Consider the following 57,671-nt stretch of genomic DNA (forward strand, 5'->3'; position numbering starts at 1 on the left):
CCGAGCGGAGGTCGACTGGTGGCAGTGCGTCCAATCGGTGAGGGTGGGGGGTCATGTCGGCTGAACAGATGTCCAGACTCGACCGGGTCGACCGTTCGATCCTGCGGCTGCTGCAGCAGGACGGTCGCGCCTCGATCCGCTCGGTGGCCGAGCGGGTGCACGTGTCCCGGGCCAATGCGTACGCCCGGATCTCCAGGATGGTCGAGGACGGCGTCATCCGCGGCTTCACCGCCAGGGTGGACCACGAACGGGCGGGTCAGGGTGCGTCCGCGTACGTCACCCTGAAGATCGTCCAGAATTCCTGGCGCACCGTGCGCGAGCAGCTGCTGGAGCTGCCCGGGGTCGCCCACATCGCCCTGGTCGGCGGGGACTTCGACGTGCTGCTGCTGGTCCACACCGCCGACAACCACGCGCTGCGGGACCTGGTGCTCAACCGGATCCAGTCCATCCCGCAGGTGCTCGGCACACGAACCATGCTGGTGTTCGAGGAGACCGACCAGGTCCCGCCGGACTGACGCCCGGCGGCCTCAGCGCGCCCGCAGCCCGTCGAAGGCCAGGTGCACCACGGCGTCGGCGACCCCGTCGGCGGCCTTCAGCCCCGGGCGGTACCACTCCACGATCGAGTTGATCATCCCGAACAGCAGCCGGGTGGCCAGCCGCGGCTCCACGTCCGCGCGCAGCGCGCCGTCCGCGACCGCCGCCCGCAGCAGTTCGGCGACCTGGTGGTCGAAGTCGCGCCGGCGCTCCAACGCCCACTGCTCGGTGGCCGTGTTCCCGCGCACCCGCAGCAGCAGCGTCACGTACGGCAGCTCCGCCAGCAGCACCTCGGCGGTGCGCCGCACCACGTGCTCCAGCCGCTCCACCGCCGGGCCCTCGACCGCGGCCGGCTCGGCCAGGATCGCGAACAGCCCGTCCAGCGCCCGCCCCACCGCCAGCCGCAGCAGCTCCTCCTTGCCTCGGACGTGGTGGTAGATGGAGGACTTGGAGATCCCGGCCGCCCGGGACAGGTCCTCCATCGAGGTGCCGTCGTAACCGCGCTCGTTGAACACGTCGACGGTCACCGCGAGCAGTGACTCGACGGTGTAGGCGGTGCGCGTGGTGTGATCGGCCATCCTCCGAGTATCCCCGGCCGCCCGGACCGGCACGCGATCGGGTCGGCCGGTCCGCGCCGCACCGCACCGGGCCGCCCGGCCCGCGCTCCGCCGCCCTGCACCGGGCCGCCCGGCCCGCGCCCGGCCGTCCCGCACTGCACCACGCCGCGCCTCGCCGCACTCCGCCGTCCCGCACCGGGCCGCCCGGCCCGCGCCCGGCCGTCCGATCCCTGCCGGGCCCGGCGGGGACCACCTAGAATTCGGCGGACGATCGTCCACGTCCAGCAGGCTGGGGTCCACCGCTGATGAACGCAATACCGGCAGTCTCCTCCGACGCGCCCGAGCGGCGCAGCGAGGAGCCGGAGGGCGTGCCGAACACCTGGCAGGACCGCGCCCGCGCGCTGGTCGTCCGCTTCGGCCCGGCCGTGTGGTGCTACGCGGTGCTGAAGCTGATCGGCTTCACCGTGTTCATGAAGCTGCTGTCCTTCGCCGGGGACTACGCGAAGAAGCCGGCCCGGTTCGGCGGCGGCGCCAACACCTGGGACGTGCTGGCCAGCTGGGACGGCTGGTGGTACCAGCAGGTCGCGCAGTTCGGCTACCACCCCGCGCTGGTGCCGGTGCCCGGCGGGCTGCCCGGCTTCACCATCGAGCAGAACTCGGCCGCCTTCTTCCCGCTCTACCCGGGCCTGATGCGGCTGACCTCGGACGTCACCGGGCTCGGCCTGTACGGCGCCGGGATGCTGGTCTCGGTCGTGGCCTCGCTGTTCGCCGCCGCCGGCATCTACGCCGTGGTGGACCGGATGGCCGGGCCCCGGGCGGGCGTGATCGCGGCGGGGATCTGGGCGATCGCCCCGGGCTCGGGCGCCGAGTGGGCGGTCTACTCGGACTCCCTGTTCGTCGCCCTCGCCGCCTGGGCCTGCTACTTCGTGATGACCAAGCAGTGGGTGACGGCCGGGGTGGTCACCCTGGTCGCCGGACTCAACCGGCCGACCGCGGCGGCGCTGATCGGCGCGGTCGGGCTGGCCGCGCTGGTCGAGCTGTACCGGCGGGAGAGCGGCGTGCTGCGCCCGCTGGCGGCGATGGCGCTGGCCCCGGTCGGCCTGCTCGGCTACGTGGCCTGGGTGGGCTGGCGGACGGGCGAGTGGGGCGGCTACTTCCGGCTGCAGCACGACGCCTGGCTGCACTACTTCGACTGGGGACAGGGCACCTGGCACTCGGTCCGCGGCGTGCTGCTGGGCCGCAACGACTACCCCTTCGCCTTCCCGGTGCCCGACCTGCTGGCCACCCTGATCGTGCTCAGCCTGCCGGTGCTGATCGTGCTGCTGCTCCGGCTGCGGCCGCCGCTGGTGCTGACCGCCTACACGCTGGCGACGATCGTCTCGGTGCTCGGCAGCCTGGGCATCTTCGGCAACGTCTCGCGCTACCTGCTGCCGGCGTTCCCGCTGTTCATCGCGCTCGCGGTGGGGATGCGCAAGCTCAGCTGGCCGGTCCTGGCGGCGGTGCTGGGCACCGGCGCGATCGCCTCGGGCTGGTACGCCGGGTACGTGATCTTCGAGCTCGGCGTGCCGTAACCCGCCGCATCTTCGAGCCCGGCATGCCGTAAACCGCCGCATCTTCGAGCCCGGCGTGCCGCGACCGCCGTCCGCACCGAGCTCAGGGGGGCGCGTCCACCAAGGACGCGCCCTCCGTCGTCCCCGCCGCGATCCGATCCCCGCACACCCTCTTGAGCCGACCGATCGTTCGGTTACCCTGTGACGTGTCCCGTCCTCCCTCCTGAGGAGCGCACAGATGTCCGCAGCGGTCACCCACCCCTTCGTCAGCGAGCTGGTCGAACGCCACCAGGCCACCCTGGACGCCGCGCTCGCCGCCGCCGCGAAGCGCGACTACTGGTCCCCGTACCCCGAGTTCCCGAAGGCATACGGCGAGACCGGCCCGGCGGACGGCAAGGCCGCCTTCGACGCCCTGCTCGGCAAGCCCTTCGTCCTCGACGGCCACCCCACCGACGGCGACCAGGTCGGCGGCGAGGCCTCCCCGTACGGCATCGAGCTGGGCATCACCTACCCGCACGCCGGCCCGGACGCCCTGATCGCCGCGATGCTCGCCGCCCGCCCCGGCTGGGCCGCCGCCTCCCCGAAGGAGCGCACCGCGGTCTGCCTGGAGATCCTGCACCGGATCAACGCCCGCTCGCACGAGTTCGCCCAGGCCGTCATGCACACCACCGGCCAGGCCTACGGCATGGCCTTCCAGGCCGGCGGCCCGCACGCCCAGGACCGCGGCCTGGAGGCCGTCGCCTACGCCTACGCCGAGCAGACCCGGCTGCCCGAGCAGGCCGGCTGGACCAAGCCGCAGGGCAAGCGCGAACCCCTGGTGATGACCAAGGAGTTCACCGTCGTCCCGCGCGGCCTCGCGCTGCTCATCGGCTGCAACACCTTCCCCACCTGGAACGGCTACCCGGGCCTGTTCGCCTCGCTGGCCACCGGGAACCCGGTGCTGGTCAAGCCGCACCCGCGGGCCGTGCTGCCGCTCGCGCTGACCGTCGCCGTCGCCCGCGAGGTGCTCTCCGAGGCCGGCTTCGACCCCAACCTGGTCTGCCTGGCCGCCGAGCACGAGGGCGGCACCGTCGCCCAGACCCTCGCCGTGCGGCCCGAGATCAAGATGATCGACTACACCGGCTCGACCGCCTTCGGCGACTGGCTGGAGGAGAACGCCCGGCAGGCACAGGTCTACACGGAGAAGGCCGGCGTCAACGCCGTGGTCATCGACTCCACCGACGACTACAAGGGCATGCTGGGCAACCTGGCCTTCGCGCTCTCGCTCTACAGCGGCCAGATGTGCACCACCCCGCAGAACCTGCTGATCCCGCGCGGCGGCATCAGCACCGACCAGGGCGACAAGTCCTTCGACGAGGTGGTCGCCGACCTCGGCGCCGCCATCGAGGCCCTGCTCTCCGACGACGCCCGCGCCGCCGCCATCCTCGGTGCCGTGGTCAACCCGGGCGTGCTGCAGCGCTCGGCTGCCGCGGCCGGCGGCGAGTACGGCGAACTCGCCCTCGCCCCGCGCCAGGTGACCTCGCCCGACTTCCCCGGCGCGACCCTCCGCACGCCCGCGCTGGTCAAGCTGGACGCCGACAAGCCGGACGACCGCTCGGTGTTCCGCAGCGAGTGCTTCGGCCCGGTCTCCTTCGCCGTCGCCGTCGAGTCCACCCCCGCCGCCGTGGAACTGCTGCGCACCACCGTCCGGGAGAAGGGCGCGATGACCGCGACCGGCTACACCACCTCGCCCGAGGTGGAGGCCCTGCTCGTCGAGGCCGCGCTGGACGCCGGCGTCTCGCTCTCGCTCAACCTCACCGGCGGGGTCTACCCCAACCAGACCGCCGCCTTCTCCGACCTGCACGGCACCGGCGCCAACCCGGCCGCCAACTCGGCCTACTGCGACGGCGCCTTCGTCGCCAACCGGTTCCGCACGGTGGAGATCCGCCGGCACGCCTGATCCGGCGCACCGGCCGCGCCGGTCCCCCGGTGGTCCTCGGGCCACCGGGGGACCGGCGGTTCACAGCGATCGCGGGGCCCGCGATGATGGAGGCTGGGGGAGCGCCGGAAACGGCGTTCGACCGTCCTCCGAACACCGGGAGCTGATACATGACCGTGAAGCCGACGACCGATACCGACGTCATCATCGTCGGCGCCGGACCGACCGGACTGCTGCTGGCCGGCGACCTCGCCGCCGCCGGAGTCGGCGTCACCGTCCTGGAGAAGCGCACCGCCGAGTCCAACCTCACCCGGGCCTTCGCCGTGCACGCCCGCAGCCTGGAGCTGCTGGACGCCCGGGGCCTGGCCGACGAACTCATCGCCACCGGCCGGCCGCTCGGCGCGCTGCGGATGTTCAACCGCGTCGCGATCGACCTCGGCACGCTGCCCACCCGCTTCCCGTTCGTCCTGATCACCCCCCAGTACCACGTCGAGCGGCTGCTGGAGGGCCGCGCCGAGAAGGCCGGCGCCGTCATCCTGCGCGGCGCCGAGGTCACCGGACTGCGCCAGGACGCCGAGGGCGTCACCCTGGAGACCGGCGACGGGCGGACGCACCGCGCCCGCTACGCCGTCGGCACCGACGGTGTCCGCTCCGCCGTCCGCGAGCTGCTCGGCATCCCGTTCCCCGGCGAGGCCGTGGTCGACTCCGTGATGCTGGCCGACGTCCGGCTGGAGCGCGAGCCCGCCGACGCGATCGCCGTCGGCGCCAACAAGGCCGGCTTCTCCTTCATCGCCCCGTTCGGCGACGGCTGGTACCGGGTCATCGCCTGGGACCGCGACGAGCAGCACCCGGACGGCAGCGCCCCCACGGCCGAGCAGCTCACCACGGTCGTCCGGGCCACCCAGGGCGAGGACTACGGGCTGCACGAGGTGCGCTGGAGCTCCACCTTCCACAGTGACGAGCGCCAGGCCCCCAACTACCGCTCTGGCCGGGTCTTCCTGGCCGGCGACGCCGCCCACTGCCACTCCCCGGCCGGCGGCCAGGGCATGAACACCGGCCTCCAGGACGCCGCCAACCTGTCCTGGAAGCTCGCCGCCGCCCTGCAGGGCCGGGCCACCGACGCCCTGCTCGACACCTACCAGGCCGAGCGGCACCCGGTCGGCAGGACGGTGCTGCGCACCTCGGGCGCGCTGATCCGGATCGCGCTCGCCGAGTCCGCCCCCACCCGCGCCCTGCGCGGGGCGCTCACCGCGCTCGGCAGCCACCTCGACCCGCTGAGCGAGCGCGGCGCCCGGATGGTCTCCGGCATCGAGATCTCCTACCCGGCGCCCAAGGGTGCCCACCCGCAGGTCGGCAAGCGCGTCCCGGACCTGCGGCTGACCTCGCTGAGCAAGCCCGAGGAGGGCGCCCCGGCCGGCCCCGAGCGGCTCTACGAGGCGCTGCGCGCGGGGAAGTTCGTCCTGGTCAGCAATGACGAGCTGAGCGCCGCCGGGCCCTGGGCGGAGCGCATGGTCTCCGCCGCCCCCGCCGACCCGCACGGCAAGCTGGCCGACACCGTGCTGCTGATCCGCCCGGACGGCTACGTCGCCTGGGCCGCCGTGGACCCGGGCCAGGGCGAGCTCGCCGACGCCCTCACCGCCTGGCTGGGCGCCGCCTGACGAGCGGTCGGCGGGTGCGGCGCTCCACCGCGCCCGCCGACCCTTCGTTCGGTCGTCCGTTAACCGCGGGCCTTCACGTAGTGCCGTGCGGCCTTCGCCCGGTTCCCGCAGACCGCCATCCGGCACCAGCGGCGGCGCCCGTTCTGCGAGGCGTCGAAGAAATGGAGGATGCACGCCTCGTGTGCGCACTGCTTGACCCGGTGCGCGCCCTGCCCGAGCAGGGTGAGGAAGTCGTCCGCCGCCAGCCAGGGCGCCAGCCAGTGCGGCAGGTCCGTCTCCAGCCGGTCCTCGGCACCGTCCGGCCCGGCCGTCCGCCGGATCCGGCCGTGCGCCAGCACCGCGTCCAGCCCCTCGCGGGCCGCCGGGCTCAACTCCCCCTTATCGCGGGCGTCCTGGGCGGCCAGTGCGATCGCCTCGCGGGCCTGGCGGATCGCCTCCAGCCCGGCTTCGTCGGCGGTGCAGCGGTCGGTCAGCCCGTTGGATGAGAGCCAGACCCGGTACTCCTCGACGCCGGTGAGCAGGTCGTTGACGGGCGTGCCGGCCCAGCGCGTGTTGAGCAGGTCGAGCGCGAGCGGCTCCCCGATCAGCGGTCGCGGGTCCCTCGGGTCCGCCGTCACGTCAGTCATCCCTCTCCCTCGCCTCGGCCCGATTCTACGTCCGGGGCCCGGACGGCGAATTGGTATGGACCGGCGCGGGAATTCCGGACATTCACTGTATGGAACCGCGGGCTTTCCGGGCGTCCACACTTGACTGTTTTTTAGCAATCAATTGCTAGATCATGATCCACTGGACTGACCTCTTCTGACATGTTCTAGCCAGCGTTCCGCCCCGGGAACGCCTGGCCCCTTGCCGGCCCCCACAGCCGGCCAGAGGAGGATCCGTTGCGCCCCCGCACCCTCGCCCTCGCCGCGGCGATAGCCGTACTGCCGCTGACCGCCGTCTCGCTCGGCGTCTCGACCGCGCAGGCCGCCCCCACTCCGCACGCCACCCCGCGCGTCGCCCTCCCGAACACCGTGAACCCCGCGGTGGCCCACTCGGAGAAGAAGGGCGACGTCCCCGCCGAGCAGCAGATCTCGGTGGCCGTCAGCCTCAAGCTGCGCAACGCCGACGCGCTCGACCGCTTCCTCGCCGCGGTGACCACGCCCGGCTCGCCGCAGTTCGGCAAGTACCTGACGCCGGAGCAGTTCACCGCCCAGTTCGGTCCGACCCAGCAGGACGTGGACCAGGTCAAGGCCTACCTGACGGCCCAGGGCCTGACCGTCGGCGACGTCAGCGCCAACCGCCAGGTCGTCAACGCCCACGGCACCGCCGCCCAGGTCTCCCAGGCCTTCGGCACCCACGAGAGCTCCTACCTGGACCCGCAGCTGCAGCGCGCGTTCTTCGCCAACGACGGCGCCGCCTCGATCCCCGCCGACCTGGCCTCCGTGGTCCAGGGCGTGAGCGGCCTGGACAACCACGCGGTGCGCAAGAACCGCATCGCCAAGCCGGGCTCGCTGACCCCGAACGCCGCCTCCGCCACCCCGAGCGGCCTGAGCCCGGCCCAGTACCAGGGCGCCTACAACCTCAACAAGACCGGCGCCGACGGCACCGGCACCACGGTCGCCCTCTGGGAGTTCGACGGCTACAAGTCCTCGAACCTGACCACCTACGACGCGCAGTACGGCCTGACCGGCCCGGCCGTCTCCACCGTCTCGGTGGACGGCGCCAACTACGACTCCTCGCCCGGCCAGGGGCAGGGCGAGGTCGAGCTGGACAGCGAGATCGTCCGCGGCGCGGCCCCCAAGGCCACCCAGCTGGTCTACGAGGCGCCCAACAGCGACCAGGGCGAGATCGACATGGCCAACAAGATCGTGGCCGACAACCGCGCCTCGGTCATCTCGATCTCCTGGGGCTCCTGCGAGCCGGACACCACCGCCGCCTCGATGACCGCGGTCGACAACGCCTTCAAGCAGGCCGCCGCCCAGGGCATCTCGATCTTCTCCGCCTCCGGTGACGACGGCTCGCGCGACTGCACCCGCTCCACCAGCGGCTCGACCGTCAAGGCCGTCGACTTCCCGGCGTCCAGCCCGCACCAGACCGGTGTCGGCGGCACCAACCTCAAGGTCACCAGCTCCAACGCCTACTCCTCGGAGAGCGCCTGGAGCACCGCCGGCGGCGGCGTCTCCACCGTCTTCAGCAAGCCCAGCTGGCAGACCGGCACCGGTGTCAGCGGCACCATGCGCACCGTCCCGGACGTCGCCTCCAACGCCGACCCGCAGAGCGGCTTCGCGATCTACACCGCCGGCGGCTGGCAGGTCTACGGCGGGACCAGCGCGGCCGCGCCGCTGTGGTCCGGCTACGCCGCCCAGTTCAACCAGAAGGCCAAGGCCGCCGGGCAGCCGGTCCTCGGCGAGGCGAGCCCGCGGCTCTACTCCGTCGCGAACACCGCCGGCTCCGGCGCGTTCCACGACGTGACCACCGGCGCCAACCAGGACTTCTCCGCGAAGGCCGGCTACGACCAGGTCACCGGCTGGGGCTCCCCGGTCGCCGACGCCCTGACCACCGCCCTCCTCGGCGGCAGCAGCGGCACCACCCCGCCGCCGAGCGGCTGCACCGCCACCCAGCTGGTCGGCAACGGCGGCTTCGAGACCGGCACCGCCGCTCCGTGGACCACCTCCTCGGGCGTCGTCGACAACAGCTCCTCGGAGGCGGCCCACGCCGGCAGCTGGAAGGCCTGGCTGGACGGCTACGGCAGCACCCACACCGACACCCTGTCGCAGAGCGTCTCGATCCCGGCCGGCTGCGCCTCCGCGACCCTCACCTTCTGGCTGCACATCGACACCGCGGAGACCGGCAGCACCGCGTACGACAAGCTGACCCTGCAGGCCAACAGCACCACGCTGAAGACCTGGTCCAACGTGAACGCGGCCTCCGGCTACGTCCAGCAGACCGTGGACCTGACCTCCTTCGCCGGCCAGACCGTGACCCTCAAGTTCACCGGTGCCGAGGACAGCTCCAACCAGACCAGCTTCGTGATCGACGACGTCGCGCTGAACGTCAAGTGACCACCGGCCGGTAGCTCCACCCGGCAGTCCCACCGAACAGCACCACCGTGACCCCCGCCGGGGCGGCGCCGACAGGGCCCGCCCCGGCGGTGTCCGTCCCGGCGGTGCCCGCCCCGGCGGTGTCCGTCCCGGCGGCCGGAACCGCACCCGGCCGGGTTCCGGCCGTGTTTCCGGACTGTTTCAAGATCGATAACCATATCGTCCACCTGTCGTGACCACTGTCATACGCACGACTGATGACGTAGCCTCTCGACCGTGCATAGGGTTCCCCAAAGCTCGGTGAAGCCGCTGGCGGCGCGCTCCGGCGCCGGCCCGGTGCCACCGAACTCACCTGGTGGGGAGGGTCACCGCATGGCCGCACAGCAGCCTTCGGACGCCGCGCGGCTGCGGCTGGTCGGATCGCGTACGGAAGGTCCGGACCTGAACGCCCCCGCGCCCCCGGCCCCCGCCCCCGGGCCGTCCACCGGCCGCCCCGCCCCGGCCGGCGGCTTCGCGGACGCCCTGAACCTGGCCATCGAGGCCAGCGGCCTCAGCCTGGACCGGATCCGCGCGGCGCTCGCCGCCCGCGGCGTCAGGGTCAGCGTGACCACCCTCAGCTACTGGCGCCGCGGCCGCAGCCAGCCCGAACGGGCCAGCTCGCTGCGCGCCGTCCACCTGCTGGAGGAACTGCTCGGCCTGCCGCACAGCTCGCTCTCCTCGCTGCTCGGGCCGCCGCGTCCGCGCGGCCGCTGGGCCGCCGCCGCCACCACCAGCCACCTCGGGCTGGAGGACGTCTGGCCGGGCGAGCAGGAGATCGCCGCGATCTTCGCCGAGCTGGACGCCCCGCCGGCCGGCGAGCTGGAGCGGCTGAGCATCCACGACTCGTACTACGTGGACGCCGAGCGGCGCGCCAACCTGCTCCGGATGCGCCAGGTGGTGCGGGCCACGGTCGGCGGGGTCGGCCGCTGCCTGGTCGTGCACAAGGCCGACGAGGAGGCGACCGGCTGCCCGGAGATCACCTCGGTGCGGCACGGCCGGCTCGGCCGGGTCCGCCGCCGCCCCGAGGTCGGGCTGACCGTCGCCGAGCTGATGCTGGACCGCCCGCTCGGGCTCGGCGACAGCACGGTCTTCGAGTACGAGGTCGAGATCCCCCCGGGCGGCCCGACCATGGAGTACAGCCGCCGCTTCGCCACCCAGGTGCGCGAGTACGTGCTCCAGGTGCACTTCGACCCGGCGGCCGTGCCGGTGCACTGCGAGCGGTACGACCGCGAGCCGGGCGCCGACGTCGACCACCGCCGGGAGCAGCTGTGGATCGGTGCCTCGGCGAGCGCCCACGTCCTGGCCCCGGACCAGCAGCCCGGCCACATCGGCATCCGCTGGGAGTGGGCGTAGCCCCCGCTCCACCCCGTGCAGTCCTGAAGCCCCGTCGGAACGGTCCGGCGGGGCTTCGGCGTTCCCGCGCGCCGGCCCCGGCCGAACCTAACCACTCATGACCCCCGAACCGGTTGACGCCTCATCACCTAACCCCTAGTCTCACTCATACCGGTTAGGCAACAACGGCCTGCCGGACCGACCAGCCTCCGGGAGTGACCAGGCATGTCCAGCACCACCCAGCTCCGCACGCTGCAGACCGGCCACGTGGGTCTGAACGTCACCGATCTGGCCCGTTCGATCGACTTCTACCGCGCCGTGCTCGGCCTCGAGGTCGCCCACGAGGGCACCGACCCGGAGCGCCGCTACGCCCTGCTCGGCCGCGACGGCCGCCTCGTCGTCACCCTCTGGCAGCAGAGCACCGGCGCCTTCGCCACCGGGACGCCCGGCCTCCACCACCTCTCCTTCGAGGTCGAGAGCCTGGACGAGGTGCGCGCCACCGAACGGCTGCTGCGCGAGCTGGGCGCCGAGTTCGCCTACGACGGCGTCGTCCCGCACCGCGAGGGCTCCGCCTCCGGCGGCATCTTCTTCACCGACCCGGACGGCATCCGGCTGGAGGTCTACACCCGCGCCGGAGTGGACGAGACCGAGGCCAAGGCCCCCGACGCCACCGCCCCCACCTGCGGTTTCTTCTAGAAGCCGCCGACCACCCCGCCTGCGCCCGGTGTGCTGCGGGGGTGCACACCGGACCAGCCGAGCGGAGACACCATGACGACCGTCAGCACGCCCTACCACGCCGGCGAGCGGGCCGCCCAGGCCCGGGCCGGCCTGACCGAACGGGCCGACCACGCCGGCCGCTCGATCCGCGGCACCGTCCCGGCCGTCGCCGCCCGCTTCCTGGCCGAGCGGCGGATGCTGGTGGTCGGCGCCGCCGACCTCGACGGCCGGATCTGGGCCACCCAGCTGGCCGGCCCGGCCGGCTTCCTCCAGGCTCCCGACGAGCGGACCCTGACGGTCGCCGCCCGTCCGGCCGGGGCCGACCCGCTGGCCGAGGCGCTGACCCGTCCGGCCCGGGTCGGCACCATCGCCCTGGACCCGGCCGGCCGCCGCCGGATGCGGCTCAACGGCCGCTCGGCGCCGGACGGCCGGGGCGGGCTGACGGTCCGCGCCGAGGAGGTGGTGTCCAACTGCCCGAAGTACATCCAGCGCCGCACCCCGCTGGACCGCCCGGGCGCGGGCGCGCCCCGGATCGTCGCGGCCGGCCCGGAGCTGTCCGTGGCACAGCGGCTGACCGTGGCCACGGCCGACACCTTCTTCATCGCCACCGCCGGCCCGGACGGCAGCGTGGACGCCTCGCACCGCGGCGGCTTCCCCGGCTTCCTGGAGGCGGTCGGGCCGAACCGGGTGCGCTGGCCCGAATACCGCGGCAACAACATGTTCATGACGCTGGGGAACCTGGAGCTCGATCCGCGGGCCGGGCTGCTGCTGCCCGAGTGGGAGACCGGCAGGGCCCTGCTGATCACCGGCGAGGCGCGCGCCGACTGGTCCGAGGAGGCCCGGGAGGCCGCCCCGGGCGCCGAGCGGATGGTCGAACTGGCCGTCACCGACGTGCTGGAGATCGCCGACGCCAGCCCGCTGACCTGGACCGAGCCCGAGTACTCGCCGGCCAATCCGCGCTGATCCCCCGTCATCCGGCCGGTCGCGATCCGCACCCGTCCTACCCGCTCCCACCCGCCCGCGCCACGCCCGCGGGCCGAACGGACGTCACCCGCCCGGCTCACCCGCCGCGCCGCACCGCCGCCGCTTTGGGACCTTGGTCTCTGTCCCGCCGTCAGGAACGGCCGGGAGAGACCGCAGGAAAGAGGCGGAGCATGACCCTGACCGACCCCCTCTCCGCACTGCTGGAGTTCGACGAGGTCGAGCCGGAGGACGACTGCATATGCGGGGGCTGCCGGGCCCGCCGACGCGCCCGGTCGCACGCCGCCTCCCGCAGCCTCCACCGCCGGGCCGCCGTGCTGATGGCCGCCGTGGGCACCGCGCTGGGCGGCGGGACGGCCGCCGCCACCGCGGCGGCCCCCGCCCCGGGCGGCAACAGCGCCACCCAGCCCCCGCGCACCCCCCAGGGCGAGGTCGGCGGGCCCTACGGCGAGGACGCCGCCGCCCGCTCGCTCGCCGCCCAGCCCGTCACCCGGGCCCAGATCATCCAGCGCGCCCAGAGCTGGGTCGACCAGGGCGTGCCGTACAGCATGAGCCGCTACTGGTCGGACGGCTACCGCCAGGACTGCTCCGGCTTCGTCTCGATGGCCTGGGGCCTCGCCGGCAACCAGACCACCTGGACCCTGCCGGACTTCGCCGAGCGGATCGGCAAGAACGACCTCCAGCCCGGCGACGTGCTGATCTACAACAACCCCGCCAACCCGCAGGCCGGATCGCACGTGACGATCTTCGGCGGCTGGACGGACTCCTCCCGGACCCGCTACGTCGCCTACGAGCAGACCTCACCCGGCGCCAAGAAGCGCTCCACCCCGTACGCCTACTGGAACAACTCCGCCTCCTACGTCCCGTACCGCTACACCGGCCTGTCCGGCGACGGCGGCACCTCCGCGAACGCCTTCCCGGGCGCGGACAAGTTCGGGCCCGGCGCCGACAACGCGTACGTCACCCGGCTCGGGCAGATGCTGGTGCAGCGCGGCGGCGGCCGCTTCTACTCCGAGGGCCCCGGCCCGCGCTGGGGCGAGGCCGACCGCAGGGCCACCGAGGCCTTCCAGCTCGCCCAGGGCTGGCGCGGCAGCGAGGCCGACGGCATCCCCGGCAAGGACACCTGGGACTACCTGGTGCACGGCAAGGGCCGCGACATCGCCGCGGCCACCCCGCTGCCGCCCCCGCCACCGCCGGACCCGGGCGCCCCCGCCTTCCCCGGCCCGCAGTACTTCGGGCCCGGCCAGGACAACGACCACGTCCGGCAGCTCGGCGAGCAGCTGGTCCGCAAGGGCTTCGGCGGCTCCTACGCCGTCGGCCCCGGCCCGGTCTGGACGGAGAGCGACCGGCAGGCCGTCCAGGCCTTCCAGCAGGCGCAGGGCTGGCGCGGCGCCGAGGCCGACGGCTACCCCGGCCCGGACACCTGGCGCGCGCTGTTCTCCTGACCGCCTCAGCGCTTGCCGGACTGCCAGTGGAACAGCCCCATCGCGACGCTGGTCGCCAGGTTGAAGCTGGACACCCCGGGCTGCATCGGCACCGCGACCAGGTGGTCGGCGCGGGCCCTGAGCTCCGCCGAGACGCCGTGCCGCTCGGTGCCGAAGGCCAGCAGCGCGTCGTCCGGGAACGGCAGGTCCCGGATGTCCGTGCCCTCCGGATCCAGCACGAACAGCGGCCCGTCCGGCAGCTCCGGCAGGCTCAGCCGCTCGACGGCGGTGGCGAAGTGCAGCCCCGCGCTCCCGCGCAGCACCGTCGGGTGCCACGGGTCCAGGTCGCCGGTGGTCACCACCCCGGTGGCACCGAACCCGGCCGCCAGCCGGATCACCGCCCCCACGTTCCCCAGATTGCGCGGATTCTCCAGCACCACCACCGGCGCCCTGCGCGGCCGGTGCTCCAGCGCCGCCCGGTTGGCCCCGACCGACGGGCGGACGGCCAACGCGATCACCCCCGTCGGATGCAACCGGGGCGCCAGCACCCGCAGCCGCTCCTCCGGCAGCTCCACCGCGAGCCCCTCCAGCACCGGGACGACGTCCCCCGCCAACTCGCCGGCGAGCGCCAGCAGCGCCGCCCGATCAGCCGTCAGCACCCGCCGGACGTCCCCGCCGAACCGCAGCGCGTGCTTCAGCGCGTGGAACCCGTCCAGCAACACCGCCCCCGGCTCCCGCTCAACCGCCCGCCACGCCCGCACCAGCCCCTCGTCATCTGCCATACCGCCCACTCTCCCACCCGCACCCGCGGCCGCCCCCACCTGCCCGCAGCACGCCCTACCGCCCCTCGGAACTCCCCCGCAGAGCCCGCTCCAGGTCCCGCAGCGCCACCCCCACCAGGCGCGTCCCCGCCACCACCACGTCCCGCTGCACCCCCGCCGGCGCCTGCGCCAGCCGTTCCTCCAGCCGCGCCTGCGCCTCCCGCACCGCCCCGAACTCCACCGGCTGCCCCGTCAGCAGCGCCCCCGCCGCCAGTGCCGTCGCCAGCCGCAGCTCCTCCGCGTACTCCGCCGCCCCGGGCACCGGATCCGCGTCGGCGGCCGGCAGGTGCGCCTCCAGCAGCAGCGCCGCCCGCCCGAGGTGCCCGATCGCCGCCCGGGCCCGGTCGATCTGGCGCCGGCTCACCCCGGCCAGCCCGGACGCGTGCCGCCCCGGTTCGGCATCGGCCCGCTGCATGGCCTGGATCAGCTCGGCCCGCGCCTCCCTGGAGTCCAGCAGCGCCGACCGCACCGTCCGCTCCCGCGGCTGCGCCGGCTGCTCGTAACAGGCGATCACCGCCGCCGCGTACCGCCCGGCCGCGGCCAGCCACTCGGCGAGCCGCTCCCCGAGCCGGGCGGTCTGCCAGGTGGGGAACAGCGCGTACGTCAGCAGTGCCACCGATCCGCCGAGCAGCGTCATCCCCACCCGTTCGAAGGCGGTCTCCAGCGGGTTCCCGGCCTGCAGCCCGAGCAGGAACACCACGTACGAGGAGATCCCGACCGTGGTCAGCGCGTACCCGGTGCGGAAGGCGAGGTACGAGCCGCCGATGCACAGCACCGCGAGCGCGGCCAGCACCCACTGCCCGGGGTGGGCGAGCTGCACCACGAGCGTGGACACGCTGACCCCGACGACCGTCCCGGCCAGGCGGGCGACGCCCCGGCTGTACGTCTGGGCGAAGTCCGGCCGCATCACCATCGCGGCGGTCATCGGCGCCCAGTACCCGTGGTGGAAGCCGGCCAGCCGGGCCAGGACGTAGGCCAGGGTGACCACCGCGGCCAGCCGTACGGCGTGCTGGAAGACCGCCGACCGCGGGTGCAGCTGCCGCCGTACGGTCCGCAGCGCGACCGGCAGCATCCGGCCGATGGACGGCCTGTGCAGCGCCCCGCCGGCCCCGGCCACCGGCGTGGTGATGGTGTCCTCGTCGCTGCGGTCCAGGGTGTCCGCGGCCTTGCGCAGCAGTCCGCCGAGCCGCCGGGCGGCGCGCCGGGCCGCGCCCTGCAGCCGCGGTCCGTCCTCCGACCCGACCAGGGTGAGGGCGGGCGCCGAGCTGGGGAGCCGGACGGGATCGCCGGTGCGGATCGCCCTGGCCAGGGCGTCCATCACCTCGGCGGAGGCCGCCAGCACCTCGCGGGCCCGGTCCCGCTCCGGGCCCTCCTCGGGGGCGCCCACCTTGGGGTCGGCGAGGGCGGCGAGGGTGGGCCTGACGCGCTCGGCGATGCCGCGCAGGCCGCGCAGTTCGGCGGGCCGGTGGCGGTCCTGCCAGGGCGTCAGGGCGGCGGCGCTGCGGGCGGTCATGAACGGCGCCGGGTCCAGGTGCGCGGTCGGGTCCTGCCGCAACCTGCGGGCGTGGTCGGCGAGTTCGGCGTAGGTGTCGGCGAGGGCGTCCCGCTGGGCGGTCCAACTCCCGATCGGCCACAGCGTGATGACGACGGCCTGGACCACCCCGCCGAGCGCCGCGACCAGCCCGTGGCCGAACGCGGCGAGCGCGCTGACCGGCAGCTGGACGATGATCAGCATCACCGACACGGTGTTGGCCGCGACCACCCCGGCGGTCGGCCCGATCGCCCAGGCCAGCCCGGCCCCGAAGGCCCACACCGCGAGCAGCACCGGGAAGAGCCCGGTGACCCCGGCGGCGAGGTAGCCCAGGAAGGTGCTGGCGCCGAGTCCGGCACCGGCGGCGACGGCGAGGCTGGCCCGCGGGCGGAAGCTGCGCTGGAAGGTCGCCGCCCCGGCGATGAACGCCCCCATCGCGGCCGAGGTGGCGAGCCCCACTCCACCGAGCGCCAGCGTCGGGAACAGCACCACCGCCACGGCGACCGCTCCGCGCGCGGCCCGCTTGGGATCGGTGAGCGCCCGGTCCAGGGTGAGTCCGGTCCGCGCGGTGTCACGAAGGGCGGCGAACCAGGACATGACGCCATCCTAGGCGGCGGACCTCCGACCGTTTCGCCCCATACGCCCGATACGACCGATGCGCCCGGCACGTCCCGTGCGCCCGACGCGGCCGACGTGCTCGGCGCCCCCGGTGTGTCCGGTGGACCCGGTGAACCGGGTGCGCCCCAGCCGGGCCGCCACCCGGAGCAGGACGCCGGTCGGCAGGAACACCGCGTCCGCCGCGACCATCGCGAGCGAGAACACCGGCAGCCCGAGCACCACCGCGATCCCCAGGTGCTCGACCACCATCACCGCCAGCAGCACGTTCTTGACCCGCCGGTTCAGCAGCGTGAACGGGAAGGCGACCTGGAGGACCACCGTGCCGTACGACAGCAGGAACACCGGCAGCAGCGCCGAGCCGATCAGCGCCGACAGCCCCGGCCAGGGGGTGAAGTAGTCCAGGTGCAGCGGGTAGTACAGCGCGGTGCCGTCCTGCCAGCGCGAGCCCTGCACCTTGTACCAGCCGGCCGTCGCGTAGATCAGCGCCACCTCGGCCGCGATCACCAGCAGCGCGCAGTTGTGCACCATGGTGGCCAGCGCGTCGAGCACCGCCCGCAGCTCGCCCGCCGGGCGCCACCGGCCGACCGCCCACCAGAGCCCGGCCACCGCCCACAGCCCCCAGAACAGCGGCGACCAGCCGAGGTACGGGAAGGTCGCGCCGGTCCAGGTCAGACCGCCCCCGGCGAAGCCGCCGAACTGGCAGACCGCCAGCACCGCGCCCAGCAGCCCCCAGAGCACCACCCCGGACCGCTCCCGGCCGGAGCCGGACCCTACGGACCGCCGCAGGCGCCGCGCGTCCAGCGACCACACCTCGGCGCAGCGGGTGAAGACCAGGTAGACCGCCATCAGGTGGACGACGTTGTCGCCGCCGTCCCCGAGGAAGACGCTGCGGTTCTGCAGCGAGAGCACGGTGACCATGAACAGCACCGTGGCCGCCCTGGTCCGCCAGCCCAGCAGCAGCGCCAGCGCGGCCAGCACGGACAGGTGGTAGACCAGCTCGAACCAGAGCCGCCCGCCGAACCAGGGCAGCACGCTGAACGCCCCGTTGTCGGCGAGCAGCCGCTCCGCCAGCTCCATCGACCACGGCGAGCGGTCGCCGTACAGCACCCGCCGGTTCGGCCACTCGCGCACCAGGTAGGCGAGCTGGACCAGGCCGAAGCCGATCCGCACGACCGCGGCCTGGTGCCGGCCGAGGACCCGCCCGGTGAACGCCGCCATCGCCCGCCCGACCACCGCCGCCGGGCCCTTCGGGGCCGCTGCGGGAACGGGCGGCGGTCCGGCCGGCCGCGGGATGCCGCCCTGCACGCGCTCGGCGGCCCGCACCTCGTTCACCCGAGCCCCCGGTAGTCCTCGTCCCCGACCGGCCACCACGGCAGCTCCCGCACCTTGGGCGCGGGCGGCTTGGCCTCGCCGCTCCAGGGCGGCGGCGGCACGGTGGCCGAGGTCACCCGGAACTCGATCTCCAGCACCCGCTCGCCGTCCACCTCCCGCCCGATCCGCTGCAGCGCCACCCGCTTGAGGTACTGCTCGGCGAGCCGGCCGCGCGAGTCGGTGCTCCTGCCGTCCTGGTCGTGCGAGCCCTCGTAGAGGTCCCAGGCGCGGCGCAGCAGGTTCTGGTCGACGTGGCTGGGCGCCGGGTTGGCCCGGATCGCGGCGATGTCCTGCGCGGTCAGGCCGATCCAGTCGCGGGTGCGGGTGGCACCGCCGTCCGCGACGGTGCGCACCCGGGCGTCCACGCTGATGTTCTGCTGCAGCGGGTCGGGCGCGAACAGCTTCCAGTTCTGCTCGAACTCGGGGTACACCACGCCGTCGATCTCGTCCCGGTACTGCCGGGACAGCGAGTTGGCGGGCGCGACGTGCAGGAACACCACGGCCAGGAACAGCCCGGTGCCGCCCGCCAGCACCGCCGCGGCGAGCCCGAGGACGAGCTGCGCGGGCTTGGACCAGGCCCTGCCCCCGGGGCCGTCGGCCCGCAGCTGCCCGCGGGAGGCGGGCCCATCCGTGGTCTCCGTCATGGCCTCCCCCGCCCGACCGGCGCACCGCCGGCCCGTACCGGCGCGTCGCGCCGCCCATCCTGCCCCAGGACGCCGCGGCGGCCCACCGGCCGGTGCGGCCCACCGGTCTGTGCGGCGGCCTACAGGACGAAGGCCTCCTGGCCGGTGCTGCTGACCATCGGCCGGCCCGCGCTCTCCCAGGCGTACATCCCGCCGTCCACGTTCACCGCGTCCCGGCCCTGCTGGACGAGGTACTGGACGACCTGCGCCGAGCGGCCGCCGACCCGGCAGAGCACGTACAGCTTGGTGTCGGGCAGCTCGTCGATCCGGGCGATCACCTCGCCGATCGGGATGTGCAGCGCGCCCTCGACGTGTCCGGCGTCCCACTCGTCCGGCTCGCGCACGTCCAGCAGGGCGGCGTCGGCGGGGACGGAGGCGGCGTCGGTGCTGGGGATCTGCGCGAACATCGGGTGGCTCTCCTGAGGGGGGTGAACCCCGGCCGAAGGCTGGGGGGAGGTCGGGTCCGGGTCATTGTCGCCCACCGGCGCCGGTCCGCGGGCGCCGAGCAGCCGCTCCAGTTCGGCCTGCTGGGCGGCCGCCTTGGCGAGCAGCTCCTCGGCGAGCTGCTCCAGCAGCCGGTCCGGGTCCTGCGGGGCGAGGGCGAGCAGCTGCCCCATCGGGGTCCGCTCCAGCCGGACCTGCTCGGCGGCGGTCGCGGCGATCCTGGCCGTCAGCCAGTCCAGGCGGCGGCGCAGCCACTCCAGGCGGTCGGGGGAGTCGAGGGCGGGAGCGGCCTCCGGCGCGGTGGACCACTCGGCGGCCAGGCCCTCCAGCGCGGCGGCGTCCCCGTAGGCGTAGGCCTCGTTGACCCGGGCCAGGAAGGCCGCCCGGCGCTGCTGCTCGGCCGGGTCGGTGCTCAGGTCGGGGTGGGCGCGGCGGACCAGCTCGCGGTAGATCCGCTGGGCCTCCTTGCCCGGCTTCACCCGGGTCGGCGCGGCGGGCGGCGGGGCGGCCTCGGGGGTCTCCCGGCCGGGTTCGCCGGTCGCCCCGGCAGCGGCCTCCCGGACCGAACCGGCCGAACGGACCGAGTCGAACAGCGCGTCCAGGTCCGGCAGCTCCTCGACCCGCAGGCGCGCCTCGGCGGCCCGCCGCACGTCCTCGGGCCGCCCGGTGCGGGCCGCGACGGCCTCGGCGACCAACGCGTCCAGCTCGTCCAGCCGGGCGTAGAGCGGGCCGAGCAGCTGGTGGTGGATCAGCGCGAAGTTGTCGATCTCGACCCGCAGCGTCTGGACGTCCACGTCCATGCTGAGCCAGGCGAGTTCGGCGGCGGCGACCCGCTCCTCCAGCTCCTGCTGCTCCGGGTCCGTCCAGCGAACGGGGGTCTGCGCGCTCACTTCTCGCTCTGTCTCCTCCGGCCGGCAGGGTCCTGCGGAACCGCCGCGGGGGCGGCCCGGCCTGCCACCCTACCGCCGCGCGGACAAGCCCCGTCCGGGTGAAGCGGCAGTACGGACCGGCGTGCGGCACCCGACACGCAACCGATCCTGATGAATCTCCCCGTTTCGGTGTCGGGGCCGGCCCGGTCCGTGCTTCGCTGGTATCCGCACAGCGTGCCTTCCTCCGGAGAGACGGCCGCCTCGAGGCGCGGCGGCCAGGCGGGAGCAGACCGAATCCATGGTGGCCGAGTCCAACTCCACACCGCGTTCGGCGGGCGCCGAGACCGCCCCGGGAGACCTCCCGGGCTCAGTGGCCGCCCTGGTCCGGCTCGCCCTCGTCCTGGTCGACCGGACGGGACGGATCGCCCAGTGGAGCCGGGCCGCCGAGGAGCTGTTCGGACACCGCGCCGACGCCGCCACCGACCGCCCCGCCTCCGGGCTGCTGCCCGCCCTGGAGTCCCGGGTGCTCGGCCGCTGCGCGGTGCGCCGCCGCTGCGACGCCTTCGACACCCTGGCCGAGCTGACCGCAGCCGGCCGCCCCTGGGCCGGCCGGCTGACCGTGCGCGACCGCGAGGAGCACCAGCGCGACGTGCTCTGGTGGGCCTATCCGGTGCCCGGCCCGTCCGGCGGGCTGCTCGCCCTGGCCGCCGACGCCCGCCCGCTGCGCACCACCGGCCCGCGCCTCGCGCTCGGCGAGCGACTGCTGCCGTTCTCCGCGGCGCCCGCCGCCCGGGGCGGCTTCCACGCGCTGACCGCCGCGCTCGTCCCGGCCGTCGGCGGGCTGCCCGGACCGCTGGCCCGGCTGCTGCCCGCCGCCCACCGGTCGCCGCTGCTGGAGGCGGTGGCGAGCGGGGGGCTGCCGGCGCTGCGGCTGGACGCGGCCACCGTGCTGCCGGTGCTCCCCTCCGACGCGCAGACCGGCACCGCGCACGCGGCGGCCGGCCTCGGCCGCCGCTATCCGACGGCCCAGCAGCGCGCCGCCCGCCCCGGCCCGCTGCCCGTCCAGCGCGAGGCCGCCCCGCAAGACCAGCACGCCCAGCACACCCAGCACGAACGACGGGACCAGCCGGAACGACGCGAACTCCTCGACCCACGCGCCCAGCACGAGCAGCGCGAGCCGGTCCAGCGCCCCGCCACGGTCGGCGCCCGGCCCGCGGGCACCCCGTCCTTCCCTCCCCGGGCCGCCGGCCGGGAGGTACCCCCGCCCACCGGAGGAGGCGCCACCATCGAGCAGCAGGCCGCCGTCGAGCCGTCCGCCGACGGCCTCCCGCCCCGCCGCACCGGGCCGACCCCGTCCGGCACCGTCCCGGCCCCCGCCGGCGCCGAGTGCCCCGCGAGCGGGCGCCTGGGCCCGTTCCTCACCAACGGGCAGGCCGGCGAGCAGCTGGCCCTGCTGAACGAGGTCGGCGGCAAGGTCGGCACCACCCTGGACCTCGGCTTCACGGCCCACGAGCTGTGCCAGGTGCTGGTCCCCCGGGTCGCCGACTTCGCCTGCGTCGACCTGGTGGACGGGCTGATCTCGGACTCGGAGCTGCCGGTCGCCCGGCCGGACGACGACACCATGCTGCGCCGGGTCGCCCTGGTCTTCAACGAGGCCGGCGGCGCCTGGGACCACGTGCTCTCCGAGGGCTCGCTGGTCAGCATGCCCCGCCGCACCCCGCCCGGGATGGCCCTCCAGCTGAACCAGCCGGTGCTGGTCCCGGTGATCAGCGACGACGTCGCGGTGGACTACGCGATCGCGCTCGGCGGCGCCCAGCTGGCCCCGGTGGTCTCCGGCCGGTCGATGCTGGTGGTGCCGCTGTCCGCCCGCGGCACCGTCCTGGGCATCCTCAAGCTGCTCCGGCTGCCCGACCGCACCCCCTTCGACGAGAGCGACGCCGCCACCCTCAAGGAGCTGGCGGTACGGGCGGCGCTCTCGCTGGACAACGCCCGGCTGCACCGGGCCGAGGCCCGGGTCGCCACCACCCTGCAGCGCTCGATGATCCCGACCCGCCCGCCGCAGATCCCCGGTGTGCAGATCGCCCACCGCTACCTGCCGGGCGACCCGAAGGCCGAGGTCGGCGGCGACTGGTTCGACGCGATCCAGCTGCCCGGCAGCCGGGTCGCCCTAGTGGTGGGTGACGTGATGGGCCACGGCATCCACTCGGCGGCCGCGATGGGCCGCTTCCGCACCGCGATGCAGACCCTCGCCGCCCTCGACCTCCCGCCCGGCCAGCTGCTGCGCCACCTGGACAACCTGGCCCACAAGCTCGGTGACGACCACCTGGCGACCTGCCTGTACGCGGTCTACGACCCGATCAACCGGACCTGCGAGCTGGCCAGCGCCGGGCACGTCCCGCCCGTCCTGGTGCACCCGGACGGCACCGGCGAGCTGCTGGAGATCCCGGCCGGCGCGCCGATCGGCGTCGGCGGGGTGCCGTTCGTCGCCAAGACCATCGACGTCTCGGACGGCTCGATGCTGGTGCTGTGCACCGACGGCCTGGTCGAGGTGCGGGGCGGGGACATAGGAGCCGGCCTCGCCGCGCTCTGCGGCAACCTGATCGACCCTCAGCAGAGCCCCGAGCAGGCCTGCGACGAGGTGCTGCGGCGGCTGCACTCGGACGACCGCAAGGACGACGTCGCGCTGCTGGTGGCCCGCTTCGACGGGGTCGCCCCCTCCGAGGTGGCGACCTGGGACCTCACCGTGGACCACCGCGAGGTCCGCCGGGCCCGCTCGCTGGTCCGCGAGCAGCTGTCCGCCTGGCACCTGGAGGCGCTCAGCGACACCACCGAGCTGCTGGTCAGCGAGCTGGTCACGAACGCCGTCCGGGTCGCCCGGGACACCGTCCAGCTCCAGTTGATCCGGGTCGACAAGCTGCTGGTCGAGGTCAGCGACGACAACCACAACCTGCCCTCGCTGGAGCCGGCCGAGCAGCTCGGCGAGACCGGCCGGGGCCTCACCCTGGTCACCAAGCTCGCCGAACGCTGGGGCACCGCCCGCAAGGCGGTGGGCAAGGTCGTCTGGTTCGAGCTCCTGCTCCCGCACGCCTGACGGCCGCCCGACGGCACGCGGGCGGGCTCACGGCATGACGGCCCCGGGCAGCCCGCTCACGGGATGACGGCCCCGGCCGGGCGGCTCAGGGGATGACGGCCCCGGCCGGGCGGCGCCGTCCGGCCTCCACCGCGACCTCCCGGGAGGCGACCGCGGCCACCGAGGTGGCCGCGCCCACCCCCGCCAGCACCCGGGGCCAGAAGTCCCCGAAGACCTCGACCGAGACGGCGATCAGCAGCGCGGTGATCACCGCGACCACGTGCTCCAGACCGGCGAGGTTCGGCAGCACGACCGCCTCACCGACCATCAGCACCACCACCAGCCCGGCGGTGAACCAGGCCCGGCAGCGGAACGCGATGCAGATCGCCAGCGCCACCACCGCGGCCGACGGTCCGGTGTCCCGCACGTAGGCCACCCACTTCGGGAAGCCGAACAGGTGGCCCGGCCCGATCGCCACCCCGACGCGGGCGAACAGCGTGCCCGTCAGGGTGCACGCGTAGGCGATCACCAGGGTCAGCCGCCGGCCGAGCACGACCTCGGCGATCGCGAAGACCACGAACACCTGGGCCAGCGCCCCCCAGACCGGCAGGTCCAGCGCCGGCACGTACAGCGACAGCGGCGTCCGCAGCAGCGAGACCTCCAGCGGCAGCGCCGCCCGCACCACCCCGATGTTGTTGACGAAACGCTCACCGCCCGGCAGGTGCTGGACGATGCTGAACAGCAGGATCAGAAACGTCGCCACGCTGGCCAGCGGAAACGCGGCGAACTTCTTCCGCACCACCGCGCCCCGGACCGTCGCGTACAACGTGCCCCACTCGGCGAGAGCGGCCGCACCGGCTAGCGCCAGCGGCCCCTTTCGCACGCCCCCCGCGTGGGCCCTGTGATTCACAACCGTTTCTCCTGAATCCCTGAGATTCTCGACTACTCCCACATTAGAAGCCGGTTAAGAACGAGACATCGCCATGGATGGGGATTCACGTCATCCTCAGGGGGGAGAACCATCCCCCCACCGGATCCCCCATCCGACCGAGTGGCCCCCTCCGCCCCCCGACGGAGGGCTACCCCTTCCCGTCCCGCGCCGCCACCGGTACCCGGGGGGCCGCCACGGCGGTCCCGGCATGCCGACGACGGAACAGGGCGGGCAGTCTCGGCGCGACGATGAACCCCTCGGCCCGCGCGCTTGCGATGCCGATCCGGGGGATCTCGCTGCTCTTCTCGAAGAGCAGGTAGCGCGGCTCCCAGATCGGCCGGTACTTCGCGTTCGCGCGGTAGAGCGACTCGATCTGCCACCAGCGGGAGAAGAACCCGAGGACGGAGCGCCACAGCCGCAGCACCGGTCCGGCGCCCAACCGGGAACCGCGCTCGAAGACCGAGCGGAACATCGCGAAATTCAACGAGACCCGCTTCAGCCCCACCTCTTCGGCGCGCTGCAGCAGCTCGATCACCATGAATTCCATCAGGCCGTTCTCGGTGTCCCGGGCTCGGCGCATCAGGTCCAGCGAGAGCCCGTCCGGCCCCCACGGCACGAAGCTCAGCAGCGCCGCGAGCTCGCCGGTCCCGTCGTGGCACTCCAGCATCACGCAGCGGCCGTCGGCCGGGTCGCCGAGTCGGCCCAGCGCCATCGAGAAGCCGCGCTCGGTCGCGCCGTCGCGCCACTCGTCGGCCTTGGCCACCAGCTGCGCCATCTCCTCCTCGGAGATGTCCTCGTGGCGGCGGATCCGCACCGTGTACCCGGCCCGCTTGACCCGGTTGTACGCCTGCCGGACGACGCGCATCGCGCGGCCGTCCAGCGAGAACTCGTCCAGCTCGACGATCGCCTCGTCGCCCAGCTCCAGCGCGTCCAGCCCGTGCCGGGCGTAGATCACGCCGGCCTCCTCGGAGGCGCCCATCACGGCCGGCGCCCAGGCGTGCTCGCGCGCCTCGGCCAGCCAGGCGTCGATCGCGCCGGGCCAGGCCTCCGGGTCGCCGATCGGGTCGCCCGAGGCCAGCGAGACCCCGCCGACCACCCGGTAGGTCACCGCCGCCTTGCCGCTGGGGGAGAAGATCACGGCCTTGTCCCGGCGCAGCGCGAAGTAGCCCAGCGAGTCCCGCTCCCCCTGCTTGTCCAGCAGGTCGCGCAGCCTCGCCTCGTCCTCCGGGGTGAGCAGCTCCTTGCCGCGCGGGCTGCGGAAGGCCACGTAGAGCACCAGCAGGAACAGCACCGCGCCCATCGCGTTGATGAGGGCGTTCACCCAGGTCGGCGCGGAGATCACCGAACGCAGGTGCTGGGACGGGGTGATGGTGATCATCCGGCCGACGGAGTAGCGGAAGAGGTCCCAGAACCCCGCACCGCCCAGCTCGTTGGTCAGCCAGACCAGCAGCGCGCCGAGCACCCCGCCGACCACCAGCCCGCCCACGAAGGTCGCCGCCGCGGTCTTCGGGTTGGAGCGGTCGCCCTTGGAGGTGAACTCCTTCCGCCCGATCAGCAGCGCCAGCACGAACAGGCAGGTCAGCACGGTCGAGACGTAGTTGAGCGGGTGGCGGTTGAACCGCTCGTCGGGCAGCACCATGACCGCCAGGTACAGCAGCGCGAACAGGCCGCCGAGCGCCGTGTTGAAGATCCACGCGGCCCGCTTGCGGCGTCGCATCGCGATCGCGAGGAAGACCGACAGCACCGCGGCCGCCAGGCCGGAGGTCATCAGGTACGGGGTGAAGTACTCACCCTCGTTGTGCTCCGTGACCTGGTTGCCCCACGGCACGAGCAGCACGGTGGCCAGGTTCAGCAGCGCCAGCAGGCGCAGGTACCAGACCGACGCCACGGCGGCCCTCGGACGCCAGCGCTCGAGCAGCCCGACGGGCCGGGGCCCGGTGGTCGCGGCGGACGGCTCCGGCTTCACAGTGGACGACACAGCTCAATTCCAAACGATCAGATGGTGGGGCGCATCCGCACACGGCCCGGCGCCGGACACCCGCTCGGGGCCGACGGACTGACCGGCCGCCCCCGCCCACCGGCCGCCCACGAGGAGAGCGGTAGGCCGGAAAAAAGGCAGCCAACTCCATGGTTGCCCACCGTTCCTGAGAATTACGTGAACCGGGTAGCGGATTCCCACCCCCGCCGAACGGCGGGGTCGGGCACCCCCCATGCGTTCGGCAGCCCGCCGCCCCTACCCCTACTCTCGAAGCGCGAAGCGACCCACGCGGACCGCCCCGACCCGGCCGCCCGAACCGAGGAGGCACCATCACCACCACCCGCGTGCTGATCGTCGACGACGAGATCCTGGTCCGCTCCGGCCTGGGCCTGATCGTCGGCTCCGCGCCAGACCTCGAGGTGGTCGGCGACTGCTCCGGCGGGCAGGCGGAGGAGCACGTCCAGCGCCTGCGCCCGCACGTGGTGCTGCTCGACATCCGGATGCCGGACCTCGACGGCATCTCCGTGCTGCGCCGCCTGCGCGCCCTGCCCGACCCGCCCGCCGTGGCGATGCTCACCACCTTCGACACCGACGAGTACATCGGCACCGCGCTGCGGGCCGGCGCGGCCGGGTTCCTGCTCAAGGACACCGCGCCCGAGCAGCTGGTGCACGCCGTCCGGGTGCTCGCGGCCGGCGGCAACATCCTCTCCCCGACCGTCACCCGCACCGTGATCGGCGGCTACGTGGACGGCGGCGGCCCGGACGCCGAGGCCACCGCGCTGGCCCGCACCCTCACCGGCCGGGAGCTCGACGTGCTCGCCCTGCTGGGCGAGGGCCTGTCCAACGCCGAGATCGCCGACCGGCTCTTCCTCGGCACCGGCACGGTCAAGGACCACATCAGCGCGATCCTCGGCAAGCTCGGCGCCGCCAACCGGGTGCAGGCCGCCGTGCTCGCCCACCGGGCCGGCCTGGTGCGGCCCAAGCCCGGCGACGGGGCATGACGGCCGCCGACCAGCTGCCGTCCCGTCGGCTGCCGGCCTGGTGCACCGCGCCGTGGCTGATGCTGCTGCTGCCCGTCCTGTACTCCCTGATGGACACCGCGCTGGTGGCCCGGAACGCCACCTGGTGGCAGCTGTCCCTGTCCGCGCTGGCCGCCGTCGCGCTGTTCTGGCGCCGCCGCTTCCCGGTGACGGTGTTCCTGCTCACCATGCCCGGCAGCTGGGTCGAGTTCATCTGGCTGGCCCCGATCACCGCCGTCTACACGGTGGCCGTCGAGCGCTCGCGCCCCCGGCTGCTGATCCCCTGCGGGACCCTCTTCGCGCTGGTCTCCTTCTTCCACTGGCCGCTGCCCGACACCCCGATCGACCTGAGCCGGGCCAGCGCCCTGGACGCCATCCAGTCCGTGATGCTGGCCGCCGGTCCGGCCGCCACCGGGCTGCTCGCCCGCACCCGCCGGGAGCTGGCCGCCCGCCTGGAGGAGCTGACCCGCGGCCAGGAGCGGGAGAGCCGGCTGCTCGCCGAGCGGGTGCTGATCAGCGAGCGCGGCCGGCTGGCCCGGGAGATGCACGACGTGGTCTCGCACCAGGTCAGCCTGATCAGCATCCAGGCCGGCGCGCTCCAGGTGAGCACCGCCGACCCGGCCGCCGCGACGGTCGCCCGCACCATCCGCGAACTGTCCGTACGGACCCTGGACGAGCTGCGCCAGATGGTCGGGGTGCTGCGCGGCACCGGCGGTCCGCTGCCGGACGCCCCGCTCGCCCCGCAGCCGCGGCTGGCGGACCTGCCCCGGCTGATCGAGGAGAGCGGCCTGACCGCCGAGACCGAGCTCGACCCCGGCGACCACCCCTGGCCGGAGGCGGTCGAGCGGGCCGCCTACCGCACCGTCCAGGAGGCGCTCACCAACATCACCAAGTACGCCCCGGCGGCGGCGGTGCACGTGAGGGTCCGGGCGAGGGGCGGCCGGCTGCGGGTCGAGGTCCGCAACGAGGCGCCGCCGGTCCGTCCGTCCGAGACCCTGCCGGGCGGCGGCCACGGACTGGTCGGGCTGCGCGAGCGGGCCCAGCTGCTCGGCGGCACGCTCACCGCCGGCCCCACCCGGGACGGCGGCTTCGAGGTCCGCGCCGAACTGCCCGACACCCGCTCCTGAACCGGCCGCCCGGCCCGCGGCCCGCCGGCCCTTCGGCACCCGGCCCGCGACCCACCGGCACCCCGACCGCGGTGCCGGAGAACGAGAAAGCCCCGCAGATCCGAAGATCTGCGGGGCTTCGCTGTGCGCGAGGGGGGAGTTGAACCCCCACGCCCTTTCGGGCACTGGAACCTGAATCCAGCGCGTCTGCCTATTCCGCCACCCGCGCATGGGTGTCGTCTTCCGTGCCGACCTTCCCTCGGAGGTGCTCGGTACCATGTGGCCTTCGCACTTCCTCGGTCCGGCTTCCCTTCCGGGCGGCCCTTCCGACGTGGAAAACAGTAGCACGACCTGGGCGGCGGCTCCGAATCCGTATCCGGGGGAGACCGACCGCATCCGAACGGGTGCGCGACGCACGGACGGGGAAGGAGGAAGGGCGGCTCCGACCGGCACACCTGGCGTGCCGCACCCGGAATGCGTCACCCTGTGTGTCCGAGCCCACCCCCCGGGACGACGCGGTCCGGGAACCGTACGGAAGGGCCCGGCGTGGATACGATCAGTACGGAAGTACCGCAAGTAGGCGCGACCGACCCACCGCAGGACCGCTCCACGGAGGGATCCGGCCGGCAGGCAGGCGAACGAACCCTGGAAGGGGGTGCCCCATGGGAATGCTGAAGAAGTTCGAACAGCGACTGGAGGGTCTCGTCAACGGCACCTTCGCCAAGGTGTTCAAGTCCGAGGTCCAGCCCGTGGAGATCGCCGGCGCCCTGCAGCGCGAGTGCGACAACAACGCCAGCATCTGGAACCGCGACCGCACCGTCGTGCCGAACGACTTCATCGTCGAGCTCAGCCCGCACGACTTCGAGCGGCTCAGCCCCTACTCGGGCCAGCTCGGCACCGAACTCGCCGGGATGGTCCGCGAGTACGCCGAGGCCCAGCGGTACAGCTTCATGGGCCCGCTCCAGGTGAACCTGGAGAAGGCCGACGACCTGGACACCGGCCTCTACCGGGTGCGCAGCCGCACCCTGGCCGCCGAGGAGCCCCCGCAGTACGCCCCGCCGCAGCCCGGCTACGACCGCCAGCCGGCCGCCCCGGCCCCCGGCGCGCCGTGGCAGCAGGGCGGCGCCGGGCAGTACGACGCGCCCCCGCCGCCGCCCGCGCCCCCGGCGGTGCCCCCGGCCCAGCCCGCCGGCGGCAACGTCCGCGCCTTCCCCGGCGCCGGGCACGGCGCCTCGGTGCGCCGCTGGATCGAGGTGAACGGCTCCCGCCACCAGATCTCCGGCGCGGCCTGCGTGCTCGGCCGCTCGACCGAGGCGGACGTGCGGATCGACGACCCCGGGGTCTCCCGCAAGCACGCCGAGATCCGGCCCGGCACCCCGTCGATGGTGCTCGACCTGGGGTCCACGAACGGCATCGTGGTGGACGGGCAGCACACCCAGCGCGCTACGCTCCGCGACGGCTCCCGAATCGTCGTGGGCTCCACCACCATCGTCTACCGGCAGGTCGAAGGGTAGTGTCCGAGTTGTTCGCGCGCCTCGCTCACCGACTGGCGGGACGGTCATGTCAGAACTGACCCTCACGGTCATGCGGCTGGGCTTCCTCGCCGTGCTGTGGCTGTTCGTCATCGTCGCGATCCAGGTGATCCGCAGCGACCTGTTCGGCACCAAGGTGAACCCCCGCACCTCCCGCCGCGGCGCCGGCACCGCACCGGGCGCCGCCGCGGCCGCCCCGGCCGCCGGCCGCCAGGCACCCGCCGCCGGCGGGTCCGCCGCGGGCCAGACCCAGGGCGGCGGCCGCCGTCGGGGCGCCCCGACCCAGCTCGTCGTGGTGCAGGGCTCGCTGGCCGGGACCACCGTCGCACTGCAGGGCCAGACCATCACGCTGGGCCGCGCGCACGACTCCACCATCGTGCTCGACGACGACTACGCGTCCTCCCGGCATGCCAGGATCTATCCCGATCAGACTGGGCAGTGGACGGTCGAGGATCTAGGCTCCACCAACGGCACCTATCTGGACCGGCAGCGCCTGACCGCGCCCACCCCGCTCCAGCCGGGCACGCCGATCCGTATCGGCAGGACCGTCATCGAACTGCGGAAGTAGTAGCGCATGAGGGCAAGCATCCCGTCCAAGACCCAGAGGGGGGCACAGGTCGCATGACCCTGGTGCTGCGCTTCGCCGCCGGCTCCCACAAGGGACTGATCCGGGAGGGGAACGAGGACTCCGGCTACGCCGGGCCGCGGCTGCTGGCCGTGGCCGACGGCATGGGCGGTGCCGCGGCCGGCGAGGTCGCGTCCTCGGAGGTGCTCGGCTCGATCGTCCGACTGGACGAGGACGTGCCGGGCGCCGACCTGCTGACCCTGCTGGGTGACGCCGTCCAGGGCGCCAACGACCGGCTCCGGCAGATGGTCGAGGAGGACCCCCAGCTGGAGGGCATGGGCTGCACCCTGACCGCCATGCTCTGGACGGGCCAGCGGATGGGCCTGGTGCACGTCGGCGACTCCCGCGCCTACCTGCTGCGCGACGGTTCCCTGGTGCAGATCACCCAGGACCACACCTGGGTGCAGCGCCTGGTCGACGAGGGCCGGATCACGCCCGAGGAGGCCGAGACCCACCCGCAGCGCTCGCTGCTGATGCGGGCCCTGGACGGCCGCGGCCAGGTCGAGCCCGACCTGTCGATCCGCGAGGTCCGGGCCGGCGACCGCTACCTGATCTGCTCCGACGGCCTCTCCGGCCCGGTCAGCCACCAGACCCTCCAGGACACCCTCGGCAGCTTCTACTCGCCCGAGCAGACCGTCCAGGAGCTGATCCAGCTCGCCCTGCGTGGCGGCGGCCCGGACAACATCACCTGCATCGTGGCGGACGTCATCGACGTCGGCGCCACGGACACCATGAGCGGCCAGTTCAACGACGTCCCGGTGGTGGTCGGCGCGGTCGCCGACGCCCCGCCGTCCTCGGCCGCCGCCGACCGCTCGATCGCCGACACCCCGGCCGGCCGCGCCGCGGGCCTGGGCCGCGGCCCCCAGGGCTCGTTCGGCCCCGCCGAGGGCTACGAGGAGGGCTACGGCCCCGGCTTCGGCCCCGCGGAGGGCTACGAGGGCGGCTACGGCTACGGCTCCGCCGAACCGTCCGTGTACGGCACCGAGGACTTCGACGAGGAGCAGCCCGCCAAACGCAAGCGCCGGGGCCTGACCGTCCCGCTGGCCGTCCTGGTCACGCTCGGCCTGATCGGCGGCGCCGGGTACTTCGGCTACCGGTGGACCCAGGACCAGTACTACATCGGCGCGGAGGGCGACCACGTCGCGCTCTACCAGGGCATCAACCAGAACCTGGCCGGGCTGAGCCTGTCCTCGGTGGACACCGCGTACTCCGACATCCCGCTGAAGTGGCTGCCGCAGGACCAGCTCGCCCACGTGAACAAGACCATCTCCGTCGGCAGCCGCAAGGAGGCCGACACGACGGTGCAGGACCTCAAGGGCTGGGCGCAGCTGTGCCAGAAGGCCGCCGGCCTCACCACCACGGGCGCCGCGCAGGGCACCCAGCCGACCCAGGCGGCGCAGGCGACCCAGACCACCAAGGCCTCGTTCGTGGCCGCCACCCCGGCCGTCCCGGGCGAGAAGGAGAAGACCCCGCGCGCCCCGGGCGCCGCGGCCCCGACCACCACGCCGACCCCGACCACGCCGGCCACCCCGGGCACGGCCGCTCCGGGGACTTCCGCCCCGACGCAGAACGCCACGCCGCCGGCGGCCTCCCCGGGGGAGCAGGCCCAGCCGCCCCAGCTGAGCGACGAGGACCGCAGCCGGGCCGAATCCTGCCCGAAGCAGTGACGTCCGTGATCCGACATAGGTCCGCCCGCAGCGGGCCGGCCGGCCGTCAGGGAGCGGTCACCACGTGAGCAGCTACGACCTGAGCGGCGACACCGGTCGCACCGGCGGCCGGCGCCGGGCGGCGGCCGGACGCGCCGTGCCGCGGCGCCGGGGCAACACCACCATCTCCCTCCAGGGCGCACCGAACCGGCGCAACACCGAGCTGGCGCTGCTGGCCTTCGCCGTCCTGCTGCCGATGCTGGCCTACGCCAACGTGGGCCTGGCGATGGACTCCGAGCTGCCCGCGGGGATGCTCGGCTACGGCCTGGGGATGGGCTCGCTGGCCCTGGTCGCGCACCTGCTGGTGCGCCGCTTCGCGCCGTACGCGGACCCGCTGATGCTGCCGATCGCCACCCTGCTGAACGGCCTGGGCGTGGTGATGATCTGGCGGCTCGACAAGGCGGGGAAGCTGCTCAGCGGCAACTTCCCGGCGGCGAAGAACCAGCTGGTCTGGTCCGCCCTCGGGGTGGCCCTGTTCATCGGCGTGATGGTGCTGCTGAAGGACCACCGGGTGCTCCAGCGCTACACCTACATCTCGATGGTGGTGGCGCTGGTCCTGCTCGCCGCGCCGGCCTTCTTCCCGGCCCGGGCGGAGGACTTCGGCGCCAAGATCTGGATCCGGATGGGCAGCTTCTCCATCCAGCCCGGTGAGTTCGCCAAGATCGTCCTGACCGTGTTCTTCTCCGGTTACCTGATGGTCAAGCGGGACGCCCTGGCGCTGGCCAGCCGCCGCTTCATGGGCCTGTACCTGCCGCGCGGCCGCGACCTCGGACCGATCGTGGTCATCTGGCTGCTCAGCCTGCTGATCCTGATCTTCGAGAACGACCTCGGCACGTCCTTCCTGTTCTTCGGCCTGTTCGTGGTGATGCTCTACGTCGCCACCGAGCGGACCAGTTGGATCCTGTTCGGCCTGCTGATGTCGGTCGGCGGCGCGGTGGCGGTGGCCACGACCACCAGCCACGTGAAGGTGCGCATCGACGCCTGGCTCGACCCGATGGCCGCCTTCTCCCCGAACCCGCCCAAGGGCTCCACCGAGCAGATCGGCCAGTCGCTGATGGCGCTCGGCTCCGGCGGGGTGACCGGCTCGGGGCTGGGCCAGGGCCGGTCCTGGCTGATCAACTTCGCCGCGAAGAGCGACTTCATCCTGGGGTCCTTCGGCGAGGAGCTCGGGCTCACCGGCCTGATGGCGATCTTCCTGCTGTACGCCCTGCTGGTGCAGCGCGGCCTGCGCACCGCCATCGCCGCCCGGGACCCGTTCGGCAAACTGTTCGCCGTCGGCCTCTCCTCGGCGATGGCCCTCCAGGTCTTCGTCGTGGCCGGCGGGGTCACCGGACTGATCCCGCTGACCGGTATGACCATGCCGTTCCTCGCCCAGGGCGGTTCGTCCGTGGTCGCCAACTGGGCGCTGGTCGCGATCCTGCTGAAGATCAGCGACAGCGCCCGCCGCCCCGGGGCCGAACCGGCCCCGGCCACCGAGGGCCAGGGAGGACCCGTCCGATGAACAAGCCGATCCGCCGGGTCTCGATCTTCTGCCTCGTGCTGATCCTCGCCCTGATGGTGCGCACCAACTGGGTCCAGGGCGTCCAGGCCGACGCCCTGGCGACCAACAAGAACAACAAGCGCCAGCTGTACGACCGCTACGCCCACCCGCGCGGCAACATCATCGTCAGCGGCCAGCCGGTGACGAGGTCGGACTTCGTGAACGGCCTGCGCTACAAGTACAAGCGCTCCTGGGTCGACGGCCCGATGTACGCACCGGTGACCGGCTACTCCTCGCAGGCCTTCGGCTCCAACGGGCTGGAGAACCTGGAGGACGGCATCCTCTCCGGCACCGACGACCGGCTGTTCTTCCGCAACACGCTGGACATGCTGACCGGCGAGCAGAAACGCGGCGGCGACGTCGTCACGACGATCAACGCCAAGGTCCAGAAGGCCGCCTTCGACGCCATGGGCGACAAGAAGGGCGCGGTGGTCGCGCTCGACCCGAAGACCGGCGCGATCCTGGCCCTGGTCTCCACCCCGTCCTACGACCCGGGCACCATCGCCGGCAACGACGACGGGGACGCCTGGAAGGCCCTCAACGCCGACCCGAACAAGCCGATGGACAACCGGGCGCTGAAGTACACCTACCCGCCCGGCTCGACGTTCAAGCTGGTCACCGCGACCGCCGCGTTCGAGAACGGCATGTTCCAGAGCATCGACGACACCACGTCGACCCCGGAGCCGTACATCCTGCCGGGCACCCAGACCCCGCTGAAGAACGAGAGCCCGAACGAGCGCTGCGAGAACGCCACGGTCAAGTCCGGGCTGGACCAGTCCTGCAACACGGTCTTCGCCAAGATCGGTGCGGACCTGGGCAAGGAGAAGATGCGGGCGCAGGCCGAGAAGTTCGGCTTCAACAGCACCATCGACACCCCGGTCCGGGCCGAGAAGAGCATCTTCCCGAACAGCGCCAGCCTGGACGGCACCGCCCAGGACTCGATCGGCCAGCACGACACCCGGGCCACCCCGCTGCAGGTCGCCATGGTCTCCGCCGCGATCGCCAACAACGGCAGCCTGATGCAGCCGTACCTGGTCGACTCGGAGCGCTCGGCCTCGCTGACCACCATCTCCAAGCACACCGAGAAGCAGTTCTCCCAGGCGATGAGCCCGGCCACCGCGCAGAAGATGCAGGACCTGATGGTCTCGGTGGTCCAGGACGGCACCGGCAAGAACGCCCAGATCCCGGGGCTGCAGGTGGGCGGCAAGACCGGCACCGCGCAGCACGGCGAGAACAACTCCGCCCTGCCCTACGCGTGGTTCACCTCCTGGGCCAAGGCCCCGGACGGCCAGTCGGTCGCGGTCGCGGTCGTCGTCGAGGACGGCTCCGACAACCGCGACGGCATCAGCGGCGGGCGCCTCGCGGCCCCGATCGCCAAGGCGGTGATGCAGGCCGCACTCGGCAAGTAGGCCGCACCGCCGAGGGTGAGGCGAATGTCACGATCGGCACCCCCTTCCGGATACCGGTCTGATATCGGCCGACGGCTGACTCCGGTCCGGTGGGATGCGACCGGTAGCGTATCCGCCAGCAGCGGGTGTGCCCGTTGCCGCCCGCGAGGCCGCGCACGGCCCGGCCGGAGAACCGGCCGGAGCGCGCGCGGCGTCACCCAGAGCGTGCGGGGACACCTACGTCACAACCTCACCGGCGGGTGAGGGAGAGGGTCGGAACTATGGAAGAGCCTCGTCGCCTAGGCGGCAGGTACGAGCTCGGCGGCGTCCTCGGACGCGGCGGCATGGCCGAGGTGTACCTCGCCCATGACACCCGGCTCGGCCGTTCCGTCGCAGTGAAGACGCTCCGGGCCGACATGGCCCGGGATCCGTCGTTCCAGGCCCGCTTCCGCCGCGAGGCGCAGTCGGCGGCGTCCCTGAACCACCCCGCGATCGTCGCCGTGTACGACACCGGTGAGGACTACATCGACGGCATCTCCATCCCGTACATCGTGATGGAGTACGTCGAGGGGTCGACGCTGCGCGAGCTGCTGCACTCCGGCCGCAGGCTGCTGCCCGAGCGGGCGCTGGAGATGACCATCGGCATCCTCCAGGCCCTGGAGTACTCGCACCGGGCCGGGATCGTGCACCGGGACATCAAGCCGGCCAACGTCATGCTGACCCGGCAGGGCAACGTCAAGGTGATGGACTTCGGCATCGCCCGGGCGATGGGCGACGCCGGGATGACCATGACCCAGACGTCGGCCGTCATCGGCACCGCCCAGTACCTCTCCCCCGAGCAGGCCAAGGGCGAGCAGGTCGACGCCCGCTCCGACCTGTACTCCACCGGCTGCCTGCTCTACGAGCTGCTGACCGTGCGCCCGCCGTTCGTCGGCGACTCGCCGGTCGCGGTGGCCTACCAGCACGTCCGGGAGGAGCCGCAGCCGCCGTCCGTCTTCGACCCCGAGGTGCGCCCCGAGGTCGACGCGATCGTGCTGAAGGCGCTCGCCAAGGACCGCGACTACCGCTACCAGACCGCCGACGAGATGCGCGACGACATCGAGCGCTTCCTCGACGGCCTCCCGGTCGCCGCCGCCCAGCAGGCCGCCGCCTACGGCATGGGCGCCGGCTACGGCTACGACCAGAACGGCTACCCGCAGCAGCACGACCCGTACGGCCAGACCAACGTGCTGCCGCAGCAGCCCGGTGGCGGCCCGACGACCGTCCTGCCGCAGGCCTCCGCGCAGCCCGGCTACGGCCAGGGCGGCTACCAGGACGACGGCTACGGCCAGACCTACGGCGGCACCCCGGCCGGCGGCGGCCACGACGGCTACGACGACGGCTACGGCCAGGGCGGCGGCCGGCGCGGCGAGGACCGGCCGAAGAAGAGCAGCACCTCCTGGATCGTGCTGGCGGTGGCCGCCGTGCTGGTCCTGGTCGGCACCTTCTTCGTGGCCCAGGCCATGTTCAGCGACAAGGGCGGCAAGGACACCCCGAAGGTGGCCGTGCCGAACCTGGTGGGCAAGTCCCTGGCCGAGGCCAAGACGGCCGCGGGCGCCAAGCTCGTGGTGACCGAGGGCGACAAGATCGCCTGCCCGGACACCAACGTCAAGAAGGACCAGGTCTGCACCCAGAACCCGGCGGCGGGCGGCCAGGTCGCCGAGAACGGCACCGTCACGGTGCAGCTCTCCTCCGGCCCGGCCAAGGCCCAGGTGCCGAACGTGGTCGGCAAGACCAAGGACCAGGCCGCCAAGGCGCTCGCCGACGCCGGCTTCACCAACGTCACCACCGAGTACAAGGACGACGACACCGCTCCGCAGGAGAACGTCACCGCCCAGGACCCGGCGGCGAACGCCAGCGCCGACCCGAGCGCCCCGGTCAAGCTGACCGTGTCGCAGGGCAAGACCAAGCAGACCGTGCCGAACGTGGTGGGCGCGCAGAAGGAGGACGCGCAGTCCCAGCTGCAGAACCTCGGCTTCCAGGTCGACGCCTCCAAGACCACGCCGACCAACGACCCGACCAAGGTCAACCAGGTCGCCTCGCAGTCGGTCGCCCCGAACACCAAGGCCCCGGCCGGCACGAAGATCTCGCTGGTCGTCTACAAGGCGCCCGACAAGGCGACCGTCCCGCCGCTGCAGAACGTCAAGCTGTCGGACGCCATCAGCCAGCTCCAGAAGGCCGGTCTGAGCTACACCGTGGTCGGCCCGCAGGACCCGAACGCGATCGTCCAGATGAGCAACCCGGGCGCCGGCACCCAGCTGGACCCGAACACCCAGGTCCAGCTGTTCACCAGGGCGGCCGATCCGACCAAAGGGGGCGACCCCTTCTCCACACCCCCCAACCCCAAAGGGGGGAACGACCACTAAGCCCTGGTTCCCCTGGATCTGACGGGTCCCGCGGGTCCGGCGGGTCCCGCGGGTCCGGCGGACCCGAGGGACCCGGGACCGGGGGGACCCGGGGGCAGGTCGTCCGGAGCAGCAGCGCCCGAGGGCCCGTCGCGGTGATCGCGACGGGCCCTCGGGCCGTTCTCGGCCCGTCCTGGACCGACGGTGACGCCGCGTCGGCTGCGGCGCCTCAGGAGTGCCGCAGCTCCGGCGGCGGGGTGCGCTTGGCGTCCATGTCGTCCACCCGCACCAGGCTCCCCCAGACGGCCATCCGGTATCGCGAGGTGTACACCGGGGTGCAGGTGGTCAGGGTGATGTAGCGGCCCGGAGCGGTGTAGCCGGAGCCGGTCGGGACGGGCGCGACGATCCCGGTGTCGTACTTCGAGGTCTCCGGCAGGGTGTTGTCGACCTTGTAGACGTACCACTTGTCCCTGGTCTCGACGACGATCGCGTCGCCCCTGGAGACGGCGTCCAGGTCGTGGAACTTGGCACCGTGGCCGTCCCGGTGGGCGGCCAGCGCGAAGTTGCCCGTCTGGTCCCAGGGCATCGCGGCCCGGTAGGGCTGCTCGTAGACGCCCGCCACGCCCTCGTCCAGGACGTCGGTGGAGGTGCCCATCCGGATCAGCACCTGGAAGTCCCCGCCCATCGCGGGGACGTGCAGGAAGCCCACGTCGTCCCCGATCGCCGGCGCCGCGGCCGGCGCGCCGGGTGCGGGGGTGCTGCCGGGCGCGGGCCGGGGACCGGCGGTCGGACCTGCGGCCCAGGCGCCGCGCAGCTTGTCGGCGGCCGCCGCGGCGGCGCGGTCCGCCTCCACGTTGGTCCACCACAGCGAGTAGGCCACGAACAGGCCGAGCACCAGGCCCGCGGTGATCAACAGCTCGCCGAGGACGCCGAGCGCGGCCAGCGCCCGGCTCCGGGCATGCCGCGCCCGGCCTCCGCCGTCCGGTTGGGGGCCGTCCCCGCTCGGGGGGTCGGCCTCCCGGTCCGGCCCGGCCGGCCGTGCGGTCCCGTCGTCCTGCATCTGCGGTGCTCCCCCTCCGAACGGGATGCGGGCGGCTATCCGCCCGTGATCGCGGCCGGCTTGCCTTGGCTGCGCGGCCGTTCCTCGGTCATCTTGCCAAAGACGATGAGCCGGAACTTGGAGGTGAACTCCGGCGTGCAGGTGGTCAGCGTGATGTAGCGGCCGGGGCCGGTGTAACCGGAGCCGTTCGGCACCGGCTTGATCACGCTCACGTTGCTGGGGGAGGTCTCGGGGATGCCGCCGGTGATCTCGTAGGTGTAGTACGCGGTGGCGGTCTCCACCACGACCTTGTCGCCCTTGCTCAGCTGGTTGATGTACCGGAACGGCTCGCCGTGGGTGTTGCGGTGCGCGGCCAGCGCGAAGTTGCTCGCCTTGTCGCCCGGCATCCCGGTGTTGGTGTAGTGGCCGACCAGGCCCTTGTCGAGCACCGCCGACTTGTCGGTGCCCTCGGCGATCGGGAACTTCAGCCCCAGCTTGGGCAGGTAGATGATGGCGAAGCCCTTGCCGGGCGCGAACGCCTCGGGCTTGTTCGGGTCCGGCGCCGGCTGTCCCGGCTGGGCCGGCCCCTGGGCCGCGTCGAACTGCTGCTCCAGCTGGTCGCGGGCACTACTGGCGGCCGCGTCGGCCTGCACGTTGGTCCACCAGAGCTGGTAGGCGACGAACAGCAGCATCACCACGCCGAGCGTGATGCACAGCTCGCCGACGAACCGGGCGCCCACCACGACCGCGGACTCCTTGGGCCGCGCCCGTCCGCCCGCCCGGCCCTTCGCCCGCCGCCGACCGCCGCCCGAGCGCACCGAGGTGCGGCCCTGGGCGGCCCGTCGCCGCTCGGCCCGGCCCCCGGTCGGCGGGGCGGGTTCCGCGGCCGGACCGCCGTCGGCGGGCAGCCGCAGCTGAAGGGTCTGGTCGGGCAGCCACGGGTACTCGGGGCCGCCCGCGGCGGGCTCCCCGGCCTGCTCGTAGACGCCCCAGGCGTCCTCGGGCGCGCCCTGGACGGGGTACTGCTGCGGGTACGGCCCGTCGGCCGGGCCGCCGTCGTACGACGCGCCGCCGTACGGCCCGGCACCGCCGTCGGGGCCGGGCCCCGGCTGGTAACGCCCCTCCGGGCGCACCGCGGTCACGCCGCTCAGCCCCGGCCGATCACCGGGGCGAGCCCGGCCGACCGGTCCACGGCGTGCGGGTCGCCGCACTCCGCCAGCCAGTTGGCGAGCATCCGGTGCCCGCCCTCGGTCAGCACCGACTCGGGGTGGAACTGCACGCCCTCGACGAGCAGTTCACGGTGCCTCAGGCCCATGATCACGCCGCTCTCGGTGCGGGCGGTGACCACCAGCTCGTCGGGCACGGTGGCCGGGTCGACGGCCAGCGAGTGGTAGCGGGTCGCGGTCAGCGGCGAGGGCAGGCCCTCGAACACCCCGCCGTCCTCGTGCTCGACCAGCGAGGTCTTGCCGTGCAGCAGCTCCGGCGCCCGGCCGACCACCGCGCCGTAGGCGACCGCGATCGACTGCAGGCCCAGACAGACGCCGAACACCGGCAGCCCGACCGCGGCGCAGTGGTGCACCATCTCGATGCAGACCCCGGCCTCCTCGGGCGCCCCCGGCCCGGGGGAGAGCAGCACCCCGTCGAAGCCCTGCTCACCCGACCGGCGGACGGCGTGCTCGACGGTCACCTCGTCGTTGCGCACCACCTCGCAGGTGGCGCCGAGCTGGTACAGGTACTGGACCAGGTTGAAGACGAAGCTGTCGTAGTTGTCCACGACCAGGATGCGGGGCGGGGTCGGCTGGGTGGTCATTCGCGCGTGGTCTCCGTGGGTGCGGTGCATGGGGGAACTGCCGGGCCCGCCGGTCAGCCGGCCGCGGCTCCGTCGCCGCCGTCCACTGTGACGTCACCGAAGGGGAGCAGCGGTTCCGCCCACGGGAAGACGTAGGTGAAGAGGAGGTAGACGATCCCCAGGATCAGGAGCAGCGAAATGACGGCCCGGACCAGGGTGTTCCCCGGGAGGTGACGCCAGATCCAGCCGTACATGGTGCTCCCTCGACGTAGCGGACTGGGGTCAAGAGTAGACCCGCTATCCACAGCCGCGGGGCCGGTCCGCCACTCGGCCGCTACTGGCCCGCCACCGAGCGCAGGTCGACGGTGCCGGAGTAACCGGGCAGGGTCAGGTCGCCGCTCTCCTGGACCTTCCAGCCCAGTCCGTACGCCTGGACGTACTGCAGGTAGTTGCGGATGTCCGGGTCCGCCTCGACGGCGGCCCGCAGCGCGTCCGTCCTGCCCACCGCCCTGACCACGTACGGCGGGGAGTAGACCCGGCCCTGGAGCAGCAGGGTGTTGCCCACGCAGCGCACCGCGCTGGTGGAGGTCAGCCGCTGGTCCATCACCTGCACGCCCTCGGCGCCGCCCCGCCACAGCGCGTTGACCACGGCCTGGATGTCCTGCTGGTGGATGACCAGGTCGTTGACGCCCGGCTCGGGGACGCCGGGGATGCGCGCGGTGGCGTTCGGCGGGGCGTCGTTGAGGGTGACGGTCAGGCCGCCGCCCTGCAGCGGTTCCAGGGCCGCGCCGCGCCGCAGGCCGTCCAGCTGCGCGGCGTCGGCGGGGCTGTTGGCCTGCTGTTCGGTGAGGTCCTGCGCCCGGGCCTGGAGGTCGGCCAGCTGGGCCTGCGCCTGCTGGTTCTGCGAGCTGCGCTGGCGGATCACGTCACCGAGGCTGAGCAGCGAGTTGTCGGTCCGCAGGTCGGTGCCGCGGGCGGTCTGGGCGCTGACGTAGAAGAGCAGGCCGGCGAGTGCGAACACCGCGCAGGTCAGGGCACGTCCGACAATTCGGATGCCGGAGCGGCGGGTACCGGCCCTCCGGGGAGGAATCGACAAATTAGTCACCGTACCCTTATCTCCTCGAGACCCGCCGAGCCACTACGCTAACGGACGCCGGTGGCAGGTGGGGGAGCGGTCCCTGAGCGCTCCACGACCACCGCCGGCGTCCCACCCGCTGCACCTCCGCGCGGTCTCACAGCGCATCGACAGGAGAGCTCCTCGTGCCGAAGTCTCGACTCCGCAAGAAGTCCGACTACACCCCGCCGACGACGGCCGCGGTGAAGATCAGTTCGGGCCGCGGTTGGGTCGCGCCGCTGATGCTGGCACTGTTCCTGATCGGCCTGGTGTGGATCGTCACCTACTACGTGACCAGCGGCAGCTACCCGGTCGAGAGCTGGCGGAACTGGAACATCCTGGTGGGCTTCGGCTTCATCGCGGCGGGGTTCGGCGTCTCCACCCAGTGGAAGTGACGCTCCGCCCGTCCTGAGGCTCGGGTTCGAGCCGTTTTCCGCCGCTTCGGATCGCGGGTCCCGGAGCGGCGGTTCGGCGTGCCCGGGCGCGGCCCGCAGCGCCGTCTGCTTTCCCCACCATCACACAGTCGGGCTTATCCACATGGTTATCCACACTGGGGAAAAGTCCCCCCAGCCTGTGGATAACCTTTCCGGCCGCGGCCGTGCACAGCTGGGCACGATCCTCCGGCGGCACGGGATCCGCACAGCTGGACGCGCGTAGAACACCAGTCCACCGGACGTCCGGCGCACAGCCTGTGCACAGCCCCGCACCCGCTGTGGACAGCTGTGGACAATCATCCGGGGGCGTCACCCGCCGTAGAGGGCCATTCCGACGCCCAGCATCGCCGCCTCCACGGCCAGCGCACCCGCCAGGGTCAGCCCCTGCACCAGACCGCGGCGCGCCCGCGGGGCGTACATGAGGCCGAAAGCCGTCAGCGCGCCCAGGGCCAGGCCGCCGAGGTGCGCCCGCCAGTCGATGGTCGGGCGGGAGAAGGTCACCACCAGGTTGAACACCAGGAAGGCCACCGCCGGGCCGAGCGCGGCCCTGTTCCGCAGCTGCATCACGATCGTCGCGCCGATCAGGCCGAAGACCGCCCCCGAGGCGCCCAGCGACTGCATCCAGTCGCCCGCCACCAGGAAGGCGAAGGTGCTGCCACCGAGGCCCGCCACGAGGTACAGGGCCAGGAAGCGCACCCTGCCGAGCGCCTCCTCCAGCGGCGGGCCCAGCCAGAGCAGCACCAGCATGTTCGTCCCGATGTGCCACCACTCCAGGTGCAGGAAGGTGGCGGTCACCAGCCGGTACCACTGGTCGGGGCCGTCCGCGATGCCGTACGGGCCGCCGCTGACATCCCGCCCGGCGCTGGCCAGCGACCAGACCTCCGCCAGCCTCGGCCTCAGCACGTAGGCGGCCAGCACCCAGACCACCACGTTGATCCCGACCAGCACCCGGGTGACCAGCCCGCCGTGCTGGGTCAGCGCGCCGCCGAACCGGGTGGTCGCCCGGCGCGTCCCGGCGTGCCCCTCGCCGACGCACTCCGGGCACTGGAAGCCGACCGAGGCCGCCACCATGCACCGGGGGCAGATCGGCCGCTCGCACCGGGTGCAGGTGATCCCGGTGGCGGTCTGCGTATGCCGGTAGCAACCGGGCAGCCCGCCCTCCGGGGCCGGCCCCGTCGACTGCCGCGGCTCGTCCGGGAGCATCAGCGCTCGCCCCTTCCCGTACCCGACCACCGGAGCCGCCAGCCTACTGCGCCACCCCGCTCCCCCGGCCCAGCTCGGCCCAGCGCACCACACCCGCTCCCCGACCCCACCCCGGACCCGACCCGACCCGACCCCACCCCGACCCCACCCGGACCCCCACACCCGCCCCACCCACCACAACCGGCCGCCCCCACCCCACAAGCCCCCGCCCGGCCCAGCCCGGCGCAGCGCACCACACCCGCTCCCCGACCCCCCCTCGGGCGCCGCCCGAACCCCCACACCCGCCCCACCCACCACAACCGGCCGCCCCCACCCCACAAGCCCCCGCCCGGCCCAGCCCGGCGTGCCGAGTGGACAATTCAGGATGCATGATCAGCATTCAGGTGGATATGTGCAATAAAGGACGCCACCCAGGAGGAGAGACTCGTGAGCTTTTCGGACTCGGCCCGTGAGACGGCCACCCGGACCCGGGACACCGCCGTGCAGTTCGCGGACGGCGCCAAACAGCGCCTCGGGCCCGCCCTTGACGCGCTCGGGCCGAAGGCCTCTGAGGCAGCCCACCACCTCCGCGTCCACTACGACAAGCACCTCGCCCCACAATTCGGCCACGCCTTCGCCAGTCTGCCCCCGGAGGCCCAGCAGAACGTCCTGAAGGCCCTCCACCGCGCCCAGGAGGCCGCCCTGGCGGCTCGGCTCTCCGCCGGCCGCGCCGCCGACACGGCCCGCGCCACGGTCGCCCCGCGGGTCGCCCACGTGGTGGGGGACGCCCGCGCCGCGGTCTCCCCGGTCGCCCACGAGGCCCAGGCCCGCGGCGCCGCCGCACTGACCGCCCTCCACGGGAACGTCAGCGCGGCCGAGATCAGCCGGCTCGCCGCCCGGAACGCCAAGAAGTCCCGGTGCCGCGGCGGCCGCGGCACCGGTCTCGCGGTCGCGGGAGCGCTGGCGATCGCCGGCGGCGTCGTCGCCTGGCAGTGGTGGCGCCGGCACAGCAACCCCGAGTGGCTGATCGAGCCGCCGGCCCCGGAGTCCCGCCCGCCCGTCGGCGCCCACAGCACCACCGCCCCGGTGAACGGAGTCACCGCGCAGGACGCGGCCGAGTCCGTGGAACCCGCCGAGGACGACCGCCCGCAGGCGTAGCGGCGGGCCGGAAAGCAGAACGGCGGCCGACCTGGGAACAGGTCGGCCGCCGTTCAGGCGCTGTGGAGCATAGGAGACTCGAACTCCTGACATCTGCCTTGCAAAGGCAGCGCTCTACCAACTGAGCTAATGCCCCTCGACGGCACGCCCCGTGCCGACGGGCACTAGCGTACCGGTTCCGGCGCGATTCCCGGCGCCGTCCCCTCGGAAGAGTGTTCTCCCCGAGGGGCGGTCGGCCCGGTCGTGGGACCGGACCGACCGGTTGGGAGGCGCCTCAACGCCTCCGAAGATCTGCGATCGTCAGATCGTCCGGGCTCAGCGACCGGCCGGGACCGGGTCGGTGGCCTCGGTCCACAGGTCCTGCTCGGCGCGGTCCGCCTGGACCTGACGGTAGACAAAGAAGCCGCCGAGGGCGACCAGGGCGACCAGGAGGAGCTTCTTCACCGCGGGACCTCGTCCTTCTTGCGTTGGTGGACTCAAGAGCCGGTGTTCCGGCCGGGCTGACCGGGCCGACGAGTCCAGTTGTGTTTCGAGCGCGAACAGGGCGGTCGGGTGCCGGACAGCCCTTGCGGCCGATGATACACACCAGTTTCCCAATCGTGACCAGCCACCGGTGCTCAACCCGGCGGCCCGGTCGGAGGATTGACGCCGCACCTCCTGCTGTGCGGGGCGTCCGCCCCGGAAGCACGACGAGGGGCCCGGAGTGATCACTCCGGGCCCCTCGTGGCGGTGGGCCTAACAGGACTTGAACCTGTGGCCTCTTCCTTATCAGGGAAGCGCTCTAACCGTCTGAGCTATAGGCCCGCGCTGCACACAGAGCGTACCCGATGCGGCCCGGTCCTGGAAAACGCCGAAGGGCCCGGAGTGATCACTCCGGGCCCTTCGCGGTGGTGGGCCTAACAGGACTTGAACCTGTGGCCTCTTCCTTATCAGGGAAGCGCTCTAACCGTCTGAGCTATAGGCCCTTGCCGCACTGAAAGATTAGCGGACCGACCGCCGATCCCCCAAATCCTCGGCGGTCCGGGTCGCGGCAGGGACCCCGGCGGCCGGGCGCAGCAGCCACTCCTCGCGGGTGGGCGGCAGGCCCGCCGCGCCCTCGTCGGTGCTGCGGACGGCGAGGACCTGGTTCACGCCGATCCGGTTCTGCTCGAAGGCGAGCGCGGAAGCGGCCATGTACAGCCGCCAGACCCGGGCGCGGCCGCGGCCGACCAGCCGGACCGCCTCCGTCCAGTGCGCCTCCAGGTTGGCCACCCACTCGCGCAGGGTCAGCGCGTAGTGCTCGCGCAGCGCCTCGACGTCCCGCACCTCGAAGCCGGCCTCCTCCAGCCGGGCCACGGTGGAACCGACCGGGGAGAGCTCGCCGTCCGGGAAGACGTAGCGGTCGATGAAGGGGCTGGTGCGGTGCGGTTCACCGGGGTGGTCGGGGCGGCGGGCGATCTGGTGGTTGAGCAGCCGGCCGCCGGGCACCAGCAGGCCGTAGAGCCCCTCGGCGTAGACCCGGTACTGCTGGGAGCCGACGTGCTCGGCCATCCCCACGCTGGAGATCGCGTCGAACGGGCCGTCGGTGATCTCCCGGTAGTCCTGCAGCCGGACCTCGATCCGGTCGGCGAGGCCGGCCTCCTCGACCCGGGCCCGGGCCAGCGCGACCTGCTCCTTGGAGATGGAGACGCCCACCGCGGTGACGCCGTAGTGCTTCGCCGCGTGCAGCAGCAGCGAGCCCCAGCCGCAGCCGACGTCCAGCAGCCGCATCCCGGGCCGCAGGCCGAGCTTGCGGCAGATCAGGTCGAGCTTGGCCTCCTGGGCGGCCTCCAGGCTCTTCACCTCGGGGGCCCAGTAGGCGCACGAGTAGACCATGGACGGGCCGAGCACGAGGCCGTAGAAGTCGTTCCCCACGTCGTAGTGGTGGCTGATGGCCGCGCGGTCCCGGCTGCGGCTGTGCAGCCGCCCGTGGGGCTTGCGGACCTCCTCCGGGGGCGGGGTGGGCTCCGTGCCGATCGCCCCGGCCCGCAGGGCGGCGGCGAGGACGCGGCGGCCCTTGGCGCCGACCACGTCGCGCGGACGGATGGCCAGGTTGCGGATCTCCGGCAGCTCGGCGAAGCGGGCGACGGCGGAGAGCGTCTCGTACAGGTCGGTGCCCGGGGCGAGCTCGAGGTCCCCCGCGACGTAGGCCCGGGCCAGGCCGAGCTCGTCCGGCTGCCAGATCAGCCGGCGCAGCGCCCGGCGGTTGCGCAGGACCACCGTGGGCGCTCCGGGCGGCCCCGCGACGCTGCCGTCCCAGGCCTGGACCCGCAGCGGCACCGGGATCCCCAACAGCCCGTTCAAAGCCTCCACCAGCTGACCTGCGAGCTTCGCCACCGCGCGCCTCCGTCCAGTCGTCCTGCGGAACCTCACCTGACCCGGTCGACCGACCGGGGGGCGGCCTGCGGCACTCCCAGGCGCGGGAACGGGCGGCGTCCAGCTAAGCCCACCGCGGCCGACCCGATTCCGGACGGCACGCCGCGGGCGCCGGCTGTCACCCGAAATGCCGACGAGCCCCGCAGACGGCAACGGCCTGCGGGGCCCGGGCATTCCGCACGGAGGCGGGGAACTGACCGGTGGTCAGTATTCGGCCAGGAATCAGTCCTCTTCGGCCAGGGTCAGCTCGACGCCGCCGGTGAATCCGGCCGCCGCGTTGTAGATGAAGGCGGAGAGGGTGGACAGCGCGGTCAGCAGCACGACGTCGACCACGGCGATCAGCGTGGTGAACATCATCACCTTGCCGAAGCCGATGTAGTCCATCAGGTTGAGCTGGCTGCTGGCGTTGTCGGCGCCGCCACCGGTGACGTCCTTGAGCGTCTTGGTCAGCGAGTCGAAGACGCCCAGGGAGTCCAGCGTCATCCACAGCACCGCCGCGGCCACGATGATGATGATGCCGACGGCCAGCGACAGCAGGAAGCTGACCTTCATCACCGACCACGGGTCGACCTTCGTCACCCGCAGCCGTGCCTTGCGGGTCCGGCCGATCGGCCCGCCGCCGGTCGGGGCCCCGCCGCCGGGGCGGCGCGCCGCCCCCGGGACGGGGGTGCCGCCGGCCGGGGTGTTGCCGCCGGTCCGGGTGCCCCGGGCCGGGGTCGGCTGCCCCTTGGCGTAGGTGGTCGGCTGCGAGAAACCGCCCGAGCCGGCGGGCGCGCCGCTCGGCGGAGGCGGCGTCTGGCCCCCGTACGTCCCCCCGCTCTGGCCCGCTGCGCCGACCGGTGGCATCAGCGAGGTGGACGCGGCCGAGTGCTCGGTCGGCGGCTGCGGCACCCCGTACGCACCCCCGCCCTGCGCGCCCGGACGGCCGCCGGAGGGTCCTCCCGCAGCACCCGTGGCTCCACTCACCTGGTCCTCCCGCACTTCCCACCAGGGCGGCGCCGCCCTGATCCGTCACTCGTCATCCAGCGCCCGGCGGGATTGCCCGGTACTGGTCGGCGGCCGGTGCCGCCGCGCCCACCCTGGGGACGCCGCGGCACCGGTCTGCGGTTCGGGTCAGGCCTCGGCGTCGCCGCCGACCGCCGTCTCCGCACCCTCGGCCGTCTCGGTGGACTCGGTGCCCGCGACCTCGTCCTCCGCCGTCTCGTCCTCCTCGGCCTCCGCGTTGCGGGCCATGCCCACGACCGCGTCGCGCTTCCCGAGGTTGATCAGTTGGACGCCCATGGTGTCACGTCCGGTTTCACGAACCTCGGAAACCCTCGTGCGGATCACCCCGCCGGACAGGGTGATCGCCATGATCTCGTCGGTGTCGTCGACCACCAGCGCACCGACCAGCGAACCCCGGCCCTCGACGATCTTCGCCGCCTTGGTGCCGTAGCCGCCGCGTCCCTGGACACGGTACTCGTCCACCGCCGTGCGCTTGGCGTAGCCGCCGTCCGTGGCGGTGAAGACGTACGTGCCCGGGCGGACGACGTTCATCGAGAGCAGCTCGTCGTCCTCGCGGAAGGCCATGCCCTTGACGCCCGAGGTGGCGCGACCGGTGGGCCGCAGGGCGTCGTCCGTCGCGGTGAAGCGGATCGACTGGGCCTTCTTGGAGACCAGCAGCAGGTCGTCCTCGGCGGAGACCAGCTCGGCGCCGATCAGCTCGTCGTCCCGGCCCTCCTCGTCCTGGCGCAGGTTGATCGCGATCAGGCCGCCGGAGCGCGGGGAGTCGTAGTCCTTCAGCGGGGACTTCTTCACCAGGCCGGCCCGGGTGGCGAGGACCAGGTACGGCTTGTCCTCGTAGGTCCGGACGGCCATCACCTGGGCGATGTGCTCGCCCGGCTGGAAGGCCAGCAGGTTGGCGACGTGCTGGCCGCGGGCGTCGCGCCCGGCGTCCGGCAGCTCGTAGCCCTTGGCGCGGTAGACCCGGCCCTTGTTGGTGAAGAACAGGATCCAGTTGTGGGTCGTCGTCACGAAGAAGTGGTCGACGATGTCGTCCTGCTTCAGCTGGGCACCGCGCACGCCCTTGCCGCCGCGCTTCTGCGAGCGGTAGAGGTCGGAGCGGGTCCGCTTGACGTAGCCGCCACGAGTGATCGTGACGACGATGTCCTCCTCCGCGATGAGGTCCTCGATCGAGAGGTCCCCGTCGGACGGGATGAGGGTGGAGCGCCGGTCGTCGCCGTACTTCTCGACGATCGCGGTGAGCTCCTCGGAGATGATCCCCCGCTGGCGGACCGGCGAGGCCAGGATCGCGTTGTACTCGTCGATCTTGCGCTGCAGCTCGTCGTGCTCGTCGGTGATCCGCTGGCGCTCGAGGGCGGCCAGTCGGCGCAGCTGCATCTCGAGAATCGCGTTGGCCTGGAGCTCGTCGATGTCGAGCAGGCCCATCAGGCCGGTGCGGGCGGCGTCCGCGCTGGCCGAGGCCCGGATCAGCGCGATGACCTCGTCGATCACGTCCAGCGCCTTGAGCAGCGCGCGCAGGATGTGGGCGCGCTCCTCGGCCTTGCGCAGCCGGAAGGTGGTGCGCCGGACGATGACCTCGACCTGGTGGTTGACCCAGTGCCGGATGAAGGCGTCCAGCGAGAGGGTGCGCGGCACGCCGTCGACCAGGGCCAGCATGTTGGCGCCGAAGTTGGTCTGCAGCTCGGTGTGCTTGTAGAGGTTGTTCAGCACGACCTTGGCGACGGCGTCGCGCTTGAGCACGACCACCAGGCGGGTGCCGGTGCGGGACGAGGACTCGTCGCGGACGTCGGCGATGCCGGCGATCTTGCCGTCCTTGACCAGGTCGGCGATCTTCAGCGCGAGGTTGTCCGGGTTGACCTGGTACGGCAGCTCGGTGATCACCAGGCACTGGCGGCCCTGGATCTCCTCGACCTCGACCACGGCGCGCATGGTGACCGAGCCGCGGCCGGTGCGGTAGTAGTCGTCGATCCCGCGGCGGCCGACGATCAGCGCGCCGGTGGGGAAGTCGGGGCCCTTGATCCGCTCGATCAGCGCGTCGAGCAGCTCCTCGTTGGAGGCCTCGGGATTCTCCAGGTACCACAGCGCGCCGGAGGCGACCTCGCGGAGGTTGTGCGGCGGGATGTTGGTGGCCATGCCGACCGCGATGCCGGTGGCACCGTTGACCAGCAGGTTGGGGAAGCGCGCGGGCAGGACGGTCGGCTCCTGCGAGCGGCCGTCGTAGTTGGGCGCGAAGTCGACGGTCTCCTCGTCGATGTCGCGCATCATCTCCATGGCCAGCGGCATCATCTTGCACTCGGTGTAGCGCATGGCCGCGGCCGGGTCGTTGCCCGGGGAGCCGAAGTTGCCGTTGCCGTCCACCAGCGGCATCCGCATCGACCACGGCTGGGCCAGGCGGACCACGGTGTCGTAGATCGAGGTGTCGCCGTGCGGGTGGTAGTTGCCCATCACGTCGCCGACGACGCGGGCGCACTTGTAGTACCCCTTCTCGGGGCGGTACCCGCCGTCGTACATCGCGTAGAGCACGCGGCGGTGCACCGGCTTGAGGCCGTCGCGGACCTCGGGGAGCGCACGGCTGACGATCACGCTCATCGCGTAGTCGAGGTACGAGCGCTGCATCTCGGTCTCGAGCTCGACCGGCTCGATCCGCATCGTCGCCTGGGCGGTGCCCTCTTCGGTCTCGGGGGTCTCGGGCTGCTCGCCGTCGGGACGGTTGTCGTCGACCACTGCTGGTCAGTTTCCTTTCACGCGGACTGGTACGTGCGGGGCCTGGGGTGCAGGCGTCACACGTCCAGGAAGCGGACGTCCTTGGCGTTGCGCTGGATGAAGGAGCGGCGGGCCTCGACGTCCTCGCCCATCAGCACGGAGAACAGTTCGTCGGCGCGGGCGGCGTCCTCCAGGGTGACCTGGAGCAGCAGCCGGTGGGCCGCGTCCATGGTGGTGACCCGGAGCTCCTCGGCGTTCATCTCGCCGAGACCCTTGAAGCGCTGGATCGCGTCGTCCTTGGGCAGCCGGCGCCCGGCCTCCACGCCGGCGGCGATCAGCGCGTCGCGCTCGCGGTCGGAGTAGGCGTACTCGAAGTCGTCCTTGCCCCACTTGATCTTGTACAGCGGCGGCATGGCGAGGTAGACGTACCCGGCCTCGACCAGCGGCCGCATGAAGCGGAACAGCAGGGTCAGCAGCAGGGTGCGGATGTGCTGACCGTCGACGTCGGCGTCCGCCATCAGGACGATCTTGTGGTACCGGAGCTTGGCCTCGTCGTAGTCCTCCTGGATGCCGCAGCCGAAGGCCGAGATCAGCGCCTGGACCTCGGTGTTCTGCAGCACCTTGTCGATCCGGGCCTTCTCGACGTTCAGGATCTTGCCGCGGATCGGCAGGATCGCCTGGGTGCGCGGGTCGCGGCCCTGCTTGGCAGAGCCGCCGGCGGAGTCACCCTCGACGATGAAGATCTCGCACTCGGACGGGTCCTTGGACTGGCAGTCGGAGAGCTTGCCGGGCAGCGAGGCGGACTCCAGCAGGCCCTTGCGGCGGGTGAGGTCGCGGGCCTTGCGGGCGGCGACGCGCGCGGTGGCGGCCTGGATGGACTTGCGGATGATGTCCGCGGCCTCGTTGGGGTTGCGGTCCAGCCAGTCGTTCAGCTGCTCGTGGACGACCTTCTGGACGAAGGTCTTGGCCTCGGTGTTGCCGAGCTTGTCCTTGGTCTGGCCCTCGAACTGCGGCTCGCCGAGCTTGACCGAGATGATCGCGGTCAGACCCTCGCGGATGTCCTCGCCGGAGAGGTTGTCGTCCTTCTCGCGGAGCAGCTTCTTGTCCCGCGCGTAGCGGTTGACCAGGCCGGTCAGCGCGGCGCGGAAGCCCTCCTCGTGGGTACCGCCGCCGTGGGTGTGGATGGTGTTGGCGAAGCTGTAGACCCCCTCGGTGTAGGAGGAGTTCCACTGCATCGCGATCTCCACCGAGATCGCCTTGTCCTTGTCCTCGGCCTCGAAGTCGATCACCGAGGGGTGGATGACCTCGCCCTTGCGGGAGTTGAGGTGGGCGACGAAGTCGGCGATGCCGCCGTCGTACTTGTACGTGACGGTCAGCGGCTTGCCCTCCTCGTCCACGTGCTCGGGGCGCTCGTCGGTCAGCGAGATCGACAGGCCCTTGTTGAGGAAGGCCATCTCCTGGAAGCGCCGGGAGAGCGTCTCGAAGGAGTAGACGGTGGTCTCGAAGATGTCGGCGTCGGCCCAGAAGGTCACCGTGGTGCCGGTGCGGTCGGTCTCGGGGCCCTTTGCCAGCGGGGCGGTCGGGGCGCCCGCCTTGTAGTCCTGGGTCCAGATGTGGCCGTCCTTGTGGATCTCCACCGAGAGCCGGGTGGAGAGGGCGTTCACCACGGAGACGCCGACGCCGTGCAGACCGCCGGACACGGCGTAGCCGCCGCCGCCGAACTTGCCGCCCGCGTGCAGGACGGTGAGCACGACCTCGACGGCGGGCTTGTCCTGGCCGGGGACGATGTCCACCGGGATGCCACGGCCGTTGTCGACGACGCGGATCGCGCCGTCGGCCATGATCGTGACGTCGATGGTGTCGGCGTACCCGGCCATCGCCTCGTCGACGGAGTTGTCCACGACCTCCTGCACCAGGTGGTGCAGGCCGCGCTCACCGGTCGAACCGATGTACATGCCGGGGCGCTTGCGGACGGCGTCGAGGCCTTCCAGCACCTGGATGTTGCTACCGGTGTAGGAAGCCTGGTCGGTCTGGTCTGGGGTCTGGCTGGGGTTGCCGGAATCGGCCACGAAGCGCCCTCTCTGGCACAGCACGGGCCGCATGCCCTCCCCGTACGGGCGGGCGTGCGACCACAGCGTTTCGACTCGGTTGCCACTAGCAACAGTGTTTGGCTCCCAGTCTACCGGTACGACTGACAGAGATGGGCGTTTGGCAGCCCTTGAAGGCAGATACGCCGCCCTGAATCCCCTCGGCACGTGTCCCGATACTCGACCGGGGGGCCGGGGGCGCCTGGAAGGGCCGTCAGGGGTTCCGGAAGATCGCGATCCGATCCCGGCGGCGGGAGACCGCTCTAGCCCCAGGTGTCGCCGGGGCCCTTGCTGCCGGGGGCGCGCAGCCGGCCGTAGCCGCGGGCGGGCGCGGCCGGGCCGAGCACCTTGATGGTCCGCACCGTTCCGTGGCCCAGCTCGTGGTTCAGACGAGCCACCAACTGCCTGGCCAGCCACCGCAGTTGCGTCGCCCAGGCGGTGGAGTCGCACTGCACGGTGAGCACCGCCTCGGCCTCGTCGAAGGAGGAGGGGTGGCAGTGCGCGGCGATGTCCGGACCGACGATCTGCGGCCAGCGGCCCATCACCCCGCCGACCGCGGCGGAGGACTCCCAGCCGCGCTCGGTGAGCAGCCGGTTCAGCGCGGCGCCCAGCGGCACCGGGTCGCGGCCGTCAGACCGGGCGCCGCTGCGCAGGCCGTGCCGCTTCGCCTCGCGCTTCTGCTGGACCTGCTCCCCGCGCTGGCGGGCCTGGGCGCGGGCGGCCCGCAGGGCGGAGCGGGCGAGGTCGGCACCGGTGGGCTCGGGGCCGGCGGGGGCGGGGACGACCGGGCCGGAGCCGGCGGGACGGGAACCGGCGGGGCCGGGAATGGTGGGGAAGGGCGAGCGCTCCGCCGACTCGCTCACGGCGATCTCCTTCCCCAGCCTGTGGACAACCGATGAGCCGTCCAGCCTACGGGAGCGGTCGGACGCCGGACGGCGGGACGTGCCCGGAGGGCGGTCGGTGTGACGAGCGGCTCAGACGGCGGACGGGATCGCGGGCGGACGGGCGTCCGGGCCGGCGCGCAGGCCCGCAGCCGTACGGGCGGGTCGGCGGTTTCAGGCGTCGATCCGGCGGACCCCGCCGTCGGAGACCGCGAACCGGGCGCCGGCCAGCGCCTTCGGCACGTCCTCGGCCACCGCCGCGGTGACCAGCACCTGCTCGCCGTCGGCCACCAGCTCGGCCAGCCGGTCCCGGCGGGCGGCGTCCAGCTCGGCGAAGACGTCGTCCAGGATCAGCACCGGCTCGCCGCCGTCGGCGCGCAGCAGCTCGTACGACGCCAGCCGCAGCGCCAGCGCGAACGACCAGGACTCGCCGTGGCTCGCGTAGCCCTTGGCGGGCATCGGGCCGAGCTTGAGCACCAGCTCGTCGCGGTGCGGACCGACCAGGGTGACCCCGCGCTCGATCTCCTGCTTGCGGGCCGCCTGCAGCGCCCCCAGCAGTTGCTCCTCGGCCTGCTCGCGGCTGGTCGGCAGCTCGCCCTCGAAGGAGCTGCGGTACTCCAGCGAGGTCTCGCCGCCGCCCGGGGCCAGCTGCCCGTAAGCAGCCGTCACCAGCGGCTGCAGGGCGGAGGCCAGCTGGATCCGGAAGGCCGTCAACTCCGCCCCGGCGCGCGCCAGGTGACCGTCCCAGACCTCCAGGGTGGACAGGTCCGCGCCCTTGCCGCCGCCGGCCCGGCGGGCCATCGCGGCGGTCTTCAGCAGGGCGTTGCGCTGCTTGAGCACCCGCTCGTAGTCCTGCCGGACCCCGGCCAGCCGGGGGGCGCGGGCGGTGAGCAGTTCGTCCAGGAAGCGGCGGCGCTCGCCCGGGTCGCCCTTGACCAGGCTGAGGTCCTCGGGGGCGAACAGCACGGTCCGCAGCAGGCCCAGCACGTCGCGCGGGCGGACGTTGTCGGAGCGGTTGATCCGGGCCCGGTTGGCCTTGCCCGGGGTGAGCTCCAGCTCGACCAGGGTGGAGCGGCCGCGGTCCACCACCGAGGTGCGGATCACCGCCCGCTCGGCGCCGAGCCGGATCAGCGGGGCGTCGGTGGCGACCCGGTGGCTGCCCAGGGTGGCGACGTAGCCGATCGCCTCGACCAGGTTGGTCTTGCCCTGGCCGTTGGGCCCGACGAAGGCCGTCACGCCCGGGTCGAGAGGGACCTCGGCCCGGGCGTACGACCGGAAGTCGGCGAGCGACAGGTGCGCGACGTGCATGGCGGTGGACTGCGCTCGCCTTCTGTCAACAGACTGTGGACGGCCGGGTGTCCGGTGGACCACCCGGCCGGGGGGACTACTTCGACTCGACCGCGTGGCCGCCGAACTGGTTGCGCAGCGCGGCGATCATCTTCATCTGCGGCGAGTCGTCCTGGCGGGAGGCGAAGCGGGCGAACAGCGAGGCGGTGATCGCCGGCAGCGGCACGGCGTGGTCGATCGCGGCCTCGACGGTCCAGCGGCCCTCGCCGGAGTCGGCGGCCCAGCCGCGCAGCTTGGCCAGGTGCTCGTCCTCGTCCAGGGCGCGGACGGCCAGGTCCAGCAGCCAGGAGCGGATCACGGTGCCCTCCTGCCAGCTGCGGAAGACCTCGCGCACGTCGGTCACCTCGGGCGCGGCCTCCAGCAGCTCCCAGCCTTCGGCGAAGGCCTGCATCATCGCGTACTCGATGCCGTTGTGGACCATCTTGGCGAAGTGGCCGGCGCCCACCGCCCCCGCGTGCACCGAGCCGAAGTCGCCCTCGGGCTTGAGCGCGTCGAACACCGGCTGGACGAGGGCGACGTGCTCGGCGTCGCCGCCGTACATCAGCGCGTAGCCGTTCTCCAGGCCCCAGACGCCGCCGGAGACGCCGCAGTCGACGAAGCCGATGCCCTTGGCGGCCAGCGCCTCGGCGTGCTTGACGTCGTCGGTCCAGCGGGAGTTGCCGCCGTCGACCACCACGTCGCCGGGGGAGAGCAGTTCGGCGAGCTCGTCGACGGTCGCCTGGGTCGCGGCACCGGCCGGGACCATCACCCAGACCACGCGGGGGCCCTGGAGCTTGCTGACGAGCTCCTGGAGGCTCTCGACGTCGGAGATCTCCGGGTTGCGGTCGTAGCCGACGACGGTGTGGCCGGCGCGGCGGATCCGCTCGCGCATGTTGCCGCCCATCTTGCCGAGACCGATGAGGCCGAGCTCCATGACCAAATCCTTACTGTGGGGACGTGCCTGCCGGCGGCGCCGTTGCCGCACTCTCCGAGCCTACGCTTCCGGCGGTGACGGACTCTGCGCGGTCGGTCCGACCGGGGGAGACGTCCACAGGCTGTGCACAGCGGGTGTGCACAGCCTGTGGACGGTCACGCGGAGAGCGGGATCAGCCGGCCGGATCAGCCGGAGAGGCGGACCGGCATGATGAGGTACTGGTACGCCTTGTCCTCCTCGGCGTCCACCGAGACCTTGCCGCTGAGCAGGGCCGGCTTGGTCGGGGTGGTGAAGCTCAGCTGGGCGTAGGCGGAGTCGATGGCCTTGAGGCCCTCCTCCAGGTAGCCCGGGTTGAAGGCGATCGAGATGTCGTCGCCCTCGAGGTCGGCCTCGATCCGCTCGGTGGCCTGGGCGTCGTCGCCCGAGCCGGCCTCCAGGGTCAGCACGCCCTGCTCGAAGTTCAGCCGCACCGGGGTGTTGCGCTCGGCGACCAGCGAGACGCGCTTGAGCGCCTCCAGGAAGGGCTGGGTCTGGATCGCGGCGACCGCGCTGAACTCGGTCGGGAAGAGGCTGCGGAACTTGGGGAACTCGCCCTCCAGCAGCCGGGTGGTGGTGCGGCGGCCGGCGCCCTCGAAGCCGATCAGGCCCTCGCCCGCGCCGCCCGAGGAGAGCGCGATGGAGACGGTGTCGCCACTGCCCAGGGACTTGGCGATGTCCTGCAGCGTCTTGGCGGGCACCAGGGCGACCGCGGAGATGTCGGACTGCTCGGGCTTCCACAGCAGCTCGCGGACGGCGAAGCGGTAGCGGTCGGTGGCGGCCAGGGTGATCCGGTCGCCCTCGATCTCGACCCGGACACCGGTCAGCACCGGCAGGGTGTCGTCCCGGCCGGCGGCGACCGCGGCCTGGCTGACCGCCGAGGCGAAGACGTCCCCGGAGACGGTGCCGGTGGCGGTCGGCATCTGGGGCAGGGCCGGGTACTCGTCCACCGGGAGGGTGGGGAGGGTGAACCGGGAGCTGCCGCAGACGACGCTGACCCGCTGGCCGTCGGTGGAGATCTCCACAGGCCTGTTGGGAAGGTTGCGCGAGATGTCGTTGAGCAGTCGGCCGGAGACCAGGACGGTGCCGGCCTCCTCGACGTCCGCCTCCAGCTCGACCCGGGCCGACACCTCGTAGTCGAAGCCGGACAGCGCCAGGCTGCCCTCCTGCGCGGTCAGCAGCAGGCCGGCCAGCACCGGCACCGGCGGCCGTGCCGGGAGGCTGCGGGCAGCCCAGGCCACCGCCTCCGCGAGGACGTCACGCTCCACCCGGAACTTCACCGGTAACCGCCTCCTGGATCGAGCGCTCCCGCTCGCACTCTGGTTCGTCTGATCTTGATCGTCGGTTCCGCTGTCCGCCGAGCTCTGCCGCTCCGCTTCCAGCTGCAAAGGACAGTCTGACGTACTCCGCCGACAGACGGGGCAGACGGGCGGAAGCGAGGCCGAACAGATGTCGGGGAGCGGTTGTCCACAGATTTCGGGCCCACCCACTTTGAAAGCAGGTCCCAGGTCTATCTGTGTAGCGGTAGTAGTAGGGCCTGTGGAAACCGTGGATAACCCCGTTTCCGCAGGTCAGCGCCCGAATTTTGTCCACAGTGGGTGTGGACGGCGGCTGTGGACGGACAGGCCGCGCTGTGGACGGCCGAGCGTTACCCACAGGGCACGCAGCGTATCCACAGGTTATCCCCAGGACTGTCCCCAGTTCCGGGCCCGGTTATCCACGGACCCCGGTCAACTTTTCGTGACGCCTTTCACACCAGGGCGTGAACGCCAGTTCACGGTTGTCGAACTGTGGACGCTGCTGTGGACAACCTGGGGATAACCGCCCCGACCTTGGGGACAACCGGTGGACAACCCGAACGGCCCACTGGCGGCCCGTCAACTGTCCACAGCCTGTGGATAACCGTTGTGCACAAGTCCACAGGCATCTGACCTGCGCGGAAGAGCGTAGCGGCGACGCGCCTGTGGACGAATTCTGGATAACTCCGGACTCCCCGGCCTGTGGATCGCGCGGAAGGGGCCGCACCTGTGGACAACGGCCTTGCGCGCCCCGCCTTTTCGAATGCCCGGTCAATTGTTCGCCCCCTGGCGCGGACCGGCGGCGGATCCGTCGACGGCATCCCTGCCCCAGCACCGCCCGCCGCACACCTGTGGACGACGAAAAAGGGCGTCAGGATCGCTCCTGACGCCCCGTGGAGGCCCGCCGTCCGCCGGTGCCACCGGCCGGACGCGGCTCAGCTCTTG

The 57,671-nt window shown here is 72.9% G+C and carries 45 protein-coding genes and 4 tRNA genes (1 of these 49 running past the window's edge); 20 read left to right on the plus strand and 29 right to left on the minus strand.

Annotation, left to right across the window (positions count from 1 at the left end):
• The first annotated feature begins 53 nt into the window (after positions 1–53).
• The gene (locus ACGF07_RS06305; RefSeq protein ID WP_392895918.1) at positions 54–515 is read left to right on the plus strand and encodes an Lrp/AsnC family transcriptional regulator; all 462 of its coding nucleotides are present in this window, start codon (positions 54–56) and stop codon (positions 513–515) included.
• A gap of 12 nt (positions 516–527) precedes the next feature.
• On the opposite strand, the gene ACGF07_RS06310 is transcribed toward ACGF07_RS06305, so the two are convergent.
• Entirely contained in the window at positions 528–1,112 is a 585-nt protein-coding gene (locus ACGF07_RS06310; protein WP_350739500.1) for a TetR/AcrR family transcriptional regulator, read from the minus strand.
• A 284-nt stretch (positions 1,113–1,396) separates the two neighbouring features.
• Between ACGF07_RS06310 and ACGF07_RS06315 the strand changes: the two genes are divergently transcribed.
• The 3 genes from ACGF07_RS06315 to ACGF07_RS06325 all read left to right on the plus strand — a co-directional run bounded on the left by ACGF07_RS06315 (position 1,397) and on the right by ACGF07_RS06325 (position 6,217).
• Entirely contained in the window at positions 1,397–2,662 is a 1,266-nt protein-coding gene (locus tag ACGF07_RS06315) for a hypothetical protein (RefSeq protein ID WP_392895921.1), read from the plus strand.
• A 217-nt stretch (positions 2,663–2,879) separates the two neighbouring features.
• A complete protein-coding gene (gene paaN, locus ACGF07_RS06320) occupies positions 2,880–4,580 on the plus strand; it encodes a phenylacetic acid degradation protein PaaN (protein ID WP_392895923.1) in 1,701 nt (566 codons plus the stop codon).
• Between the two features lie 149 nt (positions 4,581–4,729).
• Entirely contained in the window at positions 4,730–6,217 is a 1,488-nt protein-coding gene (locus tag ACGF07_RS06325; RefSeq protein WP_392895925.1) for an FAD-dependent monooxygenase, read from the plus strand.
• Positions 6,218–6,276: 59 nt separating this feature from the next.
• Here ACGF07_RS06325 and ACGF07_RS06330 read toward each other — a convergent pair whose 3' ends face one another.
• Positions 6,277–6,843, minus strand: coding sequence for a CGNR zinc finger domain-containing protein (locus ACGF07_RS06330; RefSeq protein WP_392895926.1), 567 nt, complete (start codon positions 6,841–6,843; stop codon positions 6,277–6,279).
• Positions 6,844–7,098: 255 nt separating this feature from the next.
• Here ACGF07_RS06330 and ACGF07_RS06335 point away from each other — a divergent pair, with 255 nt between their 5' ends.
• The 5 genes from ACGF07_RS06335 to ACGF07_RS06355 all read left to right on the plus strand — a co-directional run bounded on the left by ACGF07_RS06335 (position 7,099) and on the right by ACGF07_RS06355 (position 13,754).
• The gene (locus tag ACGF07_RS06335; protein ID WP_392895927.1) at positions 7,099–9,261 is read left to right on the plus strand and encodes a protease pro-enzyme activation domain-containing protein; all 2,163 of its coding nucleotides are present in this window, start codon (positions 7,099–7,101) and stop codon (positions 9,259–9,261) included.
• Positions 9,262–9,612: 351 nt separating this feature from the next.
• The gene (locus ACGF07_RS06340; protein ID WP_392895928.1) at positions 9,613–10,632 is read left to right on the plus strand and encodes an XRE family transcriptional regulator; all 1,020 of its coding nucleotides are present in this window, start codon (positions 9,613–9,615) and stop codon (positions 10,630–10,632) included.
• 204 nt (positions 10,633–10,836) lie between these two features.
• The gene (locus tag ACGF07_RS06345; protein WP_392895929.1) at positions 10,837–11,307 is read left to right on the plus strand and encodes a VOC family protein; all 471 of its coding nucleotides are present in this window, start codon (positions 10,837–10,839) and stop codon (positions 11,305–11,307) included.
• Positions 11,308–11,379: 72 nt separating this feature from the next.
• On the plus strand, positions 11,380–12,291 hold the full coding sequence (locus tag ACGF07_RS06350; protein WP_392895930.1) for a pyridoxamine 5'-phosphate oxidase family protein: 912 nt from the start codon (positions 11,380–11,382) through the stop codon (positions 12,289–12,291).
• 191 nt (positions 12,292–12,482) lie between these two features.
• The gene (locus ACGF07_RS06355) at positions 12,483–13,754 is read left to right on the plus strand and encodes a peptidoglycan-binding protein (protein WP_392895931.1); all 1,272 of its coding nucleotides are present in this window, start codon (positions 12,483–12,485) and stop codon (positions 13,752–13,754) included.
• Positions 13,755–13,759: 5 nt separating this feature from the next.
• Here ACGF07_RS06355 and ACGF07_RS06360 read toward each other — a convergent pair whose 3' ends face one another.
• The 5 genes from ACGF07_RS06360 to ACGF07_RS06380 all read right to left on the minus strand — a co-directional run bounded on the left by ACGF07_RS06360 (position 13,760) and on the right by ACGF07_RS06380 (position 20,091).
• Positions 13,760–14,515: a TrmH family RNA methyltransferase gene (locus tag ACGF07_RS06360; RefSeq protein WP_392895932.1), complete on the minus strand. Its 756-nt coding sequence runs from the start codon at positions 14,513–14,515 to the stop codon at positions 13,760–13,762.
• Positions 14,516–14,570: 55 nt separating this feature from the next.
• The gene (locus tag ACGF07_RS06365) at positions 14,571–16,682 is read right to left on the minus strand and encodes an FUSC family protein (RefSeq protein ID WP_392895933.1); all 2,112 of its coding nucleotides are present in this window, start codon (positions 16,680–16,682) and stop codon (positions 14,571–14,573) included.
• Positions 16,683–16,691: 9 nt separating this feature from the next.
• Positions 16,692–18,035, minus strand: coding sequence for an HTTM domain-containing protein (locus ACGF07_RS06370; RefSeq protein ID WP_392895934.1), 1,344 nt, complete (start codon positions 18,033–18,035; stop codon positions 16,692–16,694).
• Positions 18,032–18,718 carry a DUF5819 family protein gene (locus ACGF07_RS06375; protein WP_392895935.1) on the minus strand — a complete coding sequence of 229 codons (687 nt, stop codon included), beginning with the start codon at positions 18,716–18,718 and terminating at the stop codon, positions 18,032–18,034. The genes ACGF07_RS06370 and ACGF07_RS06375 overlap by 4 nt, the downstream gene beginning before the upstream one ends.
• 119 nt (positions 18,719–18,837) lie before the next feature.
• Positions 18,838–20,091, minus strand: coding sequence for a rhodanese-like domain-containing protein (locus ACGF07_RS06380; protein ID WP_392895936.1), 1,254 nt, complete (start codon positions 20,089–20,091; stop codon positions 18,838–18,840).
• A 277-nt stretch (positions 20,092–20,368) separates the two neighbouring features.
• Between ACGF07_RS06380 and ACGF07_RS06385 the strand changes: the two genes are divergently transcribed.
• Positions 20,369–23,161 carry a SpoIIE family protein phosphatase gene (locus ACGF07_RS06385; RefSeq protein ID WP_392895937.1) on the plus strand — a complete coding sequence of 931 codons (2,793 nt, stop codon included), beginning with the start codon at positions 20,369–20,371 and terminating at the stop codon, positions 23,159–23,161.
• An 85-nt stretch (positions 23,162–23,246) separates the two neighbouring features.
• Here ACGF07_RS06385 and ACGF07_RS06390 read toward each other — a convergent pair whose 3' ends face one another.
• Both ACGF07_RS06390 and ACGF07_RS06395 read right to left on the minus strand, forming a co-directional pair.
• Positions 23,247–24,023, minus strand: a complete 777-nt coding sequence (locus ACGF07_RS06390) for a hypothetical protein (RefSeq protein ID WP_392895938.1) — start codon at positions 24,021–24,023, stop codon at positions 23,247–23,249.
• A 196-nt stretch (positions 24,024–24,219) separates the two neighbouring features.
• The gene (locus ACGF07_RS06395) at positions 24,220–25,989 is read right to left on the minus strand and encodes a phosphatidylglycerol lysyltransferase domain-containing protein (protein WP_392896075.1); all 1,770 of its coding nucleotides are present in this window, start codon (positions 25,987–25,989) and stop codon (positions 24,220–24,222) included.
• 410 nt (positions 25,990–26,399) lie between these two features.
• Between ACGF07_RS06395 and ACGF07_RS06400 the strand changes: the two genes are divergently transcribed.
• Positions 26,400–27,050 carry a response regulator transcription factor gene (locus tag ACGF07_RS06400; RefSeq protein ID WP_350739515.1) on the plus strand — a complete coding sequence of 217 codons (651 nt, stop codon included), beginning with the start codon at positions 26,400–26,402 and terminating at the stop codon, positions 27,048–27,050.
• Positions 27,047–28,195 (plus strand): sensor histidine kinase, encoded by a 1,149-nt coding sequence (locus ACGF07_RS06405; protein ID WP_392895939.1) that lies wholly within the window; start codon positions 27,047–27,049, stop codon positions 28,193–28,195. Before ACGF07_RS06400 ends, ACGF07_RS06405 begins: the two co-directional genes overlap by 4 nt.
• Before the next feature lie 124 nt (positions 28,196–28,319).
• Here ACGF07_RS06405 and ACGF07_RS06410 read toward each other — a convergent pair.
• A tRNA-Leu gene (locus ACGF07_RS06410) sits at positions 28,320–28,403 on the minus strand.
• 433 nt (positions 28,404–28,836) lie between these two features.
• On the opposite strand from ACGF07_RS06410, the gene ACGF07_RS06415 reads away from it, so the two are divergent.
• From ACGF07_RS06415 to pknB, 6 genes are all read left to right on the plus strand, one after another.
• On the plus strand, positions 28,837–29,688 hold the full coding sequence (locus tag ACGF07_RS06415; RefSeq protein WP_350739448.1) for a DUF3662 and FHA domain-containing protein: 852 nt from the start codon (positions 28,837–28,839) through the stop codon (positions 29,686–29,688).
• Between the two features lie 46 nt (positions 29,689–29,734).
• On the plus strand, positions 29,735–30,274 hold the full coding sequence (locus ACGF07_RS06420; RefSeq protein WP_392895941.1) for an FHA domain-containing protein: 540 nt from the start codon (positions 29,735–29,737) through the stop codon (positions 30,272–30,274).
• A 53-nt stretch (positions 30,275–30,327) separates the two neighbouring features.
• Positions 30,328–31,998: a PP2C family protein-serine/threonine phosphatase gene (locus ACGF07_RS06425; protein WP_392895943.1), complete on the plus strand. Its 1,671-nt coding sequence runs from the start codon at positions 30,328–30,330 to the stop codon at positions 31,996–31,998.
• Between the two features lie 136 nt (positions 31,999–32,134).
• A complete protein-coding gene (locus ACGF07_RS06430) occupies positions 32,135–33,538 on the plus strand; it encodes an FtsW/RodA/SpoVE family cell cycle protein (RefSeq protein WP_350739512.1) in 1,404 nt (467 codons plus the stop codon).
• Positions 33,535–34,986 carry a penicillin-binding protein 2 gene (locus tag ACGF07_RS06435; protein WP_350739438.1) on the plus strand — a complete coding sequence of 484 codons (1,452 nt, stop codon included), beginning with the start codon at positions 33,535–33,537 and terminating at the stop codon, positions 34,984–34,986. Before ACGF07_RS06430 ends, ACGF07_RS06435 begins: the two co-directional genes overlap by 4 nt.
• 260 nt (positions 34,987–35,246) lie before the next feature.
• Complete coding sequence (gene pknB / locus ACGF07_RS06440) at positions 35,247–37,370, plus strand: Stk1 family PASTA domain-containing Ser/Thr kinase (RefSeq protein ID WP_392895945.1); 2,124 nt, start codon at positions 35,247–35,249, stop codon at positions 37,368–37,370.
• A 208-nt stretch (positions 37,371–37,578) separates the two neighbouring features.
• Here pknB and ACGF07_RS06445 read toward each other — a convergent pair whose 3' ends face one another.
• From ACGF07_RS06445 to ACGF07_RS06465, 5 genes are all read right to left on the minus strand, one after another.
• Positions 37,579–38,409 (minus strand): class E sortase, encoded by an 831-nt coding sequence (locus tag ACGF07_RS06445; RefSeq protein ID WP_392895947.1) that lies wholly within the window; start codon positions 38,407–38,409, stop codon positions 37,579–37,581.
• 35 nt (positions 38,410–38,444) lie between these two features.
• Positions 38,445–39,530: a class E sortase gene (locus ACGF07_RS06450; protein WP_350748955.1), complete on the minus strand. Its 1,086-nt coding sequence runs from the start codon at positions 39,528–39,530 to the stop codon at positions 38,445–38,447.
• Positions 39,531–39,535: 5 nt separating this feature from the next.
• Positions 39,536–40,198, minus strand: coding sequence for an aminodeoxychorismate/anthranilate synthase component II (locus ACGF07_RS06455; RefSeq protein WP_350748957.1), 663 nt, complete (start codon positions 40,196–40,198; stop codon positions 39,536–39,538).
• 53 nt (positions 40,199–40,251) lie between these two features.
• Positions 40,252–40,431: a hypothetical protein gene (locus ACGF07_RS06460; protein WP_350748960.1), complete on the minus strand. Its 180-nt coding sequence runs from the start codon at positions 40,429–40,431 to the stop codon at positions 40,252–40,254.
• 80 nt (positions 40,432–40,511) lie between these two features.
• Positions 40,512–41,267, minus strand: coding sequence for a DUF881 domain-containing protein (locus ACGF07_RS06465; RefSeq protein WP_392896077.1), 756 nt, complete (start codon positions 41,265–41,267; stop codon positions 40,512–40,514).
• Positions 41,268–41,437: 170 nt separating this feature from the next.
• On the opposite strand from ACGF07_RS06465, the gene crgA reads away from it, so the two are divergent.
• Entirely contained in the window at positions 41,438–41,686 is a 249-nt protein-coding gene (gene crgA / locus ACGF07_RS06470; protein WP_270145659.1) for a cell division protein CrgA, read from the plus strand.
• A gap of 348 nt (positions 41,687–42,034) precedes the next feature.
• Here crgA and ACGF07_RS06475 read toward each other — a convergent pair whose 3' ends face one another.
• Positions 42,035–42,928 carry a rhomboid family intramembrane serine protease gene (locus tag ACGF07_RS06475; RefSeq protein ID WP_392895950.1) on the minus strand — a complete coding sequence of 298 codons (894 nt, stop codon included), beginning with the start codon at positions 42,926–42,928 and terminating at the stop codon, positions 42,035–42,037.
• A 426-nt stretch (positions 42,929–43,354) separates the two neighbouring features.
• On the opposite strand from ACGF07_RS06475, the gene ACGF07_RS06480 reads away from it, so the two are divergent.
• Complete coding sequence (locus ACGF07_RS06480) at positions 43,355–44,065, plus strand: DUF5324 family protein (RefSeq protein ID WP_392895952.1); 711 nt, start codon at positions 43,355–43,357, stop codon at positions 44,063–44,065.
• A gap of 63 nt (positions 44,066–44,128) precedes the next feature.
• Here ACGF07_RS06480 and ACGF07_RS06485 read toward each other — a convergent pair.
• From ACGF07_RS06485 to dnaA, 13 genes are all read right to left on the minus strand, one after another.
• Positions 44,129–44,201, minus strand: a tRNA-Ala gene (locus ACGF07_RS06485).
• Positions 44,202–44,380: 179 nt separating this feature from the next.
• Positions 44,381–44,509: a DLW-39 family protein gene (locus tag ACGF07_RS06490; RefSeq protein WP_014137031.1), complete on the minus strand. Its 129-nt coding sequence runs from the start codon at positions 44,507–44,509 to the stop codon at positions 44,381–44,383.
• A gap of 286 nt (positions 44,510–44,795) precedes the next feature.
• A tRNA-Ile gene (locus ACGF07_RS06495) sits at positions 44,796–44,869 on the minus strand.
• Positions 44,870–44,953: 84 nt separating this feature from the next.
• Positions 44,954–45,030, minus strand: a tRNA-Ile gene (locus ACGF07_RS06500).
• Positions 45,031–45,046: 16 nt separating this feature from the next.
• Positions 45,047–46,420, minus strand: a complete 1,374-nt coding sequence (locus ACGF07_RS06505) for a class I SAM-dependent methyltransferase (protein WP_392895954.1) — start codon at positions 46,418–46,420, stop codon at positions 45,047–45,049.
• Positions 46,421–46,681: 261 nt separating this feature from the next.
• Positions 46,682–47,350 (minus strand): DUF3566 domain-containing protein, encoded by a 669-nt coding sequence (locus ACGF07_RS06510; RefSeq protein ID WP_392895956.1) that lies wholly within the window; start codon positions 47,348–47,350, stop codon positions 46,682–46,684.
• A gap of 222 nt (positions 47,351–47,572) precedes the next feature.
• On the minus strand, positions 47,573–50,110 hold the full coding sequence (gene gyrA / locus ACGF07_RS06515) for a DNA gyrase subunit A (RefSeq protein WP_350743793.1): 2,538 nt from the start codon (positions 50,108–50,110) through the stop codon (positions 47,573–47,575).
• Positions 50,111–50,241: 131 nt separating this feature from the next.
• Positions 50,242–52,257 carry a DNA topoisomerase (ATP-hydrolyzing) subunit B gene (gene gyrB, locus ACGF07_RS06520; RefSeq protein ID WP_350743789.1) on the minus strand — a complete coding sequence of 672 codons (2,016 nt, stop codon included), beginning with the start codon at positions 52,255–52,257 and terminating at the stop codon, positions 50,242–50,244.
• 257 nt (positions 52,258–52,514) lie between these two features.
• Positions 52,515–53,078 carry a DciA family protein gene (locus ACGF07_RS06525; protein WP_350743792.1) on the minus strand — a complete coding sequence of 188 codons (564 nt, stop codon included), beginning with the start codon at positions 53,076–53,078 and terminating at the stop codon, positions 52,515–52,517.
• Between the two features lie 228 nt (positions 53,079–53,306).
• Positions 53,307–54,440, minus strand: a complete 1,134-nt coding sequence (recF, locus tag ACGF07_RS06530) for a DNA replication/repair protein RecF (RefSeq protein WP_392895958.1) — start codon at positions 54,438–54,440, stop codon at positions 53,307–53,309.
• Between the two features lie 76 nt (positions 54,441–54,516).
• Positions 54,517–55,443 (minus strand): phosphogluconate dehydrogenase (NAD(+)-dependent, decarboxylating), encoded by a 927-nt coding sequence (gene gnd / locus ACGF07_RS06535; RefSeq protein ID WP_392895960.1) that lies wholly within the window; start codon positions 55,441–55,443, stop codon positions 54,517–54,519.
• A gap of 134 nt (positions 55,444–55,577) precedes the next feature.
• Complete coding sequence (dnaN, locus tag ACGF07_RS06540) at positions 55,578–56,708, minus strand: DNA polymerase III subunit beta (RefSeq protein WP_392895962.1); 1,131 nt, start codon at positions 56,706–56,708, stop codon at positions 55,578–55,580.
• A gap of 953 nt (positions 56,709–57,661) precedes the next feature.
• On the minus strand, positions 57,662–57,671 hold the end of the coding sequence (dnaA, locus tag ACGF07_RS06545) for a chromosomal replication initiator protein DnaA (protein WP_350743785.1). 1,808 nt of this gene lie beyond the right edge of the window; only the last 10 of its 1,818 coding nucleotides appear in the window; the start codon falls outside the window, past its right edge; it ends in the stop codon at positions 57,662–57,664.

This window comes from Kitasatospora sp. NPDC048194 (assembly GCF_043202455.1).
Lineage (GTDB): Bacteria > Actinomycetota > Actinomycetes > Streptomycetales > Streptomycetaceae > Kitasatospora.

Bases quoted from the DNA above. Each gene is read 5' to 3' on its own strand.
- ACGF07_RS06345 (WP_392895929.1), top strand. From the start codon at position 10,837: ATGTCCAGCACCACCCAGCTCCGCACGCTGCAGACCGGCCACGTGGGT.
- ACGF07_RS06415 (WP_350739448.1), top strand. From the start codon at position 28,837: ATGGGAATGCTGAAGAAGTTCGAACAGCGACTGGAGGGTCTCGTCAAC.
- ACGF07_RS06435 (WP_350739438.1), top strand. From the start codon at position 33,535: ATGAACAAGCCGATCCGCCGGGTCTCGATCTTCTGCCTCGTGCTGATC.
- ACGF07_RS06315 (WP_392895921.1), top strand. From the start codon at position 1,397: ATGAACGCAATACCGGCAGTCTCCTCCGACGCGCCCGAGCGGCGCAGC.
- ACGF07_RS06455 (WP_350748957.1), bottom strand. From the start codon at position 40,198: ATGACCACCCAGCCGACCCCGCCCCGCATCCTGGTCGTGGACAACTAC.
- paaN (WP_392895923.1), top strand. From the start codon at position 2,880: ATGTCCGCAGCGGTCACCCACCCCTTCGTCAGCGAGCTGGTCGAACGC.
- gyrA (WP_350743793.1), bottom strand. From the start codon at position 50,110: ATGCGGATCGAGCCGGTCGAGCTCGAGACCGAGATGCAGCGCTCGTAC.
- ACGF07_RS06325 (WP_392895925.1), top strand. From the start codon at position 4,730: ATGACCGTGAAGCCGACGACCGATACCGACGTCATCATCGTCGGCGCC.
- ACGF07_RS06365 (WP_392895933.1), bottom strand. From the start codon at position 16,682: ATGTCCTGGTTCGCCGCCCTTCGTGACACCGCGCGGACCGGACTCACC.
- ACGF07_RS06310 (WP_350739500.1), bottom strand. From the start codon at position 1,112: ATGGCCGATCACACCACGCGCACCGCCTACACCGTCGAGTCACTGCTC.
- ACGF07_RS06385 (WP_392895937.1), top strand. From the start codon at position 20,369: ATGGTGGCCGAGTCCAACTCCACACCGCGTTCGGCGGGCGCCGAGACC.
- ACGF07_RS06340 (WP_392895928.1), top strand. From the start codon at position 9,613: ATGGCCGCACAGCAGCCTTCGGACGCCGCGCGGCTGCGGCTGGTCGGA.
- ACGF07_RS06305 (WP_392895918.1), top strand. From the start codon at position 54: ATGTCGGCTGAACAGATGTCCAGACTCGACCGGGTCGACCGTTCGATC.
- ACGF07_RS06460 (WP_350748960.1), bottom strand. From the start codon at position 40,431: ATGTACGGCTGGATCTGGCGTCACCTCCCGGGGAACACCCTGGTCCGG.
- ACGF07_RS06375 (WP_392895935.1), bottom strand. From the start codon at position 18,718: ATGACGGAGACCACGGATGGGCCCGCCTCCCGCGGGCAGCTGCGGGCC.
- ACGF07_RS06445 (WP_392895947.1), bottom strand. From the start codon at position 38,409: ATGCAGGACGACGGGACCGCACGGCCGGCCGGGCCGGACCGGGAGGCC.
- ACGF07_RS06330 (WP_392895926.1), bottom strand. From the start codon at position 6,843: ATGACTGACGTGACGGCGGACCCGAGGGACCCGCGACCGCTGATCGGG.
- ACGF07_RS06425 (WP_392895943.1), top strand. From the start codon at position 30,328: ATGACCCTGGTGCTGCGCTTCGCCGCCGGCTCCCACAAGGGACTGATC.
- ACGF07_RS06360 (WP_392895932.1), bottom strand. From the start codon at position 14,515: ATGGCAGATGACGAGGGGCTGGTGCGGGCGTGGCGGGCGGTTGAGCGG.
- ACGF07_RS06350 (WP_392895930.1), top strand. From the start codon at position 11,380: ATGACGACCGTCAGCACGCCCTACCACGCCGGCGAGCGGGCCGCCCAG.
- pknB (WP_392895945.1), top strand. From the start codon at position 35,247: ATGGAAGAGCCTCGTCGCCTAGGCGGCAGGTACGAGCTCGGCGGCGTC.
- ACGF07_RS06405 (WP_392895939.1), top strand. From the start codon at position 27,047: ATGACGGCCGCCGACCAGCTGCCGTCCCGTCGGCTGCCGGCCTGGTGC.
- ACGF07_RS06355 (WP_392895931.1), top strand. From the start codon at position 12,483: ATGACCCTGACCGACCCCCTCTCCGCACTGCTGGAGTTCGACGAGGTC.
- ACGF07_RS06475 (WP_392895950.1), bottom strand. From the start codon at position 42,928: ATGCTCCCGGACGAGCCGCGGCAGTCGACGGGGCCGGCCCCGGAGGGC.
- recF (WP_392895958.1), bottom strand. From the start codon at position 54,440: ATGCACGTCGCGCACCTGTCGCTCGCCGACTTCCGGTCGTACGCCCGG.
- ACGF07_RS06420 (WP_392895941.1), top strand. From the start codon at position 29,735: ATGTCAGAACTGACCCTCACGGTCATGCGGCTGGGCTTCCTCGCCGTG.